Annotated in this window: 52 protein-coding genes, 1 tRNA gene and 1 other RNA gene (2 of these 54 only partly in view); 39 read left to right on the top strand and 15 right to left on the bottom strand. The window is 66.3% G+C overall.

The genetic code is table 11. From position 1 onward, the window contains the following. The 4 genes from QRN26_RS05935 to QRN26_RS05950 form a co-directional block, all read right to left on the bottom strand. Nucleotides 1–1,076: the 5' portion of a HesA/MoeB/ThiF family protein gene (locus QRN26_RS05935; protein ID WP_285035862.1), read on the bottom strand. Its footprint begins 220 nt before the window's first position; only the first 1,076 of its 1,296 coding nucleotides appear in the window; it begins with the start codon at nt 1,074–1,076; its stop codon lies off the left edge, out of view. 1 nt (nt 1,077) lies between these two features. Beyond that, a complete protein-coding gene (locus QRN26_RS05940) occupies nt 1,078–1,638 on the bottom strand; it encodes a hypothetical protein (protein WP_285035863.1) in 561 nt (186 codons plus the stop codon). Continuing rightward, nucleotides 1,635–2,591, bottom strand: coding sequence for an SMODS domain-containing nucleotidyltransferase (locus tag QRN26_RS05945; protein WP_285035865.1), 957 nt, complete (start codon nt 2,589–2,591; stop codon nt 1,635–1,637). The genes QRN26_RS05940 and QRN26_RS05945 overlap by 4 nt, the downstream gene beginning before the upstream one ends. A gap of 510 nt (nt 2,592–3,101) precedes the next feature. Continuing rightward, the gene (locus QRN26_RS05950) at nt 3,102–3,587 is read right to left on the bottom strand and encodes a hypothetical protein (protein ID WP_285035866.1); all 486 of its coding nucleotides are present in this window, start codon (nt 3,585–3,587) and stop codon (nt 3,102–3,104) included. Nucleotides 3,588–3,952: 365 nt separating this feature from the next. On the opposite strand from QRN26_RS05950, the gene QRN26_RS18910 reads away from it, so the two are divergent. The 3 genes from QRN26_RS18910 (at nt 3,953) to QRN26_RS05960 (ending at nt 7,076) form a co-directional block, all read left to right on the top strand. Beyond that, nucleotides 3,953–4,075 carry an Lsr2 dimerization domain-containing protein gene (locus QRN26_RS18910; protein WP_350223915.1) on the top strand — a complete coding sequence of 41 codons (123 nt, stop codon included), beginning with the start codon at nt 3,953–3,955 and terminating at the stop codon, nt 4,073–4,075. A 557-nt stretch (nt 4,076–4,632) separates the two neighbouring features. Then, nucleotides 4,633–5,601, top strand: coding sequence for a DUF4238 domain-containing protein (locus tag QRN26_RS05955; protein ID WP_285035867.1), 969 nt, complete (start codon nt 4,633–4,635; stop codon nt 5,599–5,601). A gap of 263 nt (nt 5,602–5,864) precedes the next feature. Further along, entirely contained in the window at nt 5,865–7,076 is a 1,212-nt protein-coding gene (locus tag QRN26_RS05960) for a hypothetical protein (RefSeq protein WP_285035868.1), read from the top strand. Between the two features lie 635 nt (nt 7,077–7,711). Here the strand turns inward: QRN26_RS05960 and QRN26_RS05970 are convergent. Further along, nucleotides 7,712–11,767: a helix-turn-helix domain-containing protein gene (locus tag QRN26_RS05970; protein WP_285035869.1), complete on the bottom strand. Its 4,056-nt coding sequence runs from the start codon at nt 11,765–11,767 to the stop codon at nt 7,712–7,714. Between the two features lie 507 nt (nt 11,768–12,274). Continuing rightward, on the bottom strand, nt 12,275–12,913 hold the full coding sequence (locus QRN26_RS05975; RefSeq protein WP_285035871.1) for a helix-turn-helix domain-containing protein: 639 nt from the start codon (nt 12,911–12,913) through the stop codon (nt 12,275–12,277). A gap of 970 nt (nt 12,914–13,883) precedes the next feature. On the opposite strand from QRN26_RS05975, the gene QRN26_RS05980 reads away from it, so the two are divergent. The 11 genes from QRN26_RS05980 to QRN26_RS06030 all read left to right on the top strand — a co-directional run bounded on the left by QRN26_RS05980 (nt 13,884) and on the right by QRN26_RS06030 (nt 22,778). Then, the gene (locus QRN26_RS05980; protein WP_285035872.1) at nt 13,884–14,195 is read left to right on the top strand and encodes a helix-turn-helix domain-containing protein; all 312 of its coding nucleotides are present in this window, start codon (nt 13,884–13,886) and stop codon (nt 14,193–14,195) included. A gap of 538 nt (nt 14,196–14,733) precedes the next feature. Then, complete coding sequence (locus tag QRN26_RS05985; protein ID WP_285035873.1) at nt 14,734–17,067, top strand: hypothetical protein; 2,334 nt, start codon at nt 14,734–14,736, stop codon at nt 17,065–17,067. A gap of 591 nt (nt 17,068–17,658) precedes the next feature. After that, nucleotides 17,659–17,793, top strand: coding sequence for a hypothetical protein (locus QRN26_RS05990; RefSeq protein ID WP_285035874.1), 135 nt, complete (start codon nt 17,659–17,661; stop codon nt 17,791–17,793). Between the two features lie 100 nt (nt 17,794–17,893). Next, nucleotides 17,894–18,223 carry a hypothetical protein gene (locus QRN26_RS18915; protein ID WP_350223916.1) on the top strand — a complete coding sequence of 110 codons (330 nt, stop codon included), beginning with the start codon at nt 17,894–17,896 and terminating at the stop codon, nt 18,221–18,223. Continuing rightward, entirely contained in the window at nt 18,207–19,436 is a 1,230-nt protein-coding gene (locus tag QRN26_RS06000) for a TadA family conjugal transfer-associated ATPase (RefSeq protein WP_056778219.1), read from the top strand. The genes QRN26_RS18915 and QRN26_RS06000 overlap by 17 nt, the downstream gene beginning before the upstream one ends. Continuing rightward, entirely contained in the window at nt 19,433–20,302 is an 870-nt protein-coding gene (locus QRN26_RS06005) for a type II secretion system F family protein (RefSeq protein WP_285035876.1), read from the top strand. Before QRN26_RS06000 ends, QRN26_RS06005 begins: the two co-directional genes overlap by 4 nt. Beyond that, the gene (locus QRN26_RS06010; protein ID WP_285035878.1) at nt 20,299–21,237 is read left to right on the top strand and encodes a type II secretion system F family protein; all 939 of its coding nucleotides are present in this window, start codon (nt 20,299–20,301) and stop codon (nt 21,235–21,237) included. The genes QRN26_RS06005 and QRN26_RS06010 overlap by 4 nt, the downstream gene beginning before the upstream one ends. A gap of 13 nt (nt 21,238–21,250) precedes the next feature. Further along, nucleotides 21,251–21,445 carry a hypothetical protein gene (locus QRN26_RS06015; protein WP_056007134.1) on the top strand — a complete coding sequence of 65 codons (195 nt, stop codon included), beginning with the start codon at nt 21,251–21,253 and terminating at the stop codon, nt 21,443–21,445. Further along, nucleotides 21,429–21,854, top strand: coding sequence for a TadE/TadG family type IV pilus assembly protein (locus QRN26_RS06020; protein WP_350223912.1), 426 nt, complete (start codon nt 21,429–21,431; stop codon nt 21,852–21,854). Before QRN26_RS06015 ends, QRN26_RS06020 begins: the two co-directional genes overlap by 17 nt. A gap of 49 nt (nt 21,855–21,903) precedes the next feature. Continuing rightward, nucleotides 21,904–22,317, top strand: a complete 414-nt coding sequence (locus QRN26_RS06025) for a TadE family protein (RefSeq protein ID WP_285035879.1) — start codon at nt 21,904–21,906, stop codon at nt 22,315–22,317. Continuing rightward, complete coding sequence (locus QRN26_RS06030; protein WP_285035880.1) at nt 22,314–22,778, top strand: hypothetical protein; 465 nt, start codon at nt 22,314–22,316, stop codon at nt 22,776–22,778. Before QRN26_RS06025 ends, QRN26_RS06030 begins: the two co-directional genes overlap by 4 nt. A 24-nt stretch (nt 22,779–22,802) precedes the next feature. Here the strand turns inward: QRN26_RS06030 and QRN26_RS06035 are convergent, their stop codons facing one another. After that, a complete protein-coding gene (locus tag QRN26_RS06035; RefSeq protein WP_056778205.1) occupies nt 22,803–24,071 on the bottom strand; it encodes an MFS transporter in 1,269 nt (422 codons plus the stop codon). 46 nt (nt 24,072–24,117) lie between these two features. Here QRN26_RS06035 and prfB point away from each other — a divergent pair, with 46 nt between their 5' ends. The 12 genes from prfB (at nt 24,118) to QRN26_RS06095 (ending at nt 35,340) form a co-directional block, all read left to right on the top strand. Next, nucleotides 24,118–25,227, top strand: a complete 1,110-nt coding sequence (prfB, locus tag QRN26_RS06040; protein WP_056007124.1) for a peptide chain release factor 2 — start codon at nt 24,118–24,120, stop codon at nt 25,225–25,227. 100 nt (nt 25,228–25,327) lie between these two features. Further along, nucleotides 25,328–26,638: a cell division ATP-binding protein FtsE gene (gene ftsE, locus QRN26_RS06045; RefSeq protein ID WP_285035881.1), complete on the top strand. Its 1,311-nt coding sequence runs from the start codon at nt 25,328–25,330 to the stop codon at nt 26,636–26,638. Then, nucleotides 26,635–27,549 (top strand): permease-like cell division protein FtsX, encoded by a 915-nt coding sequence (gene ftsX / locus QRN26_RS06050; protein WP_056007118.1) that lies wholly within the window; start codon nt 26,635–26,637, stop codon nt 27,547–27,549. Before ftsE ends, ftsX begins: the two co-directional genes overlap by 4 nt. Before the next feature lie 111 nt (nt 27,550–27,660). Further along, nucleotides 27,661–28,137 (top strand): SsrA-binding protein SmpB, encoded by a 477-nt coding sequence (gene smpB / locus QRN26_RS06055; RefSeq protein WP_056007115.1) that lies wholly within the window; start codon nt 27,661–27,663, stop codon nt 28,135–28,137. 136 nt (nt 28,138–28,273) lie between these two features. Continuing rightward, nucleotides 28,274–28,642, top strand: a transfer-messenger RNA (tmRNA) gene (gene ssrA, locus QRN26_RS06060). Nucleotides 28,643–28,781: 139 nt separating this feature from the next. Beyond that, nucleotides 28,782–31,712 carry a Na+/H+ antiporter subunit A gene (locus tag QRN26_RS06065; protein WP_285035882.1) on the top strand — a complete coding sequence of 977 codons (2,931 nt, stop codon included), beginning with the start codon at nt 28,782–28,784 and terminating at the stop codon, nt 31,710–31,712. Continuing rightward, nucleotides 31,709–32,188 (top strand): NADH-quinone oxidoreductase subunit K, encoded by a 480-nt coding sequence (locus QRN26_RS06070; protein ID WP_056007110.1) that lies wholly within the window; start codon nt 31,709–31,711, stop codon nt 32,186–32,188. Before QRN26_RS06065 ends, QRN26_RS06070 begins: the two co-directional genes overlap by 4 nt. Next, the gene (locus QRN26_RS06075) at nt 32,185–33,753 is read left to right on the top strand and encodes a Na+/H+ antiporter subunit D (RefSeq protein ID WP_056007107.1); all 1,569 of its coding nucleotides are present in this window, start codon (nt 32,185–32,187) and stop codon (nt 33,751–33,753) included. Before QRN26_RS06070 ends, QRN26_RS06075 begins: the two co-directional genes overlap by 4 nt. Continuing rightward, nucleotides 33,753–34,322, top strand: a complete 570-nt coding sequence (locus QRN26_RS06080) for a Na+/H+ antiporter subunit E (protein WP_285035883.1) — start codon at nt 33,753–33,755, stop codon at nt 34,320–34,322. Before QRN26_RS06075 ends, QRN26_RS06080 begins: the two co-directional genes overlap by 1 nt. After that, the gene (locus QRN26_RS06085) at nt 34,322–34,585 is read left to right on the top strand and encodes an MrpF/PhaF family protein (protein WP_285035884.1); all 264 of its coding nucleotides are present in this window, start codon (nt 34,322–34,324) and stop codon (nt 34,583–34,585) included. Before QRN26_RS06080 ends, QRN26_RS06085 begins: the two co-directional genes overlap by 1 nt. Next, nucleotides 34,582–34,959, top strand: coding sequence for a monovalent cation/H(+) antiporter subunit G (gene mnhG, locus QRN26_RS06090; RefSeq protein WP_056778195.1), 378 nt, complete (start codon nt 34,582–34,584; stop codon nt 34,957–34,959). The genes QRN26_RS06085 and mnhG overlap by 4 nt, the downstream gene beginning before the upstream one ends. Before the next feature lie 15 nt (nt 34,960–34,974). Next, a complete protein-coding gene (locus tag QRN26_RS06095; protein WP_056007095.1) occupies nt 34,975–35,340 on the top strand; it encodes a DUF7882 family protein in 366 nt (121 codons plus the stop codon). On the opposite strand, the gene QRN26_RS06100 is transcribed toward QRN26_RS06095, so the two are convergent. Together QRN26_RS06100 and QRN26_RS06105 are read right to left on the bottom strand one after the other, a co-directional pair. Further along, nucleotides 35,337–36,320 (bottom strand): DNA topoisomerase IB, encoded by a 984-nt coding sequence (locus QRN26_RS06100; protein ID WP_056007092.1) that lies wholly within the window; start codon nt 36,318–36,320, stop codon nt 35,337–35,339. The two genes, QRN26_RS06095 and QRN26_RS06100, sit on opposite strands and share 4 nt — an antisense overlap. 63 nt (nt 36,321–36,383) lie before the next feature. Further along, on the bottom strand, nt 36,384–37,187 hold the full coding sequence (locus QRN26_RS06105; RefSeq protein WP_235522555.1) for an inositol monophosphatase family protein: 804 nt from the start codon (nt 37,185–37,187) through the stop codon (nt 36,384–36,386). A gap of 145 nt (nt 37,188–37,332) precedes the next feature. Here QRN26_RS06105 and QRN26_RS06110 point away from each other — a divergent pair. Continuing rightward, a tRNA-Lys gene (locus tag QRN26_RS06110) sits at nt 37,333–37,405 on the top strand. A 369-nt stretch (nt 37,406–37,774) separates the two neighbouring features. On the opposite strand, the gene QRN26_RS06115 is transcribed toward QRN26_RS06110, so the two are convergent. The 3 genes from QRN26_RS06115 to QRN26_RS06125 all read right to left on the bottom strand — a co-directional run bounded on the left by QRN26_RS06115 (nt 37,775) and on the right by QRN26_RS06125 (nt 39,508). Next, a complete protein-coding gene (locus tag QRN26_RS06115; protein WP_157580193.1) occupies nt 37,775–38,299 on the bottom strand; it encodes a hypothetical protein in 525 nt (174 codons plus the stop codon). Between the two features lie 182 nt (nt 38,300–38,481). Then, complete coding sequence (locus tag QRN26_RS06120; RefSeq protein WP_056007086.1) at nt 38,482–38,670, bottom strand: hypothetical protein; 189 nt, start codon at nt 38,668–38,670, stop codon at nt 38,482–38,484. Between the two features lie 4 nt (nt 38,671–38,674). After that, complete coding sequence (locus QRN26_RS06125; protein ID WP_285035886.1) at nt 38,675–39,508, bottom strand: sugar phosphate isomerase/epimerase family protein; 834 nt, start codon at nt 39,506–39,508, stop codon at nt 38,675–38,677. Between the two features lie 111 nt (nt 39,509–39,619). Between QRN26_RS06125 and otsA the strand changes: the two genes are divergently transcribed. Genes otsA through ilvC form a run of 6 tightly spaced genes read left to right on the top strand, consistent with a single transcriptional unit; the run spans nt 39,620 to nt 47,100 of the window. Further along, on the top strand, nt 39,620–41,149 hold the full coding sequence (otsA, locus tag QRN26_RS06130; protein WP_056780904.1) for an alpha,alpha-trehalose-phosphate synthase (UDP-forming): 1,530 nt from the start codon (nt 39,620–39,622) through the stop codon (nt 41,147–41,149). Then, nucleotides 41,146–41,967 carry a trehalose-phosphatase gene (gene otsB, locus QRN26_RS06135; RefSeq protein ID WP_056007081.1) on the top strand — a complete coding sequence of 274 codons (822 nt, stop codon included), beginning with the start codon at nt 41,146–41,148 and terminating at the stop codon, nt 41,965–41,967. Before otsA ends, otsB begins: the two co-directional genes overlap by 4 nt. A gap of 1 nt (nt 41,968) precedes the next feature. Beyond that, complete coding sequence (ilvD, locus tag QRN26_RS06140; RefSeq protein ID WP_285035887.1) at nt 41,969–43,663, top strand: dihydroxy-acid dehydratase; 1,695 nt, start codon at nt 41,969–41,971, stop codon at nt 43,661–43,663. A gap of 42 nt (nt 43,664–43,705) precedes the next feature. Further along, nucleotides 43,706–45,511 (top strand): acetolactate synthase large subunit, encoded by a 1,806-nt coding sequence (locus QRN26_RS06145; protein ID WP_056007077.1) that lies wholly within the window; start codon nt 43,706–43,708, stop codon nt 45,509–45,511. 2 nt (nt 45,512–45,513) lie between these two features. Next, nucleotides 45,514–46,023: an acetolactate synthase small subunit gene (gene ilvN, locus QRN26_RS06150; protein ID WP_056007074.1), complete on the top strand. Its 510-nt coding sequence runs from the start codon at nt 45,514–45,516 to the stop codon at nt 46,021–46,023. 48 nt (nt 46,024–46,071) lie between these two features. Further along, a complete protein-coding gene (ilvC, locus tag QRN26_RS06155) occupies nt 46,072–47,100 on the top strand; it encodes a ketol-acid reductoisomerase (RefSeq protein ID WP_056007071.1) in 1,029 nt (342 codons plus the stop codon). Between the two features lie 88 nt (nt 47,101–47,188). Here ilvC and QRN26_RS06160 read toward each other — a convergent pair whose 3' ends face one another. From QRN26_RS06160 to QRN26_RS06170, 3 genes are all read right to left on the bottom strand, one after another. Further along, the gene (locus QRN26_RS06160; protein ID WP_056780902.1) at nt 47,189–48,511 is read right to left on the bottom strand and encodes an alpha-L-fucosidase; all 1,323 of its coding nucleotides are present in this window, start codon (nt 48,509–48,511) and stop codon (nt 47,189–47,191) included. Between the two features lie 121 nt (nt 48,512–48,632). Beyond that, nucleotides 48,633–49,634 carry a Gfo/Idh/MocA family protein gene (locus tag QRN26_RS06165; RefSeq protein WP_285035889.1) on the bottom strand — a complete coding sequence of 334 codons (1,002 nt, stop codon included), beginning with the start codon at nt 49,632–49,634 and terminating at the stop codon, nt 48,633–48,635. Then, a complete protein-coding gene (locus QRN26_RS06170) occupies nt 49,631–50,659 on the bottom strand; it encodes an N-acetylglucosamine kinase (protein ID WP_285035890.1) in 1,029 nt (342 codons plus the stop codon). Before QRN26_RS06170 ends, QRN26_RS06165 begins: the two co-directional genes overlap by 4 nt. A gap of 90 nt (nt 50,660–50,749) precedes the next feature. Between QRN26_RS06170 and QRN26_RS06175 the strand changes: the two genes are divergently transcribed. The 6 genes from QRN26_RS06175 to QRN26_RS06200 form a co-directional block, all read left to right on the top strand. Continuing rightward, complete coding sequence (locus tag QRN26_RS06175; RefSeq protein WP_056007063.1) at nt 50,750–51,697, top strand: MurR/RpiR family transcriptional regulator; 948 nt, start codon at nt 50,750–50,752, stop codon at nt 51,695–51,697. Nucleotides 51,698–51,707: 10 nt separating this feature from the next. After that, nucleotides 51,708–52,487, top strand: coding sequence for a sugar isomerase domain-containing protein (locus QRN26_RS06180; RefSeq protein ID WP_056778177.1), 780 nt, complete (start codon nt 51,708–51,710; stop codon nt 52,485–52,487). A gap of 95 nt (nt 52,488–52,582) precedes the next feature. After that, the gene (gene ngcE / locus QRN26_RS06185) at nt 52,583–53,989 is read left to right on the top strand and encodes an N-acetylglucosamine/diacetylchitobiose ABC transporter substrate-binding protein (protein WP_056007057.1); all 1,407 of its coding nucleotides are present in this window, start codon (nt 52,583–52,585) and stop codon (nt 53,987–53,989) included. Then, complete coding sequence (locus QRN26_RS06190) at nt 53,986–54,990, top strand: carbohydrate ABC transporter permease (RefSeq protein WP_056007053.1); 1,005 nt, start codon at nt 53,986–53,988, stop codon at nt 54,988–54,990. Before ngcE ends, QRN26_RS06190 begins: the two co-directional genes overlap by 4 nt. Then, complete coding sequence (locus QRN26_RS06195; protein ID WP_056007049.1) at nt 54,987–55,901, top strand: carbohydrate ABC transporter permease; 915 nt, start codon at nt 54,987–54,989, stop codon at nt 55,899–55,901. Before QRN26_RS06190 ends, QRN26_RS06195 begins: the two co-directional genes overlap by 4 nt. 53 nt (nt 55,902–55,954) lie before the next feature. Further along, on the top strand, nt 55,955–56,592 hold the 5' portion of the coding sequence (locus tag QRN26_RS06200) for a copper homeostasis protein CutC (RefSeq protein ID WP_285035891.1). It continues 118 nt past the right edge of the window; 638 of the gene's 756 nt are visible here — the first part of the coding sequence; its start codon is at nt 55,955–55,957; its stop codon lies beyond the right edge, outside the window.

Genomic DNA, 56,592 nt, shown 5'->3' on the forward strand with positions numbered 1-56,592 from the left:
AGGTCGTGGGGTGTTGCGGTCATTGGTTTGTGAGGATCCCCGGTGCCGTAGGCACGTTCTTGGTTCGCCTCCGGGTCAAGGGAGCCAGCCTCTCGCAGCGCTGCGCGATGGCACAGCAGACAACCGAATTTCGTCCCTGGTCTGGAGCGCAGGATTTCGCCAATCGCGCCGTCTTCGAGTACACAGGCGAACACGGCAGGGATGCTGGTCAGCCGTGCAATGTGATTCACCGTGCGGCGTGGCGCGATGCCGTCTGCAGCGCACAGGACCGCATCGCTCTCCATGAGTAAAGCGTGCAGTTTTTCCGCGTGTTCGACGACGTCAAGACGGTGCGCGGTGATCTGGGTGACTATCGAATCGTCAAACACCCGAGAAGTGTCATCGAGGGAGGCCTTGAGCGCATCGACTTTGAATCGGCCGACGCTTTCCGGTCCCAGCTGATGCCGAACGAGATTGTGCCAAAGCAGTCGATCGGGATCAATGAGCTGGATGCGTCCGTAGCCGAGGTGCGCTAGCGCGGTGGCAGCGGTGCTACCAATGCTGCCGACGCCCACCACGGTGACGGTGTTCTGCTGCAGAGCCTGCGAGTTTGGCAGTTGACTCAGGCCGAATGTGTCCGGTTCTACCTGTACCTCGAATGGAGTGACGCCGTCGCGGGCCACGACCCAGCCGGTGAATTCAGGGGCGCCCAATGCTCGAACGGTATCCGGGAGCTGAGTGTGCTGTGCGATGACCAGGCCGAGAAGCTCACCGGGATCCCGGACACCGGGGATGAGATCGTGGAACGTGTTGAACGGGATCACTGCCCCGGGCCGCCGGCCGAGGTAGAGGAACGTCAATGCAAGACGGTCATCGACTGTCCGGGCCCATTGCCCGACGATCGACGTGTCGCCCCAGTTCAAGGCAGTGTATTCACTCGGCACGCGCACCGCGATCCGTGTGCCGTCGCGGACGTCGACTCGATCAGCGACGAACCGTTCGTCGGCGTCCGCACGTCGCAACCTGACGCCGCCGCCGCGCGCGTCTGATTCGCGGATGAGTCGTGCGGCGTCGGCTGTCAAGACAACGAAGGGCACGCTACACCCTCTTGGATGTGAGCGCTCCGCTGACGGTCTGCGCGGCGGCGGTGATCACGGCGTCGAAACTGGGGTCCGAGACGATGCCGCGTTCAGTCATCCGCTCGATGGCGTTCGCGTGCATCAGCGCGTATTCGATACGCCACCCGGCGGCTTTGGTCAAGAGCTCCGTGATGCTCGCTGCCGGGTCCCAGAAGCCGTCCGATTGGAACAGGCACAATGACTGTCCCGGAGCGACGTGCCACACGGTGTCGGAGACCTCCTGCAACTGCGGTTCCGGATCGATTGGGTAGAGCGTGGGCGCGACAACCGGGTGCGCGGACGAACACACAACAAGCACGGACAGGGGGGAATCCACCAACGTGTCGAGACCTTCGGGGCGAGTCCGGTCGAAGGGCCAGAGCGGGATCGGGCCGAACCAACCACAATTCGGTGCGTGGGTGCTTCCCACTGGCAGGAACTCGAGCTCGGGTGCGAACGCCGACACCTCGCGCAGGTCGCGTTCCAGCCTGCGAGGGTCCCAGTCTGGCCAGCGGGCGCTCGTGCTGCCGCAGTTGCTCATCCTTGCGGACTGTCACGAACCGGTCGCGGCCGGTCCGACGTCATTGCGCCACTTGAGGCTGCGATCGTCGGGAAGTCGCTGCCGAATATACCCGCCCACTTGAGCGACGCGAGAGCATCATTGTTCTCCGCCTGCGCGGCGAGTGCGGCCTGCGCCGCCAATGCGGCGTCGCGCAGGGCATCGCCAAATGCCACCGTCTCGAGTTCGGGTTGAATCGGTCCGCACAGCCCTGCCGGGTCATCGATGCTCTCCCCGCTCTCAACCGCATACGCGGCGGCGGCAAAGAAGGCGGCGAGGGCCCCTGGCTGGCTGTTTCGATTCGTGGGCAGGTGATCAAGCGCGAGTACTTCTATGGTCAACGACTTCACCTTGAACGGCCGGTCAGCTCCCCACCGTTTCAGCATGCGCACGGATCCTGCCCATTTGTTCCACGCCGCGTGCCGTTCGCGGCTGGCCTCGATGAGCAACTCCGGGTCGGAATCCACCCACGCCTCGGCCAGAGCTTCGGGGATGCGGATGCCACCGTCTTGCCTGAATGCTGGCATGACGTCCACGGTGAAGCCGTTGTCATCCTCGGGATCATCGAGGAAGCACTTCACTGCATGGTTCCTCGGTGATGCTCGCCGCACCAGTTGCGCGTGTGTACCGTCGGTTGCTCCCAGCAAACGGTGCACTACCTGGCCTGTGTAGGTTAAGGCGTCCGATGCGGAGGATCCGGGCTGATCCCAATCTGGGTGTACATCGCGGTCGAAGACGACGACGAGGTCGACGTCGTGTATCGGCGCCTTGTGTGTGCCCCGCGCGAGAGAGCCGGAAGCGATGACCTCCGTCACATCCGTTTCGCCCAGTAGCGCCCGTTCAAACACTCTGCGGCGTTCCCGGGCCTCGGATACTTGTTCCGCGGAGGCATCGACAACCTGTCGGAACGTTGCGAATGAATTTAAGATGGACACGTTGCCTCCGGCGTGATCAGCTGACTATCAGCCTATGGCGAACCTCCGACACCGTCTCAGGCACGCGCAACACTCTGATTGTGATTTCCGCAATGCATGTGTCTCATGTGCAGCGGTCAGAAGCGTTTCAAACGCGTGATGCGCAGGCCACCGTCCAAGCATCATCACCTTGTTGATGCTGCGCACAGCCCAGGCGTCAGCGACGTATGAAAAGCCGGTTCGCCTGGCTATTCAGTCGCTGTACGGGTTTGGGGTGCGACTGTGAGCGCCGACTCTTCGAGTGTACGGATGTCCTCGGGGGCGTAGCTCGTAGTGACAGCGCCGTCCGCACCGTCGACCTCGACCCTCACGGTGTACCGACCGGTCACGGTCTCTCCGACGATGGTGCCGAGCGACTCGTGACGGCCGAATAGGACTCTGACGCGTCCACCCGCCTTCGGCTCGATGGGACTGGAGCGCCGTACGCGGCGACTCGTGGCTGTGCGGTGTTGAGCCATGATGAATTCCTCCTCACCATGGGGCGATGCCCGTGGCACGACTTAAGTATGCGCTTGTCGTGCGCTCGAGCGCTACCGCAAACTTCGAGAATCGACCACGCATCACTTTGAACGTGTTCAACGTGAGCGGATGGATGGCATGGGCTGCGGCGATCTTGACCGGGTCATTATGCGCGATGCCGTTCCGTGCATCGTTGAGCCAGGTTAGTCGAGCGTTCCAGTCGGCCTTCCCCTTCGTGCCTGGATAGGCGAGTTCGAGGTCGGGCCAGATGGGCTGTCCGAACTTTGCCCAATCTGCTCCTATGTTTCCGGGTCCGGCGTTGCCGGCGTCCAATTTTCGATTAGAAAGAAGCTCGGACCGGAAAGCTTCGCGAAGATCTGCGCTCGGCACCTGGGCCGGGATGCAAACGGCCTCGACTGCCTCGTCGTGAAGATCGCGACAGAACCCCTGCACTTCGGCTGCAAGGCGAAGGAACAACGCATGGTTGAGCTCGGTCACGTCTCGCGGCCGGCCCGCTAGTCCTCCTGTGACGGCGAGATGGACCCGTGACATTCGGTCCAGAGCGGCCGCTCGGTCCGCGCTCCACTTCTGGAGTGATTTTGAGCTCATGAGGAGGAACCTAGCATCAGTCGGATCTATGGCGCCGATTTGGATAGCGATGACTTCGCGGAAGCGAGGCCAACTGTGTGAATTGTGTCGCGGCCTATTCGGTGGATCCGGAAGTGACTAGTCGGTCGTCGAATCGACGACGAAGGGCTGGCCTGCCAAGATGTGACTATGGTTCAGCGCATTGTCACAACGCTTGTCGACGACATCGATGGAACGGAACTCCCTGTGGGTGAGGGGGGGCGATCCAGTTCGGCATAGATGGGCGAAGTTATGAGATCGACTTGTCCGATGAGAATGTGACTGAACTGCGTCGGTCGTTGCAGCCTTTCGTTTCGGTGGCCCGGAAGATCACGCCGGCGCGTCGGCGTCGCCGATGACCTGTGCGAGGGCCGACGCAGCCTGAGTTGGCCGCTGCTCCGGGTAGCCGACGATGTCGTCTCGGTGCCACCAGTCGGCCTTCCGCGCATAGAACCGCGCGGAAAACTCTGGATCGTTGTGGCGGCGCTTCGGTCTCTGTCGGCACCAGTACGGTCTTCGGAGCCGACCAGGAGCGGGCTCGCTTCGCTGCCGCGGGCATCACGGAATCGACGCTCGCGCTTCGCTGCGGTATCGCGGGGGATGAGTTTGATCATTCGACGCTCCTCGTCCGCGACGACGTCCGATCGCAGCCACACGGGTGACCGGAAATCCGTGATCGGATCAGGGAACTCTGGATCCTTGATCTTGTATATCCGCACCGTCGGTATTGAGATCCCGGGCATCTCGGGTGCTTCTTCGTAGTTCGCGAGGTCGCGCGCTCTGATCCTGCGGGTCAAACCCGAGGCGTGTCACCTTAAACAGATCCGCGAGCTCTATACGAGACCATGGAGCCATAGACTTTTGCTGCAAGCGACTTGTTCGACGGGTGGCGCTGGCAGTGAAGGCTGAGTGAGGCATGGACCACAAGCATCATTATGTTCCGCAGTTCTACCTCCGGTCGTGGGCACAGAGTAGCCAGCTATCTGTCGCGAATCTGGAGACCGGTGCGCGATTCAAGCGGGCAGTACTCAGGACTGCGATGGAGTTCGGTTTCTACGCTGTTCCCCGGAATCCTGACGATCCTGAAGTCCTTGAGAAGCTCTTCAGGGATCTGGAAGCACGGGCCGCCGCGGTGTTCGCGTTGGTCGAGGCCGGTGTCTGGCCGCTGGACGACGACAGCCGCGAGACCCTCGCCCTATTCGTCATCGTCCAGGCCCTTCGCGGGCCGGATCAGCGGCAGCTCATGAAGGACTTGCAGAAGGCAATCACCGCCCGCGAGACCGCGCATGTCGCGCAGATCGGGGCCGGCGCATGGATCGAGAAACGACTCGGGTTGAGGCTCCCTCCAGACCAAGCTGAACGTGTTTGGGCGGAGGTGGCGCGAGAGAAGGAGCCCTACGTCGTCATCGACGCAGAGTTTCACTTCGAGCAGGTTGCTCGACTCGCTGAGATGGCGCTCCCGCACGTACTCTCACGTAGGTGGACCCTTGTGCGCTTCGACGGGCCAGCGCTCTTCACGTCTGACCTGCCGGTCAGTGTCGATGATCCTGATCGCCCGAACGCATCGTCCGGGCTTATAACCGCGAGAGCGATCACGTACCCGATGAGTCGGCAAAGTGCTCTCATACTCGAGCACCGCATGCCTGCGAGGTCGGACGGAGGAGTCGGCGATGCGCACGCAGATCAACTCGACCGGCGGGTTATAGGTGGGCGCGATGAACAGCGGTACCTCAACGACCGGACGTCTTGCAGCGCACACGCGGAGCTCCTTTCCCACCCCAACGATGCAGATCTAATTCCCGCGCGGTTCATACGAGCTCGGGCGTCCACGAAAACTTCGACCCTGCATACAGAGCGAGTCGACTACGAGAATGATCGGGCTTAGGCATGCGTGTGGCAGCACAGTCCTTCGAAGGGGCAGTTCGCTACCAGGACCTGCGCGCATATTGTCGGCGATTCGACAGGGACGCGTCGCTGCGAATGCTGAGCGTACTGTCACGGGCGTGGGATGGTCAGACTGCAGACGAGCACGGTCGCGTCAAGCCTTTCCTGCCGTGGGACATCGCTGGGATAGCAGCGACTTTCTTGCAATGGGGGAGCTCCGGGGGTGGCACTCCCAGCGCTCATGAGGTTCAACGGATGTGCGGGATGTTCCTCAATGTAGAACATCCCGACCTCGGCGCGCCTGCGCCAGCCTTTCCGATCGTCCTGAGGCTGCTCTACTCACAATTTTCGTTCCAGGCGCCCGACGCCAAAATGCACTGGGCGCGGGCAGTGGGCCTATTTCGGGACACCAAGTTTCGGGATGGATACGAGCCCGAGGTCATGACACCCGGTTGGCAGGAAGAGCTACTGGGCTGTTCTGTCGAGCAATGGGTTTCTGTTGGCTTCGCCCTCCACGCCGCTCTGCTAAACGGCAGCGTGTTCCCGTTTGATTGGACTCCGGACCTCCAGGCGCCACTAAGTGCGCTTGGAGGGGCCGAAGGTTTCGATCGCGTCGTGCGTCAAGGGTTCACAACGACGCTGCCCGCGTATCGGGAGGCTCGACGGAGTCACGTAGAACGGTTCGGCGGAACCCCCGGTCAACAGTTTGTTCGCGAACCATTCGCATACAATCCGCTGTTCACGACTCCTCTTATCGAGGGCATCGCAGAGAACTTCGTCGCGCCCTGCTTTCCCGCCATTGAAATGAGGGCATCTGCTCTCGGCATCGTTCACGAGGGCACAAGAAAGTGGGGAGAGGCCTTTCGGCGCGATGCGGGCCAGCTCTTCGAGCAGTACGTCGGCAGACAGCTGCGCCAGGTTGTCGCGGCGCTAGTCTTGCCCGAACGGGAGTTCGGCCCCAAGAAGCAACGCGGGAAGAGCATCGACTGGTTTGTGGTGTTGCCCGACGTGGTGCTGCTCATAGAGTGCAAAGGTATGGTTCCGACCCGCTCTCTCCAAGAGGGTTTTGGCGCGGTCGAGCAGGCCCATGCACGCCTCGCGAAACCTATCGATCAGATAAACACTGTGCGCGCACTGGAGCGCGGCCACGAGGAACTGGCCGATATCCCGAGGGATCGGCCATTTGTGGCGCTGATTGTCACGTTCGGGAACTTCATGCTCGCGAACGGCCCGGATGTGCGCGAGATCCTCCCAACGGCGGAGATACCAACCGCGTTCGTGGGCGTAGATTATCTGGAGGCGCTGGTCACGACGGACACGGCGGAGATGAGCCGGTACTTCGCTGAAGCGAAGATCGATAGCAAGCAACCGGGCGTTCTGCAGGTGGAAGACACAGAGCTCGTCGGCGGGACGAACAGCTTGCTCAAGGGTGCCTTTATGTCCTTGCCCATCATCTCGCTTGCTCCACGCCGGTAATCGAGACGCAGCACTTTCTTCAGCGCCGCTAGGCCCAACGCATGCAGGTTCTCTCACTCGTCGTTGGTCTCCTCGTCAACGCCTATCCTTGAAGCCCGACCATGAGCCACCCCTACGCCGAACTTTCGCCAAGTTACCGCCCCGAACCGTTCAGCTGGCCCGGGCCACGTCGATTCTCGTGATTAGGTCAGCAGGGAGAATGGCTTGCTAGCGGAGAGTCATCGCCTGGCTAGTCCATTCCAGGGATGCGCTCAACTTCGCAATACGCGCCGGGCTCGCCGCGCAGGATCCCATCATCAGCGAGCGCGTCACCGCCCAACGCGAGAGTGATCGTGAGGTCCGCGATGACATTGACCGGATCACGGATCGCGAACGGTTTGTACCACGGCGGCAAGGCCTCCGACAGGGCAGGATCCAGGTCGTCGCGCGCACTGTTTCCGTCAGCAGTACACAGCCCGCCTGGCCGGCTGCGGCAACGGGCGCAGAGTCGAGGTGAAAACGTGGATACGCTCCGGTGCTCCTGCACCTTGCAAGTGCTCCCCAATGTCGAGGCATTGAGTTCTAGACGATCCGGTTATCCCAGGTCAGGGGCACTTTAATCATTCACCGCGATACCGAATTGGGTAAGTTACCTGTCACCATCTACGGCGTTCGTCAAGCTGTTTATCGTTTTCGCGATCTGAGGTCATCCGGGCCTTTGCCCAGGTAGCGACCGTCGAGTAGAAATCGTGTGCTGGAGTGCCTTCCGGGTACCCGGCCGCAAGAGCTCGTGCACCCTCTGCGAGAGCGACCTCGTCGGGGTTGTCCTTGCCGACCGTGCGGCTTTTCCAACCATAGGCAGCCGCGCTGTGCAGTGCGCGCGTAGCGCGTTCGCCGAGTTCTTGAGGCAGGGTCTGAACAATCGTGATCACTTGCTCAACGAATTGAGGTTGCTCGAGGACAAGGGATTGCTCGGCGTGATCAAGAAGACTCGCGGCGAGCCGAACCTCGGGTTCAGTTCCCGCGCGCAAGAGACTCAAGATCAAGGTGAGTACCTCCTGATCGAAACTGCCGACGATCTGCTTGAACAGTTTCGTCCCGTGCATCTCTCGCTGCCAGCTGTCGGCGCTTGAGAGCCACACCGCGAGCTCGCTCAGGAGAGCACCGAAGTCCGGACTCTGTCGGAATTCGAGATGGGAGTCCCAACGGAACGGGATCGCCTCGTACTCTCGACCTTCCTTCTCCGAGTGATCGATGCGAGCCTGTAGGAAACGCAGTACGGACATCGCATCCAGTGGAATCTGAGCATTGAGGAGCTGGCCGAAGGCATACGAGGCGAGCTCTGGAGTGGCGACGAAGCGATCTAGGAGACGTTGCCTGACCTCGGACGGCAGGGTATTCCACGCAACGACTCGTCCGTCGGCGAGCAACGCTGCGATGTCTTCCGCGACGTGTCGATCCGACTCGGCCGGCGCTCTGGTCATGATTTCGAGTACGAGTTCACTCTCGCTTGGATCCCACCAACGCGCAGCTGTCAGTAGCCGCGAGCTGACCTTCGGGTCGCTAAGCTGCGCGAGCTCGCGAACGACATTTCGGGCGACAGTGCTGAGGGACCCGCTGATCTCGAGCGTCGCCGACGCGGCGATCCAGGCGCCATCTGGTCCGAGTCCGATGAATGCACGTGCAGCGTCGACAGCGGTGCTCTCTTGCTGAGCGATGAGGGTCGCCAAGGCCACCCGTTGAAGCGAGTTCTCCGCTTGGTCGCCGAGCCGGATCGACGCTAAAACGACCTGCACGAGCGTGAGGCGTGCGGCGAAGAGCCGGGCGAGGAAGTGGTCCGAGGACTGGAACCGTCCGGTCGCGGCTTCTTCTCCGCGGAGAAGTTTAAGCAGATGCTCGACAACCTCAGCGTCCTCGCCGGCGGCTGTCCATTCCCTGATCACGCCCTGAATCGTCGATTCAACGATCTCTTGAGAGTGCTCGTATCGACCGTGAGCAGCGCCCTCGGCATCTTCGATCGTGTCGTCGTCTTCGTCGTCATCAAGTCCCCAGCCTCCGCCACGGATCAGGCGCGTGACGAGGTAATCGTTGTCGACAGCCAGGTCGCGCCGGAGTTCGCGAACCAACGCACGCCGTTCGCCATGCCCGTAACCCGCGTACCAATTCATCGCTCGGAACGCAGAGAGTCGCACGTTTGGCGAGACCTCAGGGTCGGAGAAGGCGGCGTGAAGCGCGCGGGACACCTTGTCGAATTCTTCGTCCACCGGTTCGTCGCGGTTCTGTGCGTTGAGGGCGTCCCCGAGCACTTCGATAGCGTTCAGCCCGACTCGAGGGTCGGCATCCTTGATGTGTGCTCCCGCGATGGCGATGGCATGCCCGCGGATCACCGCCGTGTTCTCGAGGCTCACTTGGAGGCGTGAGAATTCAAGCGTCATCCGTCGTGATCGAGTGACCGTGACTTCGAAGGCCAGGAGGGGTCGCAGCAACGTCATGATCTGTGCACGAGCTTGCGCGAGCGAATCGTAGTCGAGCCAGCTTTCGACGACGTCCACGAAGTCACCGTTATAAGCGACCGGCTTTTCTGGCCTATACTCGGCCATCTCGCGCAGCAGGCGCATGGCGTGGGACGGGTTCTGGTTTTCGGCGCGAGCATCCTGAAGGCCAATATCCAAAAGCAGCCGCATCCCTCGAGGCAAGTACTCACGGGAGTAGCAGGCATTGCGGATCAGCTGAGCAAGCTCGAGCTCGGTGTTTCGCGCGGTCTTGTATCGCTCACCACCCCAAATGCCGCTGAGCGGGTCCAGCTCATCAGGCGCCGGGTCAGCAATGATCTGCTCGGCGAGCGCGAGAGCGAAATGGGGGTGCACTGGCGCGACTGCCTGCACTCCGTGAGACAGCGCGATCCGCTCTGTATTCGAGAGCATCTTCACGGAGGTAATCAGAGCATCCCACAGGATCTCTGCAAGATTCGAGTCCGAAGTCAGCCGCCGGTGGAAGTCCACGATGCTCACGTTATTGATGGCGTTCGCAAGGGCGCTGCCGTGGACAACTTGCGCGACGTGAGCCGCGAACAGGTTGTCCGTGCCCGAACGACTGACAAGCGCGCGTTCGAGGAGCGCCTCACCAAGTACATCTGGAACGACCCTGACCGACTGTCCGCGCCGGAGTACGACCCCCAGATCCTCGAGCGCGTTCACTGTTTGCATAACTTCGTGTGCAGAAACTCCGCCAAGTCCTGTGAGCGCTTCGAGGAACTCTGGCTCATCGAGTCGGGCAGGCTGAATCGTTGCGATCGCCGCGAGCACCTTGTTGCGAGCGGTGTCACCGTGCCCGCCCACGACGACGTCCGCGAAGTGCGTCAGGATGTGGCTCTTCAGCTCGGCGTTCGAGGTGAGTTCGTGGGGCGAGAGGTTGCCCGCTCGGACTAGGTGAGCGCCGAGGACGATAAGCAGCGGGCAGTCGTAGCCAATCGCCGCAAGTGCTTCTACTACAGAACGCTCTGCGCTATCGCCGAGCGCGGTCTCAGCAAGCTTTTCGGATGCCTCCAGGCTGAGATCACCAACGGCGACGGTGATCGACACCGTCTCGGCGTCACTCAGCCCGAGAGCCGGACCAAGATCGTCGAGCGCATTCGGGCGCACCGCGAGCACCACCGTGGCGTTGGGGCGCGCATTTCGAATGCCGGCAAGCACCGCGTTGAAGTGCGCGTCCGGATCCAACGCATCGTCGATAACAATGACCGGCGCTCCTTCGGGTAGAACGTCGTAGGCCTCTGGTGCAATCGCGCCCTTCGCAGCGAAGCGCACCTCACGAGCCGTCTCGGTCCGCGCGAGCTCGATCAGCAACCTACTCTTGCCGATCCCCCCGCGCCCTGCGACCAAGACGAGGGGATGATGATCATCGATCAGATGCGACAGCTGGGTGAACTCGGCCTCGCGTCCGGTGAGCTCGAAGTCCTTGTCATACGCGAGGCGCCCGGCGAGCGCGATGTCGAACTCGTTGACGTCATACCACGGCGATCGGTCGCGCACTCCAAGGAAGTCCTCACGGATCCGAGGGAAGTAGGCATCAATGAGGCGCAGCTGACGATCGAGGGGGAGTTGGCGTACTCGCGAGGCCAAGTCCTCACCGTCCCAGAGCTCCCAGCCCGAGTGCTTGATCATTTCTAGTCGAGCCTTCGGTGTGGCGGTGGGGCGACTCAACGCGAGAATCCCGGATGACACGTTCGCTTCCGGTAGGACCGCGTTCACTGCTGCTTCGACATCGCCCGGACCAAAGGACCGTTCGTGCTTGCATTGCACGCCGACTCGCTTGTCCCCAACGATGGCGAATACATCGACGCCGTACTGCTTGAAGCCGGTCGAGCCATTTCGTGTCACCTCCCACGTCGGGTGAAGTTCACGAAGAAGATCTCGAACGAAACCTTCAAACGCTTCGTCGCTGAGGTGCTCAAACGGAAGCAGTCGCAGGCGAGGCTGGCCCGCAGGGGCGACTGGCTCGTTGTAATCGCCAGCGGCGCGAAGCGCGTCGACATCAAGCCCGAGAAGTTCCGCGAGCGGAGCGAGCTGGGCCGCCCGCGGCCGGGACATGCCACGCTCCCATGTGCTCACCGCCTGTTGCCCAAGGTCAAGGTGAAGCGCGACCGCCTGCTGGTCGAGGTTCTTGGCCTGGCGTGCTGTCTTGAGCAGGGCGGCGAGCGCGGGGAACTTCATACCGTGCATCCTACACGCATTAGATGCGTGCACGTATTGAATCCGTTCGAATGCTAATTTTGAGTGATCGGTTGGCAGGCTGGCGACCGGGTTTCCCCGATTCGGAGTTTCGCTGCCGCTTGGTGCCCCGGGCGTGCTCGCCGCGCAGGACCCCGGCACCAGCGAGTGCGTCACCGCCCAACGCGAGAGGGATCGCGAGGTCCGCGAGAACCTTGCCCGGATCGTGGATCGTGAACGGTCTGTGCCACGGCGTCAAGGCCTGCGGCAGGGCTCGACCCAGGCCCGTCGCGCACTGTTTCCGTCAGCAGCGCACCGCCCGCCTGGTCGACCGTCGCAACGGGCGCAGAGTCGAGGTGAACACGTGGATACCCTCCGGTATTCATCACCGTGAAAGCGCTCCCCAATTCAGAGGCATTGGGTTCCAGACAACCCCGATCATCCCAGGTGAGGAGGACTTTCATCATTGACCGCGGCGCCGAACCGACTGATAGGCGCGAAAGCCCGCAGCTAACGCGCATTGATCCCTGACTGTTTCTGCATCTGCACGACCACCATCGACGGATCGCCGACGGCACGAAGCCACTCGATGGGTGACAGCTGCTCGACGCCGCGTACCAGTCCGAGGGCTGGTGTAGTCATAAATGCGTGGGTTGTCTCGGGGCTCCAGTTCTTGGGAATCGCAGCTACCACGACAGGAACGCCAGGGAGAAGGCCTGTTCGGTCCGCGAATTGCCACATCGGGTAGCGCCTTCTCTTGCCGACTTTGAAGGAGCAGATCCGTCCGTACTGAGCGAGACGACGTAGGTGGCGTAGTCCCACGTCGAGGCAGCGTGACGCTTCATCATCACTGAATGAGTCGACCACGGCCTCGAGTCGAGGCTTCCAGGCAGGTGTCACAGAATTGGTCGAGCAGACGTCTCCTCCGACAAGCTGCTGTTCCGGCACGGGCCCGTTTCCCAGTGGCTCGCGTATGAAATCGGTGATCGTTTGCAAGACAGCATCAACGAGTTTCCAGTCGCGACCGGTGCGGGCTGCAGCCTCGATCAAGCGGTTCAACGACGACCACGTGCTGGTGATGTCCCCAAGGTCTTTCTTCGCCGACTCGAGCTCGGTCTCATCTGCGTGCGCAGAGGGCTGGGGCTCCATCGTTGCTATCCGAACGCCCCGAGTACGGCGGCAATAGGCTGCGGGTGTTTCCCGCCCATCAACCACTGGACGGGCGTCAGTGGGATGCCATCGGCCGTTAGATCATGTCGGGGAGTCGACATGAATTCGTGGATGCGGGACAAGCTCCATCCCTCGGGCATCGCCGAAGCAACCACGTTAGTGCCAGGGACGACGGGCCGGTTCGGGCCGCTGGCGAACTGCCAGACAGGATACAACCAGCCTCCGTTGCTGCGAACCGAGTGGAGGAATCCGCCGTCAGTGAGGCGCCTCAAGGACCTGGGAGCAATACGAAGTAGTGAAATTACCGCGTCCGAGCTGAGAGACAGGTCAGTTGCGAGATGGTCCGAAATACCGCAGTCCTCCGGCGCAGGGTGGGGGCCGGTTGCTCGCAGGCGCTGGAGTTCGCGGGAACGCTCGCGGAATCGATGTCCCACTCGAAGACTTCTGGTGACCTGCTTCTCGAATCCGATGTATCCACGTCGACGCCACTCGATCGCGACGTGACCGCGAAAGCTGCCGTTGCCTGCCCGCCGTTCCACGACGTCCCACTCCACAGGTAGACCGGCGGGCACCCCACACGAGTCGGGGAGGAGATGCTCGAAGAGCTCCCGGAATGTGGGCCCTTGTTGATGGCGACGGCGATACTGCGCGATGAAAATGGCCGCGGCCAAAGCCCACTCGTCCGCGCTGTCCTCCGCCGTGAAGTCTTCGAAGGTGTAGCTCCACGTGGCAGGCGGCGGGTGAGAAACGCCACGCCACCAGCTTGCCCATGCTTTACTATCCGCCACTTTCGCCGTCACAATCGCGGTCGCTGCGCGAGCCCTGCCCTTCGGTGCGACCGCGGTGTCCGTAGGGCGGGCAGCACACGTGCAGAGTGGAGAAGATTCCGGCAGAAGTCGATTGTTTCGTATGGCCACCGAAATTATGCCACACGGACTAGGCCACATCGATGCGGCGCCCGAACGACCCTGGACAGGTGGTAGCAAGAGATGAGCAAGTCGACGCCGAATGGGCAGATTTCGCGCATCGACTCGCGGTTCGACTTCGCCAGTTGCGCAGCAATGCCGGCCTCAGTCAAGAGGACGTTGCCTACCGAGCTGGGCTGGCCCGCTACACGTATCAGCGATACGAAAAGGGTGAGTCCCGGGCCGGTGTCCCGTCGAATCCGCCGCTTCGATCGCTACTTGCGCTTGCTAGGGTCCTCGGCGTGGAACTCGCTGAGATGGTGCCAGAACCTGCCCCAGACCTTCGAGTTCGCTGAACGCAATCACTTGAGGCACGGTTGCCTAGGATGGGTGGGTTGCTCGTGTAGTGAGAGCAGCGGCGTGTCCTGCCGACAGGGCACCGCGGAGCCAGCGTGGCCTTTCGTGGCGCGCGTCGAGCGGGGCATGAGCGGAGGCTGTTCGAAAGCTGTGCGCCGACCAGCTGATGGATTGGCCTCTCGACGGCGACCTCGCCGGATGCCTTGCTGTTCCTCCATGCTGAGGCGACGCTGCGCGTGCTGCCCCTGGTCAGAGGCCAGCACTTTAGCTGTGGCCGTCGTCCTGCTTCGCGATGTGCCCTCTGGGACACCGTGCTTGGGGCAGTTCGCAGGAAGCCGCCGGTCCATTCGTTGGGCGATCCATCGCGTGCTCAGTCTGGGCCGTATCCGTGTTGATCGGCGCAACTTGAGTACTTCGTGGTTCATTGGTGTGATGGGTGGGAATCGAAGGTCGCGGTCAAGAAAGTCTCGGACGGCACGCGGTGTTGCGAGCGGAGACCCTCACACTCAATCGATTGCCGAAACAGTCCATCGGCAGATGGGCCTCATCGGAGAGCTTGCTGTGACCGAATCGCCTATCGAAGAGGCCGATCGGCGAATTGCTGAGCAGGTCACTGACCTCGTGGCGAGAATCGGTGCTCACCGCGCAGAACGAGTGGTTGAACTCGCGAGGTTGGCTTGCCTTCCCTGGGGAATCGGCGGTCAGATCAAGCCCGATACCCAGGCGGGGCCAGCGACAGCCGAGCTGATAGCTCTGATCGCGCTGACAGTAGACGAAGCAGAGGTCGACGGATCTGCCACTGACGAGACTCCGAACTCCCTTTATAACGAGGCACACCAATGGGCCGACGCCGCCAGAAGCCTCGTCGAGCTTTGCCAAGCGAGAGAGCTCATCGTTTTGAGCGGTCGGCCTCGAGGTGATCTTGATTCGATCGCGTTCTCGGCGCGTTCTGCAAACGTATGGATGCGCAACAGCTCTTACTCGGACATGGTCAAGGTGACGCAGGACGCTCTTTTTGGGCACGGCGGGACCACCACGGCGCTCATCAAGCGATTGGGCTTCGATGCTTCCGACGCGTACGTCGTGTTGACAGGACTACATGATTTGCAGATCGAGCGCATGAATGACCGCTTAGGTGAGTGCTTTCGCGCACTGGACTACGCCCACGCGGCCGACGTCACCCGGGATGACCTTGAAGAGGCGCAGCGTGTTCGATCAGCTGTCAATATCGGATGGCAACCGACCGCCAATCTGGTTGCAGTTTCACCAGCAGAATTGGCGGTATACACAGGTCTCGCATCCGATGTAGTCGACAGCGTGCTCGAAGTGTTTTCAGTCGATGTGGGCCAAGCCGGTGCTCGGGACATCCTCGTCGGGTTTGTTGCGGGAGACAACCCGCTCCGCACAAATCCCGTGATCCGCACGCGACGCAACGAGTACATGCTTGTGCATGATGCGCTCACGCTTCCTGCAATTAGAGAAAACCTGGAGCAGCGACTCAAGGGACTCCCCGAATGGGAGCCTTACCAGCACTGGCGTGGTGAACTACTCGAAAGCCTAGGCCGCGCCGCGCTGGAGCCGATGCTCCCCGGTGCCACAACCTACGCCGGGTTTCACTACTTCGTGCCGTCCGACGAGGCCGAAGCTCAGGGGGCCGCGGCCGGCTACACGAAAAAGGTCGAAGGGGATCTCCTGCTAATCCTCGATGATGTGGCGATCATTGTTGAGGCGAAAGCGGTGGCTGTCACGCCGGCCACTCGGTCGGGAGAGACGCGCAAACTTCGACAAAACCTGACTGGCATTATCAGCGTGGCAGCAGAACAGGCAGCTCGCTTGCAGGTTCGTATCGAAGACGATGGCGGCGTGCGATTTCACGACGGCGGTTGGCTCGACCTCAGCCAGATTCGGGAAATCCATACGGTCGCGCTCACTCTAGATGATCTTTCAGGTGTTGCGACGGCCACAAGCGATCTCGTCGCTGCCGGCTTGCTTGATGACAGGCATATCCCATGGGTTGTGTCTATTCATGATCTTCAGGTGATAGCGACCCTAGTAGCGAGACCAGCGGAGTTCCTCTTGTACCTGCGCCGCCGGCGCGATCCGGAGGTCTCGCTTGCGTTCGCGGCGGCTGACGAACTCGATCTGTTCCTCTACTTCTTCGAAGCCGGCTTGTTCGTCGAACCTGACCCGCAGAAGGTTGCGGCGGAGTTGCCCTACGTCAAGGCGCCTTCTCCGGGCGAGCTCCGTCGCCGAGCGAGTCAGGCGCGTGTCTACATCAGCAGCAGAACGGATCCCCTTGATGCTTGGCACTACGCACAAATTGACGATTCGTTGCCGCGAGTACCGAGGCCGACGCGCTCGGAGAGCCCAATGAATCAGCTGGTCGACGAAATCCAAGTTCGCCGCTTCCATGCCTGGCTCAGCATTGGCGCAACGCTCTTGTCCGGCTCGACAAAGGCACAGAGGAGCTGGCAGCAGATGCCACGTGATCTCTTCGCCCGTACATCCGGTGACGGAAGACAGCGCACCCAAGCGGTCCCCGTTGGCTCTACGCTGAGCGAGTCATGGCTCCTCGTCTGGACGACTCGACCGATTCAGCGTGACGTCGATGAGATCGCCCGAACAACCCGCGCATATCTGCGCGCCAAGAAGTACCAGATGAGTCTCACGCGGGGCGTCGCGTTCGTCTTCGATGAGGTGAGCCGCGCACTCGCCGACGTCATCTACGACGGTGCGCCTCCGACTCCAAACGCAGAGCTTGATCGCATGGTTGAGACGCTCTTCCCGATACAAAAGATGGCGGCGCCGCTTCCGCCGAAGGCGAAGGGAATCACCTCCACCCAGGCGAAGAAGAAGCGTCGGCGCCGGTGAGCAGGATGTCGGGCGTGCTCACCGTTCCGAGTAGGTAACTCTCTCGGAACGAAGTACCTCGTGGGGAGACCCATGACGGGTCCACCCCACGTTGTCCCAGAATCCTCTTGAAACGGGGCCGTCGTTCGGTGCGGTCAACTTGGGTAGCGGGTACATTTCGCGAAGTTCGAGAAGTACGGCACGTCCTACGCCGCGACGTTGACTCAACGCTGCGACCTCGAGAGCTACGAGGTCCAGCTGCCCGCTTGCCATCGATCCGAGCACCGGGTTGGACAACGCATGCTCGTGAAGGTTGAATTTGCAGCGGGCCACTTCTGCGCCAGTTCGCTCAATCAAAAGCCAGTGTTCAGAGCTGTGCACCGATGACTGCCGCCCCCACCAAGGCTTGACGAACTGATTCGACGCTGCGAACGGGTGCCAGTACGCGCCCCTGCGTGCGGGACTGATCTCAATCAGCGAAAGGTCCGTCAAGTACATCCTTGGACGACAGCGCCATCAATACGGCTCGCCCGGATGGGAGCGCTGTGACACCCAGCAGCCACGAGCGGAAAATGTGCGTATCCACGAGTCGTCGTCCGCCGTGCAACACGCATGAACACTCCAAAGAACGGCTGGGTCCTCATCACCCTCATGAGGGCCGGACTCGTCCTCCTCATCTGGGGTGTCGCCGGCCCGGCGCTCACGCAGGTGTTCGAACAAGCCACCGACCGTGTCTCCGGCATCTGAGCCCGAGGTCGGCGGATGGCGGACGAGGCTCGTGCGCGGCGAGGACGGATCAGCCGTCGCCGAGTTCGTGTTCGTCGGAGCGATTCTCACCATCCTGATGATGTCCGTGGTCCAGCTCGCGCTGGCCCTGTACGTCCGGAACACGCTCATCGACGCGGCGGCCGAGTGTGCCCGGTTTTGCGCACGAGGCGATCGTGTAGTGCTCCGCGGTGACCGGATCGCATCGGTCCTCCTTCCCGTGCAAATCCGCTGTATTGATCTCGAGGTCGAGTGCCACGTGATTTTCGGCGTGCTCCGTCCAGACGAGGTGCGCTGTCGTGATCGTGGCGCGAAGTGCGTTGTCGAGCCAGTCGAGCGGGCGGTGCTGTGGATAACTTCTGCGGGGAGTGGCGCGTCTTCGTCAGGATGGCGGCATGGGGACAGCGGCTGAGATCATCACGGCGCGCGTGCGCGACCGGGTGCGCGAGGAGTTCGGTGAACCGAGCCGGCGCGGTGGAGCAGGGCGGATCGCCCGTGAAGAGGTGCGTCGGTACAACGAGCACGCGTTGAACGACGCCACACCGCTCATCGACGACGAGCACGGCATGACGAGTGAGGTGCTCGCCGCGGTGACCGGCTTCGGGGCGATCCAGCCCCTGCTGGACGACCCGAGCGTCGAGGAGATCTGGATCAACGAGCCGACCAAGGTGTTCGTGGCACGTTCCGGGGTGTCGGAGCTCACCGACGTCATGCTCGGCGAGGGCGACGTCCGCGACCTCGTGGAACGGATGCTCCGAGCGACCGGACGTCGGGTCGATCTGGCCAACCCGTTCGTCGACGCGTCGCTGCCGGACGGGTCCCGGTTGCACGTCGTCATCCCGGACGTCACCCGGCGCCACATGTCGATCAACATCCGCAAGTTCTCCGCGCGGATCCGCGACCTCGGTCAGCTCGTCGCCGCCGGATCGATCAGTTATCAGGCCGCGGAGTTCCTGCGGGCCAGCATGATCGCCGGTGCCAACCTGCTGGTGTCCGGGGCGACGCAGGCGGGGAAGACCACCATGCTCGGCGCGCTCATCGCGGCACTCGATCCCGCCCTCCGGATCGTCACCGTGGAGGAGACCTTCGAGCTCGCGCCGGGCAATCGGGACGTCGTCGCGATGCAGTGCCGACAAGCCAGTCTCGAAGGGACGGGGGAGATCACCCTCCGGCGCCTCATCAAAGAGGCCCTGCGAATGCGGCCCGATCGCATCGTCGTCGGGGAGGTCCGCGAGGCGGAGAGCCTCGACCTCCTGATCGCCCTCAACAGCGGGCTGCCCGGACTCTGCAGCATCCACGCGAACTCCGCTCGCGACGCGATCGGCAAGCTCTGCACCCTGCCGCTGCTCGCCGGGCGCAACATCGACTCCGGGTTCGTCCGACCAGCCGTGGCGTCCTGCGTCGACCTGGTCGTGCACTGCGAGCTCGACCGCACCGGTCGTCGGAGGGTGGCCGAGATCATCGCGGTGGGCGGGAGCGGGGAATCCCACACGATCGAAGCCTCCACGCTGTTCGAACACCGCGACGGCGAGTTGCGCGCGACCGGGCGGTTCCCGCTCCGCGACGACAAGTACCGGTCGGCAGGCATCTCGCTCGCCTCGATCCTCACTGCCGGCGAGCGATGAGTCTCGTCGTCGGCGCGCTGCTCGCGGCCGGGCTGCTCCTCACCCTGGCGCCCTGGTGGTGGCCTGAACCCGAGCCGCTGCGGGCGAGGCTCGAGCGGTGGCGTCCCGTCGCTGCCCTTCGGGAGCTCCTCATCCTGGCCGGGCTCCCCGGCCGGTATTGGGCCGCCACCCTCGTGGTCGCCGTGCTCGCCGGTCTGGTGTCGGGTGCCGTCGTGCAGGGTCTCTGTCGGGTCATGCCGCTCAGCGCGGTCGTCGCCGTCGCGGGACTCGTCGCACCGGTGATCGTGCTGCGCGCCCGCGCCGCCGCCCGTCGACGCCTGCAACGCGGGCTCTGGCCCGACGTCGTCGACCACCTGCTGTCCGCCATCCGGTCGGGACTCTCGCTCCCGGACGCCGTCGCCGCGCTCGACACCGTCGGACCAGCGCCGCTCCGCCCAGCCTTCGCGGCGTTCAGCGCCGACTACCGGGCCGCAGGGCGATTCGCGGACGGCCTCGACGACCTCAAGACCGCACTCGCGGACCCCGTCGCCGACCGCATCCTCGAGACGGTCAGGATGGCGCGCGACGTCGGCGGCACGGAGCTCCCAGCGGTGCTGCGAGCGCTGTCCGCCGGTCTGCGCGAGGAGTCGGCGATCCGTACCGAGGCCGAGGCGCGCCAATCCTGGGTCGTCAACGCGGCCCGGCTCGGTGTCGCCGCGCCGTGGGCGATCCTCCTGCTGCTCTCCTCCCGGCCGGAGACCTCGGCGGCCTACAACTCGCGCGAGGGCGCGGTCCTGATCATCGCGGGCGTCGTCGTCTCGGCGCTCGCCTACCAGGCCATGCTCCGCGTGGGTCGCCTGCAACCCGAACGACGGTGGTTCCGATGAGCGCCGACGGCGCCTGGGCGCTCTGTCTCGGCGCGACGCTGGGCATCGGCCTGTGGGCACTCGCGATGCTGCTCCCCGCGCTCGGCAGGCCTCGGCTGGCGGACCGCATCGCGCCCTATCTGGTCGACCTCTCCAGCGATGCCCGGCAGCGGGCGGCACGACGTTCGACGGACCCGTTGCCGGTGATCGGAACGCTGCTGGTCCCGGTCCTCCGCGCTCTGCGCTGGCTGCTCGGCCTTGTCGGAGCGGACCAGGAACTCGTCGTCCGCAGACTCGGGCAGGCCGGAGGTCCCACGCTGGAGCGCTACCGACTGATGCAACTGCTGTGGGGGCTCGGGGGCTTCGCCATCGGAGCGGCGCTTGCCGTGCTCGCGTTCAGCGGCGGTCGACTCCCGCTCCCGTTCGCTGCGGCGCTGCCCGCGCTGGGCGCGGTCGCGGGCATCGTCCTGCGCGACCAACTGCTCAACCTCACCGCCCGCCGCCGGCTGGCGCGCATCGAGGAGGAACTCCCGACGGTCCTCGAGTTCCTCAGCCTGAGCCTCGCCGCCGGCGAGGCGATCACCGACGCGATGGACCGCGTCGCACGGATCGGTTCCAGCGGTGAACTGGGGAACGAGTTCCGGCAGGTCATGGCAGAGGTCTCGACGGGGATCCCGTTCGCGCAGTCGTTCCGTCAGTTCGAGGCCAGACTCGCGATGCCGACGCTCTCCCGGTGCGTGGACCAGATCCTCGGGGCGCTCGAACGCGGCACCCCCGTCGCCGCGGTGCTCCTCGACCACGCGCACGACGGACGCGACACCGCCAAACGCCGCCTGCTGGAGTCCGCCGGGAAGAAGGAGGTCGCGATGCTCGTGCCCCTCGTCTTCCTGATCCTTCCCTTGTCCATCATCATCGCCGTCTTCCCCGGAGTCTTCGTGCTCCGCACCGGCTTCTAACGAAAGGTCCCACATGTCCTCCCCCCTCCTCCCGCAACGCCTCCGCGACCGAGGCCGGGCCCTCCTCGACGAGGACCGCGGCGATGTGCCCGGTTGGGTGCTCATCACCCTCATGACGGCGGGGCTCGTCCTCTTGATCTGGGGTGTCGCCGGCCCGGCGCTCACGCAGGTGTTCGAGCAGGCCATCGAGCGTGTCTCCGGTATCTAAGTCCGGCGGAGGACGCCTGCGTCGTCGGTGCGCTCGGGAGGAGGACGGTTCAGCCGTCGCCGAGTTCGTGTTCGTCGGTGCGATGCTGACTATCCTGATGATGTCCGTGGTGCAGCTCGCCCTCGCGTTGCACGTGCGGAACACCCTGATCGACGCTGCCGCCGAGGGAGCCCGTCTCGGAGCCCTCGCCGACACCGAACTGCTCGACGGTGCCGACCGGACACGGCATCTCGTCGCCGTGGCGGTGGGGGAGGCCTACACGGGCGACATCCGTGCGTCGCTTGCCGATCGTGGTGGTGTCGGCGTCGTCACCGTGACCGTCCGTGCTCCGCTGCCCGTCATCGGACTGCTCGGTCTCCCGGGCGCGTTGGAGGTGGAGGGCCGTGCGGTGCTGGAGACGCTCGAGTGACCGGACCGGCGGATCGGCGGGCGCGCGGGACGACGATGGTTCGGCTTCGTTGGAGTTCATCACCGTCGGCCTGGTCCTGCTCGTCCCGTTGGTCTACCTCATCGTGGCGCTCTCGGAGATCCAGGCGGCGGTGCTGGCGGCAGACGGTGCCGCCGTGCAGGCGGCGAAAGCGTACGCACGGGCACCGGACGACGCCACGGGTCGGACTCGTGTGGACGATGCACTCGCACTCGCGCTGGCCGACTTCGGGCTCGACCGATCGGCGGCTTCGGCGCAGCTCGGCTGCCTGCCAGCCGGCCTGCCGTGCGGCCAACGGGCTGGATCCGTCAGCGTGAGGATCGACATCCTGGTGGCCCTGCCGCTCATGCCCGACACCGTCGGGTCGTGGGCGGCGGTGCCGGTGTCCGGATCCGCGACGGCGCCGATCTCACGATTCGACGACCGCGACGGTGAGGCAGGATGACGGGCCCGCGATCGGGCCCGGCCGGCCGCGACCTCCGCACCGACGACGGATCCACCATCCTCCTGACGATCGGCTTCGCCGCGGTGACGCTCGCGGTCGTGCTCGTCGGGATCGCCGCGACCTCCCTGTACGTCGAGCACAAGCGCCTCCTCGGGCTCGCCGATCGACTGGCCGCCACGGCTGCCGAGTCGTTCTCGATCGACGACGTCGTCATGCTGCCCGACGGCTCGTTCCGGCCGGTCCTCGACGACGCCGCCGTGGCGTCGAGCGCCCGCGCGACACTGGCCGCCGAGGGCCCAGGTGCGCTCACCGGCGTCGAGATCCTCGAGGCCGTCACCCCGGACGGGCGGGGCGCTGAGGTCTCCCTGGCATCCGAGTGGCGTCCACCGATGCTGACGCTGTTCGTGCCGACGGGTGTGCGGATCGAGGCGACGGCGAGCGCCCGCAGCGTGTTCTGGTGACCACGCCGAACGGCTCGCTACCGATCAGGGGAAGGGCCGAGAGCCGCGGTCGATGAAGCGGGGGATGAACCGGAACAGGAGGAACGCGCCGATCAGCCCGACACCGCCGATGGTGCCCGCGGCGAGGGAGATCGATGCGGCCGCGGTGATCCCGGACATCGCCAGCGGAGCGGCGGCGGTGCCGGCGTCTCCGAGGAAGCGGTAGGCACCGAGGAACGGCGCCGGGCGGTCCGGCGGCGCGAGGTCCGATCCGAGGGTCATGAGGATTCCGCTGCCGAGACCGTTCGAGAGTGCGAGCACCAGAGCGACGGCGATGAACCAGACTGCGGCGCTGTCGAGGTCGTGCGTGAACGCCAGGATGATGAACCCCGAGCCCAGACCGATCATCGAGGGGACGGCCGTCCAGATCCGGCCCCAACGGTCCATGATCTGCCCGCTGGCGTAGAACAACGCGAACTCGACCGCTCCGACGACGCCGATGATGAGTGCCGTCTCGGTCTCGGACAGGCCGATGCTCACCGACCACAGGGGGAGGAGCACGGCACGGCACGACCGCATGGCCCCGACGAGAGCGGCGGTGGTCCCCATCCGCGTGAGGACGACGCCGTGGGCGCGGATCGCCGCGAGCAGCCCGCTCGACTCCGCTGCCGCGAGCTCCTCACCCTCGGTCCGGGCTTCGCCCTCCGGGCCTCGGGTAGGGCTCGGCCGACCGAACATCTCGGCCGGGTCGGGGAGCACCAGCAGCGTCACCGCGGACCCGACGCAGCACACGACCATGACCCAGAACGCCGCCTGCGAGGTGCCGGTCAGGTGGATGACGCCTGCGGCCAGGAACGGGCCGATGAAGGTGCCGGCGCGGAAGACCCCGCCCAGCGAGGAGAGGGCCCTCGCGCGGTAGCGGATCGGCACGTACGTCGTCATGAAGGCATGCCGCGCGAGGCCGAACACCGCCGTCGCGAGGCCGATGCAGAAGATCCCGAGCGCGAGGACGAACGGGTTCGGTGAGATCGCCGCGGTCGCGACACCGACGACGGCGAGCAGGGCGGCCCACATCATCGCGAAGCGTTCGCCGATCCGGCTGACGATCCACCCCGACGGCACGTCGCCGACGAGCTCCCCGAGCATGATGAGCGACGAGATGACACCGGCGACGGCCAGCGTCGCGCCGAGGTTCCCCGCCACAGCGGGGATGATCGGGATGATCGCACCCTCGCCGATCGAGAACAGGAGGGTGGGGAGGAAGACCGCGACTGCGACGGAGCGCAGGTTGAACGGGCGTTCTTCGGAAGTCATCTGCTCGATCGTACGCCCGCGGCACTGCGCGGTAGGCTGATCCCAAATGTTTGACTTGGACCTCTCCACACAGATCAGTACCCTCCGCTCGACCTTCGACGACATCCGCAGCGTCGTCGGCGTCGACCGTCTCGAAGCCGAGATCGCGACGCTGAGCGAGCAGGCGGGTGCCCAGGATCTCTGGGACGACACCACCAACGCGCAGAAGGTGACGAGTGCGCTCAGCCACCGTCAGTCCGAGCTCGCCCGGATCACGAGCATCGCGAACCGTCTCGACGACCTCGAGGTGCTCATCGAGCTCGCCACGGACGCCGAGGACGAGGAGTCGGCCGAGGAAGCCCGCCAGGAGCTCATCAGCCTCCAGAAGGTGCTCGGCGATCTCGAGGTCCAGACCCTGTTGAGCGGCGAGTACGACCCGCGTCCGGCCGTCGTCACCATCCGTGCGGGCGCCGGCGGTGTCGACGCGGCCGACTTCGCCGACATGCTCTTCCGCATGTACCTGCGATGGGCTGAGCAGCACAAGTACCCGGTCACCGTCATGGACACGAGCTACGCGGAAGAGGCCGGGATCAAGTCGGCCACCTTCGAGGTCGACGCACCGTACGCCTTCGGCACCCTCAGCGTCGAGGCCGGGACGCACCGGCTCGTCCGCATGAGCCCGTTCGGAGCTGCGGGAAAGCGACAGACCAGCTTCGCCGCCGTCGAGGTCATCCCGCTCATGGAGGAGACGGAGATCGTCGAGATCCCCGAGTCGGACATCCGGGTCGACGTCTTCCGGTCGAGTGGCCCCGGCGGTCAGTCGGTCAACACGACCGACTCCGCGGTGCGGATCACCCACCTGCCGACGGGCACGGTCGTGTCCATGCAGAACGAGAAGAGCCAGATCCAGAACCGTGCCGCGGCCATGCGCGTGCTCCAGTCACGACTCCTCCTCATCCAGAAGGAGCAGGAGGCGGCCACCAAGAAGGAGCTCGCCGGCACCATCACCGCGAGCTGGGGCGACCAGATGCGCTCGTACGTGCTCGCGCCGTACCAGATGGTCAAGGACCTGCGGACGGAGCACGAGCAGGGGAACCCGGCAGCCGTGTTCGACGGCGATCTCGACGGGTTCATCGCCGCCGGGATCCGGTGGCGTTCGATGTCGAAAGCCGAGTAGCCGGACCCGGACATAGTGTTCGCCCAGCCCTCGTACAGGGTGCGGATCGCGGGCGTGTCCTGCCCGTAATCGGCACGCCGCTCCTTAAGCTCAAGGAGCCATGATTCGGTTTGATCACATCTCCAAGAAGTATGCGGGAACCTCGCGTCCCGCCCTCAACGACGTCGATTTCGAGATCCTTCGCGGAGAGTTCATCTTCCTCGTCGGTGCTTCGGGATCCGGGAAGTCGAGTTGCCTCCGCCTGATGCTGAAGGAGGACAAGCCGAGCAAGGGCAAGATCCATGTGCTCGGCCACGACCTGGGTTCGATCTCGAACCGCAAGGTCCCGTACTTCCGTCGCAGCCTGGGTGTCGTCTTCCAGGACTTCCGGCTGCTCCCGAGCAAGACGGTCTACCAGAACGTCGCCTTCACCCTGCAGGTGATCGGCAAGTCACGCGGATTCGTCCAGGAGGCCGTTCCCGACGTCCTCAAGATGGTCGGTCTCGACGGCAAGGCACAGCGACTCCCGCACGAGCTCTCCGGTGGTGAGCAGCAGCGTGTCGCCATCGCCCGAGCGATCGTGAACAAGCCACAGATCCTCCTCGCCGACGAACCGACGGGAAACCTCGACCCGGCGACCAGCGCGGGGATCATGCAGCTGCTCGAACGCATCAACGCCGGTGGCACGACCGTCGTCATGGCCACCCACGAGGCCGGCTTCGTCGACCAGATGCAGCGTCGGGTGATCGAATTGCAGGACGGCCAGATCGTCCGCGACGAACGACACGGTGGGTACGGCACGACCGCCGCCATCCCCGGGCTCGTCCGAGGGTCGTCGAAGGCCGCCGCCCCGTCCGCCCAGCAGGCGCCGATCACTGCATCGACGCCCGCGGTGGCTGTCGCAGAGACCCCGTCGGTCCCGGTGACGACCACGACGTCCTCCGTTGCAGCGAGCGCCGAGCCCACGACGAGTGCCGTGGCAGCCGCCGCGGTCGCCGCCACCGCCGCCACGCCGACGGCTCCCGCCGCAACGGCCGCGTCCAACGCGGTCTCGCGCGACTCCTCGCCCCAGAACGACACCGAGGAGTCGACGACCCGCGTTTCCGTCGCGACCCCGATCGAGGAACCGGCCGTCACGCCGGCCGCCGAGCCGGAATCGCCGGTCGTGCGAGCCGAGGAACCGGTGACGGATGTGACCGAGGTCGACGCGGCGACGCCGGAAGCGGAGTCGGCCCTGCCGCCGGCGGCCACGGTCCCGGAGGTCGCCCCACCACAACGCCTGAGCAATGCCACCGGACCCATCGGGCTCCCGGCGCGCAACGAGATCGACCCGATCGAGGTCGAACACCTGTCGCTCGCCGAGCGGCTCGGCCTGCGCGCCGCCGCGCGCGGCTCTGAAGACGGAGAGCAGAACGTGGGGCCGACCAAGTGAGACTCGCACTGATCTGGTCCGAGGTCTGGAACGGCCTGCGCCGCAACGTCTCGATGGTGGTCTCCGTCGTGCTCGTGACCTTCATCTCCCTGACCTTCGTCGGAACGGCCGTGCTGCTGCAGATGCAGATCGGCCAGATGAAGAACTACTGGTACGACCGCGCTCAGGTCGCCATCTACCTGTGCACCGCCGACAGTGCCGGCGACACCTGCGCCGCCGGTGCGGCCACGGAGGAACAGCGCGCCGCCGTGCAGAGCGCGTTGGAGTCGTCGACCCTCGCCCCCTTCGTCGACAAGTTCTACTTCGAGGACCAGGCGCAGGCGTTCACCAACTTCCAGGAGCAGTTCAAGGGCAACGACATCGCGCAGTTCGTCACCGCCGATCAGCTCCCCGAGACGTTCTGGGTGAACATGAAGGACGCGTCGCAGTCCGACGTGCTCGTCGAGGCGTTCTCCGGCGTCGCGGGCGTGGAGCAGGTGACGGATCAGCGCCAGTATCTCGACCAGATCTTCTCGGTCCTGAACATCGCCAGTTACACCGCGATCGGGATCGCCGCGCTCATGCTCGTCGCGGCAGCCCTCCTGATCGCGACCACGATCCGGCTGTCGGCCTACTCCAGACGCCGGGAACTCGGGATCATGCGGCTCGTCGGTGCGTCGAACCGGTTCATCCAGACACCGTTCATCCTCGAGGGCGTGTTCGCGGCACTCATCGGCTCCGTCCTCGCGGCCGGGGCGGTGATCACCATCGTCCAGGTGTTCGTCCAGGGATACCTGGCGGACCGCATGCGGTACGTCAACTTCGTCGATCTCGGAGACGCCTTCGTGGTGTTGCCGATCCTGCTGCTCGTCGGCGTGCTGTTGGCCGCGATCTCGGCCAACTTCGCGATCTCGCGGTACCTCAAGGTCTAGTGGGGGAGCGGTGCGGACACCGCGCCGCTCGCTCTGCGTTAGACTGACAGGCTGCCGCGATCGCGGCCGGTCCGTTCCGATGGATCCGAACCAGAACGTCAGGAGTACACCGTGCCGAGGGAACGGGGCGAGAACGTCGTGGCCACGAACCGCAAGGCCCGCCACGACTACACGATCGAGGACACCTACGAGGCCGGCATGGTCTTGACGGGTACCGAGGTGAAGTCGCTGCGAGCCGGTCGCGCGTCGCTCGTGGACGGATACGCCTTCATCGACCGCCGTGAGGCGTGGCTCGACGCGGTGCACATCCCCGAGTACGGCCAGGGGACGTGGACGAACCACCCGCCGCGGCGCAAGCGCAAGCTGCTGCTGCACCGCGAGCAGATCGACAAGATCGCGCACAAGATCGCACCGGGTGGGTTCACGCTGGTGCCACTGAAGATCTACTTCAAGGACGGCAAGGCCAAGGTCGAGATCGCCGTGGCGAAGGGCAAGAAGGAGTACGACAAGCGGCATGCCCTGCGCGAGAAGCAGGACACCCGCGAGGCGGCTCGCGCGATGGCCACCAGGAACCGACTCGGCGAATAGGGTGACACGACCGCCGGCGCGCGGTACACTTGAAAGCTGCACCGGAAGGTGCTCGTTCACCGCTCGCGGTGGATTGACAACTCGACAGCGTGTGACAACGACCCTCTTCACCTCGGCGACGGGGTGCTGAGCGCATGGGGATGATCGGTTTCGACATTGCCTGCGAAACTGCGAGAAGCGGGTCGAGGATGCAGGGTTATCTCGTTAACGATCTCTGCAAAACAACAAGTGCCAACTCTAAGCGCACTGACTTCGCCCTCGCTGCTTAAGCGAGCCCGATAGTCCGTCAGACCGAGCGTGTCCCCGTCTCGGATCCTGGCGTCATCTAGGGGACTTGCTGGATGACGGAGCCGCGACGTCATCCGGGACTTTTCCTCGGCTGGGCCCGTCGACCAAGATGCCCTTGTCAATGGTCGGGGCCGAGTAGAACGCATTAAGGGATACGCCCGTAGAAGGCGCAGAATCACAGCAGTGGACGGGGGTTCAATTCCCCCCATCTCCACACCTGGTCGTTGTCACACGCCGTCGGTTCGACGTCGGGCCTTCGCTTTCGGCGGGGGCCTTTCGTCGTGCTTGAGGTCAGGCGGCCCCCGACGGGCTGCTAGCCTGGGAGTCCAGAGGCCGCCACCACCCGGGAGACCTGCATGGCGACAATCCTGCTTGTTTTTGCTGCGATCGCCGTCGCCACGCCCACACTCACGAGAGTGCTGTCGACGAAGGTCTTCTACGTCATCGCGTGTATTCCCGCGGCGGCATTCATCTGGACGCTCTTCCAGACCTCCACGGTGTCGTCCGGCGGCACCGTCGTCGAGACAATCGAGTGGATCCCGCAGCTGAGCATCGCGCTGTCGTTCCGGATGGACACGCTCGCCTGGTTGCTCGCCCTCGTCGTGACCGGGGTGGGCGCCCTCGTCCTCGTGTACTGCGCGCGGTACTTCTCAGCGGACGAGCCCGGACTCGGGCGGTTCGCCGCGTTCCTCTTCGCGTTCGCAGGAACGATGTTCGGGCTGGTCACGGCCGACGACATCATCGTGATGTTCATGTTCTGGGAGATCACGAGTGTGCTCTCCTACCTGCTGATCGGGCACTACACCGATCGCAAGGAGAGCCGTGGAGCGGCGCTGCAGGCGCTGCTGGTGACCACCTTCGGCGGGCTCGTGATGCTGGTCGGCGTCATCATGATCTCGGTGCAGGCGCAGAGCACCTCCCTCGCCTCGATCGTGGAGCAGGGCCTCACCGGTCCGGCGACCACCGTCGCGATCCTCCTGATCCTCGTGGGTGCGATCTCGAAGTCCGCCCTCGTCCCCTTCCACTTCTGGTTGCCAGCCGCGATGGCCGCCCCGACGCCGGTGAGCGCCTATCTCCACGCGGCGGCGATGGTGAAGGCCGGCATCTACCTGGTCGCGCGGTTCGCGCCGGGGTACGCCGACACCCCGGGCTGGGATGCGATGCTCGTCGGTCTCGGCGTCCTGACGATGGTGGCCGGAGCCTGGCGTTCGCTCCGTCAGTACGATCTCAAACTCGTCCTGGCGTACGGCACCGTCAGCCAGCTCGGGTTCCTCATGGTGGTCTCCGGCTACGGCACGCGCGACTCGGCGTTGGCAGCGGTGGCGCTGCTGCTCGCTCACGCGATCTACAAGGCCGCCCTGTTCCTCGTGGTCGGGATCATCGACCATCGGGCCGGGACCCGCGACTGGCGGCATCTCTCCGGTGTCGGGCGCCAGACGCCGGTCCTCGCCGTGATCGCCGCGATCGCCGTCGCATCGATGGCTGGCATTCCTCCACTCTTCGGCTTCGTCGCCAAGGAGGCCGTGTTCACCTCGTTGCTCGAGGGCGCACTCGAGGGCGACGCCTGGGGGTGGGTCGCGATCATCGGGACCGCCGTCGGTTCCGTCCTGACGGTCGCCTACAGTGCTCGGTTCCTCTGGGGCGCGTTCGGTGACCGCCGTGGCGCGGCACCGACCGAGCTGCACGCGGAGTCCGGCAGCATCCTGATCGCTCCCGGTGTCCTCGCGGTCGCCACCATCGTGCTCGGCTTCGCGACGACCCCGATCGACACCGTTCTCGCGCCCTACGCGGACTCGGTGGGGGAGGGCGGATACCACCTCGCGCTCTGGCACGGCTTCGAGCCCGCCCTCGGGATCTCGGCGGTCGTCGTGCTCCTCGGTCTGCTGCTCTTCCGCTGGCGTCTCCCGGTCGCGCGACTGCAGGACCGCCTCCCGTCGGTCATCGACTCGTCGAAGGGCTACTGGGCCGCGACACAGGGGATCGATCGGCTCTCGGCGAAGGTCACCCTCTTCGCGCAGCGCGGCGGGCTCGTCCAGTATCTGTCCACGATCCTCGTGGTCTTCGTCCTGACGCTCGGCACGATCGCACTCGTCGGCCGGGCCTGGCCGGACGAGGTCCGCCTGTGGGACTACCCGGCACAGGTGGCGATCGCCATCATCATGGCGACCGCGGCGATCGCGGCGGCCAGGGCGAAGCAGCGCATGGCGGCGGTCCTCCTCGTGGGCGTCACGGGCTTCGGCCTCGTGGCCTTGTTCGCCCTGCACGGCGCCCCCGACCTCGCCCTCACGCAGGCACTGGTGGAGACCATCACCATCGTCGTCTTCGTCCTCGTCCTCCGACGGCTCCCCGCCAAGATCGCCCAGCGGAACGCTCCGGTCCACCGGACCCGCCGCGTCGTGATCGGGACCCTGACGGGTGCCGTCATGGGCCTCATCGGGGTGATCGCCCTCGGCGCACGCCAGGCGGAGAGCATCGCGACCGAACTGCCCCGGCTCGCGGTCGAAGAGGGACACGGCAAGAACATCGTCAACGTCATGCTGGTCGACATCCGCGCCTGGGACACGATGGGTGAGATCTCCGTCCTCGTCGTCGTCGCCACCGGCATCGCCAGCCTGTTGTTCGTCTCCCAGCGCGGCGCAGAGGTGCCGCGCTTGAGCGGCGCCCGTCGCCGGCGGACGCCCAGCCTGCGCTCGCAGGTCGTGTCGGACCCGCATCTGGCGGACAGCGAGATGGAGGCTCCCCGCGACGCCGTCGGACGCCACTCGTGGCTCATCGGCGGCCGTGCCATCGCCGAAGCGAACCGCTCGATCCTGCTCGAGGTGCTCGTCCGACTCCTGTTCCACCCGGCGATCGTCGTCTCGATCTTCCTCCTCTTCGTCGGACACAACGAGCCGGGTGGCGGGTTCGCTGGTGGCCTGCTCGCCGGACTGGCGCTCGTGATGCGGTACCTGGCCGGTGGCCGGTACGAGTTGGGGGAGGCGGTTCCCATCGACGCCGGCAAGGTGCTCGGCGTCGGCCTGCTCCTCGCGGTCGGCACCGCCGTCGGGTCGCTGTTCTTCGGCGGGGAAGCCCTGCAATCCGCGTACTTCTCGGCCGACGTCCCGATCCTCGGCCACCTCTCCTTCGGCACGTCGAGCATCTTCGACATCGGTGTCTATCTCGTGGTCGTCGGGCTCGCGCTCGACATCCTGCGCAGTCTCGGAGCCGAGGTCGACCGTCAACAGGAGGAAGCCGACATCGACGAGCAGAGTACGGACGAGTTCTCGGCGAGTGAGGTCGAACGATGAGCGCCTCCCTCACCCTCGTCGTCCTGATGGCCGTCATGTACGGCACGGGCGTCTACGTCATGCTCGAACGCAGCCTGACGCGGTTCCTCATCGGGTTCGTCCTCGTCGGCAACGCGACGAACCTCCTGATCCTGATCATGAGCGGACCGAGCGGTACCGCGCCACTCGTCACCGGGACGGCTTCGGACGACCGCATGGTCGACCCGGTGCCGCAGGTGCTCATGCTGACGGCCATCGTCATCAACTTCGGCGTGACGGCGTTCATCCTCGCCCTGATCTACCGGACCTGGTGGCTGGCGCAGCTCGGCGACGAGGGTGACACCCTCAGCGACGAGCACGCGGACGACACGGAGGCGGCGACGGACGCGGTCTTCAACCAGGTCGACCTGGACGACGAGGCCATCCAACGGGTCCTCGACGAGAGCAACGAGCACGGCGACGATCGGAACACGGCCAGGAAGGGAGCGGGCGAATGAACGCACTCGTGCCCCTGGTGGTCATGATCCCGCTGATCGGCTCCGCCGTCGCGCTCATGTTCCGCAACCGCCGGAAGACCCAGGTCCTCATCAGCGTCGTCGCGCTCACCGCGGTGACCGTGATCAGCGCCGTGCTCCTGGCGGCGGTCGACCAGAGCGGCACCATCGTGGTCGAACTGGGCGGCTGGTCCCCGCCGTGGGGCATCGTCCTCGTCGTCGACCGCCTGTCGGCGATCATGCTGCTCATCGCGGCGCTCATGCTGCTCGGCGTCCTCGTCTTCGCCATCGGTCAGGGCATCGTCGACGGCGACCGCGAGACCCCGGTGTCGATCTTCCACCCCACCTACCTGGTGTTGGCGGCCGGTCTGTTCGACGCCTTCGTCGCCGGCGACCTCTTCAACATGTACGTCGGGTTCGAGATGCTGCTCGCATCCAGCTACGTGCTGCTCACCTTGGGCGGGACCGGCGCGCGGATCCGTGCGGGCGTGACGTACATCGTCATCAGCCTCATGTCGTCCCTCCTCTTCGTCGCAGCGATCGCACTCATCTACGGCGCGACGGGCACGGTCACGATCGCCCTGGTCGCCGACCGCGTCCGCGATCTACCCATGGAGGTCCAGGCGATCCTCTGCGCGGCCCTCCTGCTCGGCTTCGCGGTGAAGGCGGCGGTGTTCCCGCTCTCGTTCTGGCTCCCGGACTCGTACCCGACCGCACCGGCGCCGGTCACCGCGGTCTTCGCCGGCCTGCTGACGAAGGTCGGTGTGTACGCGATCATCCGCACCGACACGCTCATCTTCAAGGAGGTCCCGCTCGCGACGCCCTTGATGGTGATCGCCTTCCTGACGCTGCTCATCGGGATCTTCGGCGCGGTCGCACAGGCGGACATCAAACGGCTGCTGTCGTTCACGCTCGTCAGCCACATCGGGTACATGATCTTCGGCATCGCGGTGGGTGGGGTCGCCGGCACCGCTGCGACGATCTACTACATCGTCCATCACATCGTCGTCCAGACCACCCTGTTCCTCACGACCGGGCTCGTCGAGCGGATCGGCGGGACGACCTCCATCTCCCGGCTCGGCGGGATCCTGAAGGCCTCGCCGATCGTCGGGGTGCTGTTCTTCATCGGGGCGATGAACCTCGGCGGCATCCCGCCGTTCTCCGGGTTCCTCGGCAAGATCGGCCTCTTCCAGGCCGGTGTCGCCCTGGGGGACCCGCTCTCCTACATCCTCATCGCGGCCGGTGCTGCGACCTCGCTCCTGACCCTCTACGCGCTGGCGCGGGTCTGGAACATGGGGTTCTGGCGCGGCAAGGACGAGGTCGCCGGATACTCGTCGCCGCTCCTCGACCAGCTCGCCGAGAGCCCGGAGGACTCGGGGTCGGTCGACACCAAGACCATCTCCCGCCCGATGATCGGCGCGACGACCGGCATGGTCGCCCTGACCCTCGCCCTCACCGTGTTCGCCGGACCGTTGTTCGGCCTCGCGACGCGGGCCGCCGAGAACATCGAAGACCCGGACAACTACATCACCGCGGTCTTCCCCGACGGAACGGAGCACCTGAGGTAATGCAACCGTCACGTCGTCGCGCGTTCGTCAGCCAGGCCCTCCTGACGGCGGGACTGGTGCTGCTCTGGTGCCTCCTCTGGGGCATGTTCGACCTCCTCACGCTCGTGACCGGGCTCGGGGTCGCTCTCCTGGTCTCGTTCCTGTTCTACCTCCCTGCCGTCGAGCTGAGCGGTCGTATCAACATCTGGCGGACCGCGGTGTTCCTCGGCCGCCTGCTCGTCGACATCGTCCGAGCGAGCGCCGAGATCACCTGGCTCGTCCTCCGTCCGTCATTCCGGTCGAGCAACGCCCTCATCGCGGTGCGTCTCCGGACCTCGTCCGACCTCATCATGAGTTGGACGGCCGAAGCGGTGTCGATCGTGCCCGGATCGATCGTGGTCGACCTCGACCGCACCGCGTCGACGCTCTACCTGCACGCCCTGAACGTGCACGACGACTCCGACATCGAGCAGGTCGTCGCCGAGGTCCTCGGAACGGAGCGGCGTCTCATCCTCGCCATCGGATCCCGCACCGAGGCGGACGCGCTTCGCCATGACCACGACCACGTCTCGACCGGAAGGGGTGCGTGATGCTCGTCGTCATCATCGTCGTGTCCGTGCTGTTCGCCGCCGCTGCCCTCGCCGCGGTCTACCGCATCATCCGCGGGCCGAGCCTCCTCGACCGCGTGATCGCGTCCGACGTGTTGGTCGCCACCGTGATGTGCGCGATCGGAGCGGAGATGGCCGTCAACCGGCACACCGATGGTCTCCCGGTCCTCCTGGCGCTCGCGATGTTCGCGATCGTCGGTTCGGTGAGCGTCGCGCGGTTCATGTCGAAGCAGGACGACGCATGACCGTCGATCTCATCCGCGACATCGTCACCGGCGCGCTCGTCATCGTCGGGGCGATCATGTGCTTCGCCGCCGGGGTCGGTCTCCTGCGCTTCCCCGACGTCCTCTCGCGACTGCACGCGGCGACGAAACCGCAGATCCTCGGGCTCATCGCCATCATGGCCGATGTCGCCGTGTCGAGTCCCACGGTCGGGACGATCACGATCGCCATCGCCATCATCGTCTTCCAGAGTCTGACGGCGCCCATCTCCGCGCACATGGTCGCGCGCGCGGCGTACCGCAGTGGGAACTTCGACGAGACGTTGCTCGTCCGGGACGAGCTCGCCGGACGCGAAGAGCTCGGCGAGGAACGACATCCGGGACATACGCCCGAGTAGCGGCACAATGTCCTCATGGGAATGCTCATCTACGGATCCGGCGACGAGTACGAGATCGACGACCGCGCGCTCGCACACCTCAAGGCCGTGATCGGGGCGAAGCTCCGTCGGCAGGAGGGCTTCTTCCTCAGCTGGGCGAACGACGCTGAACACGGTTCCGGGCGGCGCTCGCTGTGGTTGTCTCCGAGCATCCCGCTGCAGTTCCGCTTCTTCGGCAGCCGGCCTCCGGAACTCAATCGGGCCTGGCTCGAGGTGCTCTCGGAGACATCCCATTCGCCGCGCGGGCTGCAGCTCATCCCGGAATCGGAGGTCGAGAGGCACCTCGCTGGCGGTCGACTGTCGCATGACAGCGACGGCAGCCACGAACACGGTGAGGACTAGGACCCGTCGTCCGTTCCGACGAGCAGGACGCGCAGGGCGAGCTCAGGGGAGCCCCGGCCGTCCGGCGGGATCGTCTCGCCGTGCGCGTAGCGGTCGACGACGCGTGGGTCGACGTAACTCGATTTGGCGATCGCCGGGGTGTTGCCGAGGACAGCTGCGGCATCCCGCATGGCCTGGGCGACGACCTTCGATCGCGCGGTCTTGCTCCGGACCGGTCCGGCCTTCGCGAGGCTCTCGGCCGCTGCGACGGTGCCGTGGAGGGTGCGGAAGTCCTTCGCCGTGAACGCACCGTTGGTCTGCGCCCGGACGTAGTCGTTGATCTGGCTCGCCTGGAGGTGCCTCCACCGGTTGCCGTCCTTCCAAGCGAGGAGCCGGGCATGCGGGCCTCGCCGTTTCAAGGAACGGATGAGTGAGGCGAGGTCGGCGTCCACGATGTCCGACTCCCAGGGCTGTCCGCTCTTGGCCGGGAACTTCAGGGCGACGGTGTCGCCGCTGACCCGGGCGTGTGCGCCGTCGAGCGTCGACAGGCCGTGGCTCCCGTTCGCCTCCGCGTACTGTTCGCCGCCGACGCGCAGTGACCCCGTGTCGAGCATGCGGAACGCCCCGGCCGACACCCGGGCCAGCGGGTAGCCCTCGAGTCTGAGGTCGCGCGTGACCCGTCCTCGTGCCGCCGGAAGGGCCTCGGCGAGGGCCAGCGCCCGGTCGAACTTGTTGCGGTCCTGGCGTTCGCGCCACGAGGGGTGGTAGAGGTACTGGCGTCGGCCGGCCGTGTCGATGCCGGTCGCCTGGATGTGCCCGTTCGCGTAGGGGGTGATCCACACCTCGTTCCAGGCGGGCGGGATCACGAGCCCGTCGATACGGGCACGGATCTCCTGGTCCTCGAGGAGGGAACCGTCGGGCAGGCGATAGCTGAAGCCGCGTCCGGAGCGAACCCGTCGGATGCCCTGCCCGCTGACGTCACTGCGCCTCAGTCGTACCATCCGCTCAGCGTACGACGCGCCATCGGACCGCTCGCCGGGCTTGCGCGGTGCCCGCTGATCGTGTCAGTCGACCGGGGGCAGCTCGGCGAGGAAGGCGTCGTGCAGGCGCCCGTTCGTCGCGAGGGAGCTCCGTGTCGAGATGGACCGGTTGCCGTCGATGTCCGTGAAGCGTCCGCCTGCCTCCAGCACGATGGGCACGTGAGCGCCGAGGTCGTACTCCTGGACCCCGAACTCCGCCACGGCGTCGATCGAGCCCTCGGCGAGCAGCATGTAGGGCCACATGTCGCCGATGGCGCGATCACGCCAGAGCGAGCCGCACAGGGCCAGGAGCTGGGGGATACGCCCCACGGAGGCCCACTGCGCGATGCTCTGGAAGCTGAACGACGCATCGGCGAGGTCTGCGACCGCGGAGACGGCGAGCCGGCGCGGTTCGACCTCGCCGAACCGGAGCCCCCATGCCCCGTGCCCGATGGCGCCCCACCAGCGGGCGTGCATGGCCGGTGCGCTGACGACACCGACGACCGGTACCCCGTCGACGGCGAGGGAGATGAGCGTCGCCCAGTTGGGGACGCCGCGGAGGAAGTTCGCCGTGCCGTCGATCGGGTCGATGATCCACTGGCGGTCCGTCGGCCCTTGCGCACCGTACTCCTCGCCGAACACCCCGTCATCGGGCCGTTCGGTCTCGAGGATGCCGCGGATGGCCCGTTCGACGGCGAGGTCGGCGTCCGTGACGTGCGAGCGGTCCGGCTTGGTCGAGATCTCGAGGTCGCGTGCCTCGAATCGGTCCATGGCGATGCGGTCCGCCGCGTCGGCCAGCCGGAGGGCGAGTTCGAGGTCTGCAGAGGAAGCTGGGGAGTGGTCGGTCACCAGTCCAGGATAGGGTCGCGCGGATCGGATCCTCGGACCTGCGGACGCGTGGGGCCGTCCGCGCGACACGCCGACGGGCTCGATTTCGCACCGGAGCAGGTTCGGTGATAGTGTCATATCTCGGTTCGGAACACTCCGAAACCACGCACCTCTAGCTCAATTGGCAGAGCAACTGACTCTTAATCAGTGGGTTCCCGGTTCAAGTCCGGGGGGGTGCACAACACAGAGACGGCCTCATCTTCGGATGGGGCCGTCGTCGTTTCGGGCCCACCCTGCGGGAGCTGAACCGATTTTGCAACGTTTCGCGCCAGCCCGCGTCGGATTCGCGTCATCGGCGTCCCGAGGCGTCATGGCATGAGACCCTGAAAGGGTCGGCGAGCTGGCGGGATCGGGTCCTGCCGTTGCCGACGACGGCCTCCGTGTGGTCACCCCACCGCTCGGGGCGTAGCGACAGCGCGCATCAGTGCCCGCCGTCGCCGTGGCGTCTCATCGATTCGGGTTCGATGAGGCGTCATGCCCGCTCAGGTCCTGCGACGACGAAACGGCCGCCCACCGAGGTGGACGGCCGTGCGTGTCGATGCGTCGGTTCAGGCGACGGAACTCCGCCGCGCGGGAACCGGGTTGACGAGGCTGGCGTCGATGAACTCGGGTTCCGCCCACACGGTGATCGGGTAGTGCTGAGGCTCCAGCAGCGTCCGCTCCACGAGGGTCGGTTCGGCGACCGGCTCCTCCTCGGCTTCGGGGGAGTGCTCGGGCTCGGCCTGCTCGGTGCCAGCTGCCGGCACGAGCGTCTCCACGGGCTCCGCCTGCTCGACCGGCGACGTGGTGCCCGCGGCGACCTCGAGCTCCACCTCGACGGCGTCGAGCTGCTCCTGCGGACGTGACCAGAGGCGCCATCCGCGGGCCGGTGCGGCTTCGGCCCGGACCGTGACCGCGGCCTGTTCGAGGTCGATGTCGGTGGCGATCTCGTGCGCGAGCTGCTGCGCGTAGACCTCGTGGAAGATCTCATCGCCGGAGCTCGGCGTGCGCCGAGACAGCACCCAGGCGCCGTTCGCGCCGAGCTCGCCGGCCAGTCGCGCGTGCACCAGGTCGAACAGCTGCTTCTCGGTCAACTTCGATGCGGAGACAGGTGCAGCGTGGCGTCGGCGACCGAACATGGCGGGCCCTTCATCGAAAGCGGATCGTCCCTGGAAAGGACTGCCTTCATTGTCGGCCACCGAGTACGGAACGCCGCGGAGACACGCGGACGACGCCGGGGTTCACGGCATTCCGGGTACTCCGTGGTAGCGCCGGATCAGCGTCCGATCTCGGCCTGCTTGCTCTCTTCGAGGACCGTGCTGATCGCGAGGGCGAGCGAGATGCCCCAGCTCAGCCACAGCAGGATGAGCTTCCAGTCGCGGGGGCCCTGGCGCGTGGCCTGGAGAGCCGAGATGCCGCCGAAGACCGCGGAGATCATGCTGCCGTTGAAAAGGTATTTGCGCATGCCTTCACGCTAGCCGGTAGGGGAGGCCCCCCGCATCCGGGCTTTCGTCCGGCAGCCGGCCTGTGCTAGCGAAGGCTCGCTTGGCGAAGGCGAGCGACGATCGGAGCTGCGCCACGCGGCTGGCGTCGTCGCCACCGCTCGGAAGGTGCACCTCGGCGACGATGCTGCCCGACCACTCCGCCGCGCGGAGCCGCTCGAGCACCGCGGCGACCGGCTGGTCGCCGTCGCCAGGCAGGAGGTGTTCGTCGAGGAAGGCGGCGCGGGGTGACGGGGACGTGCCGTCGCAGAGGTGGATGTGTCGGAGCCGGTCGCCGTAGCGGGTGGCGATCTCCAACGAGTCCTCGCCGGCGAGGGCCGCGTGCGAGAAGTCGAGCGTGAGCGCCGCACACGCGAGCGGGCCGGGGTCGTATCCGAATGCGAACGGCTGCACGCGGAGCCCCCGGCTCCGGAAGCACGCCATGTTCTCGACCGCGATCTCCAGGCCGTACTGCTCGCTGAGCTCCGCCACGAGGTCGACGAACGCCACCGCATACCGTCGCTGCCAGCGGAACGGCGGGTGGACGACGACCGTCGAGGCGCCCACGGCGTCGGCGAGTTCGGCGGAGCGACGGAGCTTCACGCGGTGGTCCCGCCCCCACACGAACGCCGTCCTCGTGAGCACCGGGGCATGGATCGAGAGGATGTCCAGCCCGGTCTCGTCGGCCAGCGACCGGAGCGCGACCGCGTCCTGCGTCACCCGGTCCTCGGTCACCATGACCTCGACGCCGTCATAGCCGGCTTCCGCGGCGAGTTCGAAGGCGCGCCTGGTGCCGGAGGGGTAGACGCAGGAGGTGCTCATGCCGTGGCGGATCATCAGCGCAAGCATATGCTCGCCGTCTGAACACGCGGTTTCGCCGTGCGGAACGCTGCTAGCCTGAAGGGCGAACCCGAGCAACCCGGGAGGGTCATCATCACCAGATATTCCGCGCCTGACGGCGGATCAGCGTCGACCTTCGACTTCATCGTGGTCTCCAACCGACTGCCGGTCGACCGTGTCGTCGATGCAGACGGTGCCGAGAGCTGGCGGACCTCTCCCGGCGGACTCGTCACCGCCCTCGAACCCGTCATGCGCGGCGCGGACGGTGCCTGGATCGGGTGGGCCGGGTCGGCCGACCTCGAGATCGAGCCGTTCGACAACGACGACATGTGGATCATCCCGGTGCCGCTGTCGGAGGAGGAGATCGCCCGCTACTACGAGGGCTTCTCGAACGACACGATCTGGCCGCTCTACCACGACGTCATCGCGCCGCCGAGCTACCACCGCGAGTGGTGGGACTCCTACGTGGCCGTCAATCGTCGCTTCGCCCAGGCCGCTGCGGCCGCCGCCTCCGACGGCGCGACCGTGTGGGTGCAGGACTACCAGCTGCAGCTCGTACCGAAGATCCTCCGCGAGCTCCGTCCCGACCTCACGATCGGGTTCTTCAACCACATCCCGTTCCCGGCCTACGGGATCTACTCCCAGCTGCCGTGGCGCCGCCAGATCATCGAGGGTCTGCTCGGCGCGGACGTCATCGGGTTCCAGCGCGTGGCGGACGCCGGGAACTTCTCCCGGGCGGTCCGTCGTCTGTTCGGCTACGAGACCAAGGGTGCCGCGATCCAGGTCCCGCTCGACGCCGCGCTCGTGTCCGTCACGACGGACGCCGCGCCCGCCGCGTCGAAGCGAGGCGCTCCCTACCGCACGGTCATCGCGAGGCACTTCCCGATCTCGATCGACAGCCAGGGCTACCAGGCGCTCGCCCAGCGCCCGGAGATCATCGCGAGGGCCAAGCAGATCCGTGAGGAGCTGGGCAACCCGGAGACGATCATGCTCGGCGTCGACCGGCTCGACTACACGAAGGGCATCGGCCACCGCCTGAAGGCCTTCGGTGAGCTCCTCGAGCAGGGCAAGCTCGCGGTCGAGGACGTCACGCTGGTCCAGGTCGCGAGCCCCAGCCGTGAGCGGGTCGAGACCTACCGCCAGCTGCGTGACGACATCGAGCAGACGGTGGGCCGGATCAACGGCGACTTCGGCACGATCGGCCACACCGCGATCCAGTACCTCCACCACGGGTACCCGCGCGAGGAGATGGCCGCCCTCTACCTCGCCGCCGACGTCATGCTGGTGACGGCCCTGCGCGACGGGATGAACCTCGTCGCGAAGGAGTACGTCGCGGCCCGCTACGACAACGACGGCGTCCTGGTGCTGAGCGAGTTCGCCGGAGCCTCCGACGAGCTGAAGCAGGCGTTGAAGATCAACCCGCACGACATCGAGGGGCTCAAGTCCGCGATCCTGCAGGCGGTCCACATGACGAAGGCCGAACGCGGCCGGAGGATGCGTGCGTTGCGTAAGCGCGTGATGGAGTACGACGTCGCCCGCTGGTCCGCATCCTTCCTCGACGAGCTGCACCGCGTCCGCGACACGGCATCGACCACCGAGCAGGGGAGCACCACCCAGTCATGAGCACCACCGACGAGCCCACCGACACCCTCGGGGGGCTTCCCCTCGGGTTGCGCGCGGAGTTGCGCCGCCTGGCCGACGTCCCGAGCCTCCTGGTCGCCCTCGATTTCGACGGCACCCTGGCGCCCGAGGTCGACGACCCAGACCAGGCACGTGCCCTGCCTGCCGCACGCAAAGCCGTCCTCGCGCTCATGGACCTGCCGGGCACCCGGGTCGCGCTCGTGTCCGGACGCGCGATCGACAGCCTCGTGGCGGTGGCGGAACTGCCCGACCACGCGCTGTTCGCCGGCTCGCACGGTGTCGAGATCCGCCTCGACAACCCCGACGACGCGCTCGCCCTCGACGACGAGGAACGCGAACAGCGGGAGACGCTGCAGCGGATCCTCCAGGACGTCGCCGGGGGTTACGATAATGTCTGGATCGAGCGGAAGCCGGCAGGGTTCGCCCTGCACACCAGGCTCGCCAGTGAAGAAGACTCCAGGATCGCCCACCTCGAAGCACTCGCCCACACCAAGGACGAGTTCGGCGCCCTGACGGTTCGCGAGGGCAAGAACGTCCTCGAGTTCTCGCTCAGGAGCGCGACCAAGGGCGAAGCCGTCGAACACCTCCGGCGGTACACGAAAGCAGACGCCGTGTTCTATGCGGGCGACGACGTCACGGATGAGGACGCGTTCGGAGCGCTCGGCCCGGGAGACCTCGGGGTGAAGAGCGGCACCGGCGTGACCGCCGCGGATTTCCGGGTCGAAGGACCCTCGGAGATCGCGCGAGTCCTCGGCATGCTCGCGGAATATCGAAGCAACAAGGAAGCCGTAGACTCTTAAAATGCCAGAGATCGACATCAAACCACGCAGTCGTGCCGTCACCGACGGGATCGAGGCGACCACCTCGCGCGGCATGCTCCGCGCCGTCGGCATGGGCGACGAGGACTGGGACAAGCCGCAGATCGGCATCGCGAGCTCGTGGAACGAGATCACGCCCTGCAACCTCTCGCTCGACCGCCTGGCCCAGGGCGCCAAGGAAGGCGTCCACTCCGGTGGCGGGTACCCGCTCCAGTTCGGCACGATCTCCGTCTCCGACGGCATCTCGATGGGGCACGAGGGCATGCACTTCTCGCTCGTGTCGCGTGAGGTCATCGCCGACAGCGTCGAGACCGTCGTCATGGCCGAGCGCCTCGACGGCACCGTGCTGCTCGCCGGCTGCGACAAGTCGCTGCCCGGCATGCTCATGGCGGCCGCGCGTCTCGACCTCTCCTCGGTGTTCCTGTACGCCGGCTCGATCGCTCCAGGGTGGGTCAAGCTGAGCGACGGTACGGAGAAGGAGGTCACGATCATCGACTCCTTCGAGGCGGTCGGGGCCTGCAAGGCCGGGAACATGAGCGAAGAGGACCTCAAGCGCATCGAGTGCGCCATCGCCCCGGGCGAGGGCGCCTGCGGTGGCATGTACACGGCCAACACCATGGCCTCGGTCGCCGAAGCACTCGGGATGAGCCTCCCCGGCTCGGCCTCGCCGCCCTCGGCCGACCGCCGCCGCGACTACTTCGCGCACCGCTCGGGTGAGGCTGTCGTCAACATGCTCCGCCTCGGCATCACCGCTCGCGACATCCTCACCAAGGAGGCGTTCGAGAACGCGATCGCCGTCGCGATGGCGTTCGGTGGTTCCACGAACGTCGTCCTGCACCTGTTGGCGATCGCCCGAGAGGCCGAGGTCGACCTCACGCTCGACGACTTCAACCGCATCGGCGACAAGGTCCCGCACATCGGCGACCTCAAGCCGTTCGGCCAGTACGTCATGAACGACGTCGACCGCCACGGCGGCGTCCCCGTCGTCATGAAGGCCCTGCTCGACGCCGGACTCCTGCACGGCGACTGCCTCACGGTCACCGGCAAGACGGTCGCCGAGAACCTCGCCGACATCAACCCTGACCCGATCGACGGCACGGTCATCCGGACGCTCGACAACCCGATCCACGCGACCGGCGGCATCACCATCCTCAAGGGCTCGTTCGCCCCCGAGGGAGCCGTCGTGAAGACCGCCGGCTTCGACGCCGAGGTCTTCGAAGGGCCCGCGCGGGTCTTCGAACGTGAACGCGGTGCCATGGACGCGCTCACCGAGGGCAAGATCAACAAGGGTGACGTCGTCATCATCCGCTACGAGGGCCCGAAGGGCGGGCCGGGGATGCGCGAGATGCTCGCGATCACGGCCGCCATCAAGGGCGCCGGGCTCGGCAAAGATGTACTACTCTTGACGGACGGTCGATTCTCAGGCGGCACAACCGGACTGTGCATCGGCCACATAGCACCCGAAGCGGTGGACGCAGGTCCAATCGCCTTCGTGCGCGATGGTGATCTGATACGGGTCGATATCGCTGGCCGCTCGCTCGACCTACTCGTCGACGTCGCAGAGCTGGAAGCCCGCCGCGAAGGCTGGGCGCCTCTTCCCCCGCGCTATACCCGTGGCGTTCTCGCAAAGTACTCTCGTCTCGTGCACTCCGCAGCGGAGGGCGCGATCACGGGGTAACCGAGCATCTCGTTCGTGCATCTCATCGCTGAAGGAATCATCATGCCCACGGAGTCCCAACCCGTGCCTCACCCCAGAACACCGGCGGCCGCGGCTGCCCCGGAGATCCTGACCGGAGCGCAGGCGATCGTCCGATCGCTCGAGCTGCTCGGGGTCACCGACATCTTCGGACTGCCCGGCGGAGCGATCCTGCCGACGTACGACCCGCTGATGGACTCGACGAAACTCCGTCACATCCTCGTCCGGCACGAGCAGGGTGCCGGCCACGCGGCCGAAGGCTACGCCGCGGCAGGTGGCGGGATCGGCGTCTGCATCGCGACGTCCGGTCCTGGCGCGACGAACCTCGTCACCGCCATCGCCGACGCCTACATGGACTCGGTGCCCATGGTCGCGATCACCGGTCAGGTGTTCTCGACGCTCATGGGCACGGACGCGTTCCAGGAGGCGGACATCGTCGGCATCACCATGCCGATCACGAAGCACTCCTTCCTCGTGAAGACGCCGGAGGACGTTCCTGCCGCCATCGCGGCGGCGTACGAGATCGCCGGGACGGGCCGTCCCGGTCCGGTGCTCGTCGACATCACCAAGGACGCCCAGCAGGCCGAGGCGCCGTTCATCTGGCCGCCCAAGGTCGACCTTCCGGGCTACCGTCCGGTGACGAAGGCGCACGGCAAGCAGATCCAGGCGGCTGCACAGCTCTTGGTGAACGCGAAGAAGCCGGTCCTCTACGTCGGTGGCGGCGTCATCCGGTCGAAGGCCTCGGAGGAACTGCTCGCCCTGGCCGAAGCCGTGGGCGCGCCGGTCGTCACGACCCTCATGGCCCGCGGAGCGTTCCCGGACTCCCACCACCAGCACCTCGGCATGCCCGGCATGCACGGCACCGTCCCCGCCGTGCTCGCCCTGCAGGAGTCCGACCTGCTCGTGTCCCTCGGCGCCCGCTTCGACGACCGCGTGACCGGGAAGGCGTCGCTGTTCGCACCGAACGCGAAGGTCGTCCACGTCGACGTCGACCCTGCAGAGATCTCGAAGATCCGTATCGCCGACGTCCCGATCGTCGGCGACGCGAAGGACGTCATCGTCGACCTGCAGTCGGCCTTCGAGGCGGCATCCCGCGAGGTCACGCCCGACATCACCGAGTGGTGGGCGTACCTCGACGGTCTCCGCGAGGAGTTCCCGCTCGGCTACGCCGCACCCACCGACGGCCTGCTGGCCCCGCAGCACGTGATCTCCCGCATCGGTGAGCTCACCGGACCGGAGGGTGTGTTCGCCTCGGGTGTGGGGCAGCACCAGATGTGGGCCGCCCAGTTCATCAAGTACGAGCGCCCGAACTCCTGGCTCAACTCCGGCGGCGCCGGAACCATGGGGTACTCGGTCCCGGCCGCCATGGGCGCCAAGGTGGCCCAGCCCGACCGCCACGTGTGGGCGATCGACGGCGACGGTTGCTTCCAGATGACCAACCAGGAGCTCGCGACCTGCACGATCAACAACATCCCGATCAAGGTCGCGATCATCAACAACTCCTCGCTCGGCATGGTCCGTCAGTGGCAGACGCTCTTCTACGACGGCCGGTACTCCAACACCGACCTCAACACCGGACACGACACCATCCGCATCCCCGACTTCGTCAAGCTGGCGGAGGCCTACGGCTGCCTCGCGATCCGTGTGACGAAGGAGGAGGAGGTCGATGCGGCCATCAAGCTCGCGCTCGAGACCAACGACCGCCCGGTCGTCATCGACTTCGTCGTGAGTGCCGACGCGATGGTGTGGCCGATGGTGCCGCAGGGCGTCAGCAACAGCTACGTCCAGTACGCCAAGGACCACAGTCCGTCGTTCGATGAGGAGGCCTGAGCATGAGCAGCCACGTCCTGAGCCTCCTCGTCGAGGACAAGCCCGGTCTGCTGACCCGCGTCGCCGGGCTGTTCGCCCGCCGGGGCTTCAACATCGAGAGCCTCGCCGTCGGTCACAGCGAGATCGAGGGTCTGTCCAGGATCACGGTCGTCGTCGACGTCGAGGAGCTCCCGCTCGAACAGGTGACGAAGCAGCTCAACAAGCTCATCAACGTCATCAAGATCGTGGAACTCGATCCAGCGCAGTCCGTCCAGCGCGAGCACCTGCTGATCAAGGTCCGCGTCGACAACTCCACCCGTTCCCAGGTGCTCGAGGCCGTCAACCTGTTCCGCGCCCGCGTCGTCGACGTTGCCACGGATGCGCTCGTCATCGAGGTCACGGGTGACTCGGGGAAGACGACGGCCTTCCTCAAGGTGCTCGAGCCCTACGGCATCAAGGAGATCGCCCAGTCGGGCCTCCTCGCCATCGGGCGCGGGTCCAAGTCCATCACCGAACGCGTCTTCAAGAACTAGTCGCCTCGGCGACATCGTGCGAAACCACAACCAAGGAGAGAACCACCAGTGACTGAGATTTTCTACGACCAGGACGCAGACCTGTCGCTCATCCAGGGCAAGAAGGTTGCCGTGATCGGCTACGGCTCGCAGGGGCACGCACACGCGCTCAACCTCCGCGACTCCGGTGTCGAGGTCGTCGTCGGCCTGAAGGACGGCTCCAAGTCGGCCGCCAAGGCTGAGGAGCAGGGCTTCACCGTCAAGAACGTGGCCGACGCCTCCGCATGGGCCGACGTCATCGTGATCCTCGCACCGGACCAGTTCCAGCGCACGATCTTCGCCGAGTCGATCAAGGACCAGCTCGCACCGGGCAAGGCCCTCGTCTTCGGCCACGGCTTCAACATCCGCTTCGGATACATCGAGGCTCCCGAGGGCGTCGACATCTTCATGGTCGCCCCGAAGGGCCCGGGTCACACCGTGCGTCGCGAGTACGAGGCCGGCCGTGGCGTCCCCGTCATCGTGGCCGTCGAGAAGGACGAGACCGGCAGCGCCTGGGCGCTCGCCTGGTCCTACGCCAAGGCGATCGGCGGCCTGCGTGCCGGCGGCATCAAGACCACCTTCACCGAGGAGACCGAGACCGACCTGTTCGGCGAGCAGGCCGTCCTCTGCGGCGGTGTCTCGCAGCTGATCCAGTACGGCTTCGAGACCCTCACCGAGGCCGGCTACCAGCCGCAGATCGCGTACTTCGAGGTGCTCCACGAGCTGAAGCTCATCGTCGACCTCATCTGGGAGGGCGGCATCGCCAAGCAGCGTTGGAGCGTCTCCGACACGGCCGAGTACGGCGACTACGTCTCCGGCCCGCGGGTCATCGACCCGAGCGTCAAGACCAACATGCAGGCGGTCCTCAAGGACATCCAGGACGGCACCTTCGCGAAGCGCTTCATCGAGGACCAGGACGCCGGCGCGCCCGAGTTCCTGGAGCTCCGCAAGAAGGGTGAGGACCACCCGATCGAGGCCACCGGTCGCGAGCTGCGGAAGCTCTTCGCGTGGAACGCCTCGAACGACGACGACTACGTCGACGGCAGCGTCGCCCGCTAGTCTCCGCTCGTCCTGTCGCTCAGCGGCACCGAGTCAGAACGCCCGCCCCGATCCGTCGGGGCGGGCGTTTCGTCGTCTGCGGGAGGCCTCAGGCCGTTGCCACACCGGTCGTGCCCGGCTCGAGGAAGATCTCGATGACGGGGATCGGGGTGGCGGGTTCGCCGATCGGGAGATGCAGCGTCACCGTGTCCGGACCGAGCCCCTTCGGCTGGGTGTGCTGGTTCGGCAGGTCGTGCTCCGGTCGATGCACCTGGAAGGGGACCTCGGAGCCGTCCGACAGGAGTTGCGCGTAGCGCACCCTGCCGCCGAGTCCCGGGAGGTGCAGATGCACGAACGGCCAGGCGAAGACGTGCACATAGAGGCGGTCACCGCGCTGGGTGTACCGGACGTCGGACGGGCTCGCGAACTCGGACGGACCGCACCCGCGGATCGCGCGTTCGTGCAGCGCGAACCAGTCGGCCAGCACCTCCAGGCGTTCGACGGCCCGAGGATCGATCGTCCCGCGGGCCGTCGGTCCGATGTTCAGGAGCATGTTGCCGTTCTTCGAGACGGAGTCGACGAGCATCCGCAGGAGGAGTTCCGGTGACTTGTAGTCGAGGTTGTCCCGGTCGTACCCCCAGCTCCCGTTCAACGTCTGGCAGGCCTCCCAGCGGAGCGGTCCACCGTCCGCGTCGACCGGTGTCTCGACGGGTTGGTACTGCTCCGGAGTGGTGACATCACCCGGGAGCTCCAGTCGGTCGTTGATGAGGATGTACGGCTGCAGCTCGCGGATCATCGAGACGAGTTCCTCGGATCCCCAGTCCGCCGCACCCTTGCCCGGCAGTCCCTCGATGCCCTGCGAGTAACTGAAGTCGAAGAACAGGTAGTCGACCGTGCCGTACCCGGTGAGGAGTTCGCGCACCTGACCATGGAGGTAGTCGCGGTAGCGGCCCCAGTCGCGGTCGGCGTTGGCGGCGAGCGCTTCGGGGTCGTTGCGAAGCGGGTGGATCCCGTCGACGGTGAAGTCGGGGTGATGCCAGTCGATCAGCGAGTGGTAGAAGCCGATGCGGAGCCCCTCGGCGCGGAAGGCCTCCACAAATTCGGCCACGAGGTCACGGCCGGCGGGCGTGTGCATCGAGGTGAAGTCGGTGAGTGCCGAGTCCCAGAGGCAGAAGCCGTCGTGGTGCTTCGTCGTGAGGACGGCGTATCGGAAGCCGGCCGCCTTCGCCTGCCTGGCCCAGGCGCGCGGGTCGAACCGGTCGGGGTCGAAGTGCTCGCGGTAGCGCTCGTAGTGCGCGGCGGACAGGTGTTCCCGCGTCTGCACCCATTCGTGCCGGGCGGGGAGCGCGTAGAGGCCCCAGTGCAGGAAGAGTCCGAATCTCGCCTCGTCGAACCAGGCGGTGTCGGGTCTGGTGGTGTTGGTCTCGGTCACGGCGGCCTTTCGATCGTCGAGCGGGTTCACGGCGATGCGGGCAGGCTAACACGAAAGGTCGGATGTCTGGCCGCATCGGGCGGCAAACGGCGGCACACACCGTCAGCGTCCTGCCGGCGGTTCAGTCGTCGGTGGGCTCAGCGAGCTGCGCCGGTGTCCCGGTGTGCAATGAGGTTTTCGCCGCGAGAGCGACGGAGAGCGCCGCGATCGCGCTCGGCCCGGTCACCCGCACCGGTTCGACGTCTCGCTCGACGCAGTCGAGGAACGAGGCCATCTGTCGCTGATAGGGGTCGGTCTCGTCGAGCTCGTACGGCCGACTCGGCGTCGCGGACCCGAGCGCTTCGATCGAGAGCGGGGCGCGATGCGTCGGGGACGCGCCGACGAAGCGGTGCGCGAGGAGGCCTGTGCTGCCGAGTACTTCGATGGCCGAGCTGAACCCGAAGGCGGGCGGGAGGTCCATCGACGTCAGGACGCGCCCGATGCCGCCGTCGGCGTACTCGACGGTCGTCTCGATCGGTCGGCCTGAGCCGGTCCGGCGGCTCGAGACGGCACGCGGCGTGCCGAGGAGCCGGTTCAGCTGGTCGAAGTCGTGGATCGCGAAGTCCACCAACGGGCCGCCGGAGCGTCGCTCGTCCTGCCACCACGGGGACGGGGGAGCGGGGGCGCTCAATCGTTCGGCCGTGACCGCGAGGGGCGTGCCGACGGCGCCGGCGCGCACGGCGTCGTCGATCGCCTCGTACCCGCCGAAGAACCTGACGACGTGCGCGACCATGAGGATGCGTCCAGCCTCCTCGGCGGCACGGAGGATCGCGTGGGCGTCGGCGAGTTCGAGGGCGATGGGTTTCTCCAGCAGCACGTGCTTGCCGGCTCGGAGCGCGCGGACCGCGAGGTCCCGGTGGGTGTCGGTCGGCGTGCAGACGACGACGATGTCGACCGAGGCGTCGTGGAGCACCTCGTCGACGGAGGTCGTCAGCCGCGCGCCCGGTGCTTCGGGCATGGGCCTCGGAGAGCGCGCCGAGCATAGGTAGGCGATCCGGTCGGCTGCGCCGAGTCCGGCGAGGGCGCGGACGTGCGCCTGCCCCATGGCGCCGGTGCCGATGACGGCGATGTGCCCCGGCGTCATCGGGTCGCCCCCGCCGCCAGGTCGTCGCGCAGCCGACCGAGCGTCGCGTCGTCGACGTCCTCGCCCAGCATTCTGAGGCCGAGGGCCGCGGCGCCGACGAGGCCGTCGGCGACCGGGACGAGTCGGGCTCCCGCGGCCGCGGCCGACAGGCGGTCCCTCGCAGAACCGACGGCCGGGAGGAGGCCGTCCACGAGGACGCTCCCACCGACGACGAGCGCGGCGTCGTGGTCGTCCGAGCCCGGATCCGCGACGCGCTCCACGAGCAGCGTCAACCGGTCCACGGCGGCGTCGAGGATCGCCACCGCGACCTCGTCGTCAGTGGCCAGGAAGGCGAGCGGCGCGAGGCGTGCGATGGCGATGGGCGGACCGTCGTTCACGGACCGGATGAGCGCGTCGAGCGCCGACGATCGGCGACGGTGCCCGTGGTCGGAGGTCGTCGTCTCCGGTGTGATGCCGATCATCCGGCAGAGCAACGGGGTGAGCGCGGTCCTCGGTCCGATGTCGTCCAGGTCGGCGGCGACCGCGCGGATCACCCGACGGGCGATCCAGAACCCGGAGCCGCCGTCGCCGAGGAGCCACCCGGCGCCACCGACCTCGCGGACGACCCGGCGGTCCCTGATCCGTCCGGCGACGCTCCCGGTGCCCGCGACGAGGACGATGCCGTCGGGAGACGCCGAGCCGGATCCGTACATGCCCAGGAGATCCGGTTCGATCACGACCGGTCCGAGTCCGAGCGGGCCGAGGTGCGCGTCGAGGGCCCGCCGGTAGGCGTCGGACACCAGTCCCGCCTGCGTGATCACCACGGGCGACCCGGTCTCGACGGCCGGGCCGGACAGCGTGCTCCCGGCCTGGTCGAGCGCGGCACGGACCGCGAGGGCGATCTGCGCGGCAGCGGCGTCGACGCCCGACGAGGTCGGATTCCCGCCGCCCGCCCGCCCGGAGCCGAGGCGCCGGGCCGAGGCGTCGACGAGCGCCGCGCGGGACGAGGTGCCGCCGGCATCGACCGCCAGTGTTGTTTTCATCATCGTCATCATCTCGAAACATGTTGCCGTGGGCCACAACGTACTGTAAGAATCAGTTTCGCGTCCCTCCAACGAAGGAGAAAAGGAATTTCCATGACTGTTTCCGTCCGCACCGACCCACCGGTCGAGCACGCCACCGGCGTGACCAACCGGATTCGGTCGCGGATGCCGGAGATGTCCGGGGTCATGCTGCGGATCGCGGACTATCTCCTGGAGAACCCCGACGCCCCCCTCACCCTCACGATCGGTGAACTCGCCGCCGAAACCGGCGTCTCCGCGGCGACCATCACCCGCTTCTGCCGCATCATCGGGTACACGGGATACGCGCCGTTCCGGGTCGACCTCGCGAAGGACTTCGGTCGCAGCACGGCCCGCGACTCCTGGCGCACCGACATCGGTCGGGCGTTCGGTCCCGACGACTCGGCGCCCGACGTCCTGAGCACCCTGCTCAACGCCCACACGCGGACGCTGCGCGAGACCGCCGAGGTGATCGACCTCGACGTCATGCTCGAGATCGCCGGTGCGATCGCGAGGAGCCGGAACGTCGACATCTACGGTGTCGGCGGAAGTGCGATGCTCGCCGACGAGATGCAGGCGAGGCTCTACCGGATCGGCATCAGCACGCACGCCTGGTCGGAGGTGCACGCGGGCCTCACGAGCGCGGCGATCCAGGGACCCGACACGGTCGCCCTCGGTATCAGCAACACCGGACGCACCGAGGAGACCATCCAGATGCTCCGCCAGGCCGGCCGCGCCGGCGCGCTCACCGTGGCGATCAGCAACAACCCGGATTCCCCGCTCGTGGCCGAGTCGGCCCTGGCCATCATCACCTCGGCCCACGAACGGTTCCTCCAGCCGGACGACCTCTCCGCCAAGCACGGCCAGCTGTTCGTCCTCGACCTGCTCTACCTGTTCGTCGCCCAGCAGAACTTCGAACGCACGACCAAGCGCCTCGCGGCCTCCGCGCTCGCGGTCGCCCCCCACCGCCGACCGACGAGGGCCGGAGCCCTCTCCGAGACCCCGTCGCCCGTTGGCGTCTGAGAGGAACCGCATGAGCACCGCATCCACCACGAGCTGGACGGATCACCTCGACCAGTACACCGAGGAGGTCACCTCCCGTATCGCCGACATCACCCGGGCGGCGCGGTCCGGCGAGCTCGACCCCGCGATCGACCTCCTGATCACGGCGCTCGACCAGGGCGCGGTCATCCAGGCGTTCGGTACCGGCCACTCCGAGGCCTTCGCGATGGAGATCGCCGGCCGTGCGGGCGGGCTGATCCCGACGAACAAGATCGCCCTGCGCGACGTCGTCCTGCGCGGCGACCGGTCCGTCGACGACCTTGGTGGTGCCGCACTGGAACGCAGCGGCGACGTCGCGGCGGAACTGTTCGCGATCTCCCCCGTGGGGCCGGGCGACGTGTTCATCATCGCCTCGAACTCCGGCGTCAACGGGTCGATCGTGGGGCTCGCCCTGCTCGCGAAGGAGCACGGCCACCCCGTCATCGCGGTCACCTCGCTCGAGCACACCTCGCGCGTCGAGCCCAAGCACCCGAGCGGACTGCGGCTCTCCGAGGTCGCCGACGTCGTCCTCGACAACCGCGCCCCCTTCGGGGACGCGACCATCGAGGTCCAGGACGGCGTCCCGGTCGGCGCCGTCTCCTCGATCACGGCCGCGTACCTCGCGCAACTCCTCACCATCGGCGTCGCGGCCAGGATCGCGGCGACCGGCGAGACCCCACCGCTCTACATCTCGGCCAACATCCCGGGCGGCGACGAGCACAACGGTGTGCTCGAGGACCGTTACCGAGGCCGGATCCGACGTGACGCCTGAGCCTGAGGCGCCCCGACACCCGCTCCACACACCCGACCGCACCACCCCGACAGCACCACACCCGGGCACGACACGAATCACTGGAAGGTAGACCGATGGACAAGCAGCCAGCAACGCTCCAACGCCGCGATTTCCTCCGAGGGGCACTCGCGACCGCGATCCTCCTCCCGCTCGGCGGGACGCTCGCGTCCTGTGTCGGCGGTGGAGGCGGGGCGACCACCACCGGCGGACCGGTCACGGCCGACAACCCGTTCGGCATGGCAGCCAACTCGACGGTCGACGCCGTCATCTTCAAGGGCGGGTACGGCATCGAGTACACCGAGTTCGCCGGCAAGCTCGTCGAGAAGCAGCAGAAGGGCTCGACCGTCAAGGTCACCGCGGCGACGAACATCGCCCAGACCCTCCAGCCGCGGTTCGTCGCAGGCAACCCGCCGGACGTCATCGACAACAGCGGTGCCGGCCTCATCGGCATCAACACCATCCGCGAGCAGCTCGCCGACCTAACGGACGTCATCGAGGCGAAGAACTACGAGGGCAAGGTCATCAAGGACACCCTCTACCCGGGTGTCGTCGAGCCGGGCACCTTCGACGGCAAGTTCGTGCAGTTGAACTACGTGTTGACGGTGTACGCGGTCTGGTACTCGGCGGCGCTCTTCGAGGCGAACGGCTGGACGCCCCCGAAGACGTGGGCGGAGGCGCTCGACCTCGGCGCGAAGGCCAAGGAGCAGGGCAAGTACCTGTTCGGCTGGGGCACCGAGGCGGCCACCTACTACCTGACGATGGCGATCGCCTCGGCGATCAAGGAGGGCGGCGACGAGGTCCGTCTGGCGCTCGAGAACCTCGAGGCGGACTGCTGGTCGAAGCCGGCCGTCCAGGACGTGCTCAAGGGCCTGAAGGCGATCATCGACGCCGGGTACGTCAAGCCCGGTGGCGCCGGAACGCAGTTCACCGCGGCGCAGGCGCAGTGGAGCAACTCGGAGGACTTCATCCTCTACCCCTCGGGCGGTTGGATCGAGAACGAGATGAAGACCCAGACGAAGGACGGCTTCAAGATGACCGGCGCGCCCGAGCCGACGGTCTCCGCCGACTCCGCTCTGCCGTACTCGGCGCTGCACAGCACGGCCGGTGAAGGGTTCATCGTCCCGTCGCAGGGCAAGAACGTCGGCGGTGGCAAGGAGTTCCTGCGGTCCATGCTCTCCAACGACGCTGCGGTCAACTTCGCGAAGACGACCTTCTCGTCGACCATCGTGAAGGACACGATCCCCGAGGACGGCTTCGGTTCGACGGCGCTCGTGTCCCAGGTGAAGATGCTGAACGACGCCGGCACCGATGTGTTCTCCTGGAGCTTCATCGACCTCTACGGGCTCAACACGGACCTCCTCGTCCTCTGGAACACGTTCCTCCAGGGTGGTTCCGACGTCGCCACGCTCACCAAGGGCATGCAGGACATCTCCGACAAGGTCCGCAACGACGACTCCGTGGACAAGGTCACCGTCAAATGACGGCCGTCGGCACGCCGATCGGGAAGGTGGGAGGGGCCACCCCTCCCGCCGCCCGGCGGCTGCGCCGCCGGGACTTCACGTTCGACCGGGTCTCGTTCTTCCTGGTCTTCCTGATCGTGCCGGTGGTGGGGTACGTCGTCTTCGTGGTCTCACCGTTCGCGCAAGCGGCGTACTACTCGTTGACGAACTGGTCCGGGTTCTCCCCGGGCATGGACTTCGTCGGGTTCTCGAACTACACGAAGCTCTTCCAGGACCAGACCTTCCTCCAGTCCATGGGCAACAGCGTCGCGCTCGCGATCGTCCTGCCGCTCGTGACCCTCGGGATCGCGTTCCTCTTCGCCTCCCTCATCACGATCGGCGGACCGAGCAACGGACCGATCCGCGGCCTCCGCAACTCCAGCGTGTACCGCGTGATCACGTTCTTCCCGTACGTCGTGCCGGCGATCGTCATCGGCCTCATCTGGAAGCAGATCTACGACCCGTCGTCCGGGCTGTTGAACGGCTTCCTGACCGGCATCGGTCTCGACCAGTTCGCCTCGTTCGCCTGGCTCGGTTCGCCGGACACGGCGATGATCGCCACCATGTTCGTCATCGTCTGGGGACTCATCGGGTTCTACACGGTGCTCTTCATCGCGGCGATCAAGGGTGTGCCGGCCGAGGTGTACGAGGCGGCACGGATCGACGGCGCGGGTCGCCTGCGGACCGCGCTCACGATCACCATCCCGTTGATCCGGGACAACATCCAGACGGCGTACATCTACATGGGCATCCTCGCCCTCGACGCGTTCGTGTACATGGCCGCGTTGAACCCGGGCGGCGGCCCGTCGAACACCACGCTCGTGATGTCGCAGCAGCTGTTCACGACGGCGTTCACCAAAGGCCAGTTCGGCTACGCCTGCGCCATGGGGGTCGTGCTCGCGCTCGTCACCCTGATGTTCGCCGGCGTCGTCTTCCTGGTCAGCCGGCTCACCGGCGGCAACGATGAAGGGGTGGCGGAATGACCGTCCAGACCACGGCGACGACCGCGAACCCGGCGGTCGTCGGGAAACCCGGTACGCGCACACCGGCCAGCCGCAAACCGACCACGGGCGACCGCGTCGTCGGGACGGCGTCCCACACGGTGCTGATCATCTGGTCCATCGTGGTCGTCGTCCCGCTGCTCTGGACGGTCATGTCGTCGTTCAAGACCAGCTCGGAGATCTTCGCCTCGCCGTTCTCCCTGCCGTCGAACTGGAACTTCGACAACTACGTGAACGCGTGGACGACGGCCGGCATCGGGAGCTTCTTCCTGAACTCGATCGTGGTGGTCTTCGGCGCCCTCATCGTGACCATGCTGTTCGGTTCGATGTGCGCGTACGTGCTGGCGCGGTTCCGTTTCTTCGGGAGCCGAGCGATCTACTATCTGATGCTCGCCGGTCTCACCTTCCCGGTGTTCCTCGCGATCGTGCCGTTGTTCTTCGTGCTGCAGAGCCTCGGGTTGCTCAACTCGCTCCCGGGACTCATCCTCACGTACGCGGCGTTCGCCTTCCCGTTCACCGTGTTCTTCCTCTTCTCCTTCTTCAAGTCACTGCCGGTCTCCATCGCCGAGGCGGCCGCGATCGACGGAGCAGGGGAGTGGCGGACGTTCTTCCAGGTGATGCTCCCGATGGCGCGGCCAGGGCTCGCGACCGTCGCGATCCTCAACTTCGTGGGCCTGTGGAACCAGTTCCTCCTGCCGGTGGCGCTCAACTCGAACCCGCAGAACTACGTCCTCACGCAGGGCATGGCGTCGTTCGCGGCTCAGGCCGGGTATTCGGTTGACTTCGGTGCGCTCTTCGCGGCGTCCGTCATCACCGTCGTCCCCGTGCTCATCGTGTATCTGATCTTCCAGCGTCAGCTGCAGGGTTCGGTTTCGCAGGGCACGGACAAGTAGCGCATCGGCGTGCGCGTCATGCCACCGAGGGGATCCCTGGAACAATGGTCCGAATGAGCTCCCAGTCGCCAATCGCCGTCGAGATCGCTGTCCAGGACCTCGAGGGGGTCCGCATCGCCATCCGCGAGGGTGCACAGCGGGTCGAGCTCTGCCAGGCCCTCGGGTCCGGCGGGCTCACCCCCTCCATCGGCCTCGTCATGGCCGCGGTCCGGGCGGCGGACGAGGCCGGGCTCGGTGACTTCGTCCACGTCCTGGTCCGGCCTCGTGAAGGCGGGTTCGTCTACACGCCGGCCGAGATCGAGGTCATGTCGGGCGACATCCTCGCCCTGGAGGCGGCGGGTGCTGCAGGGATCGTCGTCGGCGCCCTCCGGGCCGATCGCACGATCGACACGGAGGCGCTGGCGCAACTGCGGCAGGCCGCCGGTTCGCTGGCCGTGACCTTCCACCGTGCCGTCGACGCGACGCTCGACCCGGTCCGCGCCGCGGACGAGCTCCGCGACGCCGGGGTCGACCGCCTGTTGACGTCGGGTGGCGCGCGAGCGAGCATCGACGGCGCGGAGAAGCTCGCGGCTATGGCGTCGAACGGTGACGGCTCGATGGAGATCATGGCCGGCGGGGGAGTGACGATCGACGCGATCCCGACGCTCGCCAGAGCCGGGGTCGACGCGGTGCACCTCTCCGCCCGACGCCG

The organism is Plantibacter sp. ME-Dv--P-095, assembly GCF_030209365.1.
In the GTDB taxonomy this organism is placed as follows: Bacteria; Actinomycetota; Actinomycetes; order Actinomycetales; family Microbacteriaceae; genus Plantibacter.

What these genes read in the sequence shown, in the direction of transcription:
- QRN26_RS05990 (WP_285035874.1), top strand. Translation starts at nt 17,659, where the DNA reads ATGAACACTCCAAAGAACGGCTGGGTCCTCATCACCCTCATGAGGGCC.
- QRN26_RS18915 (WP_350223916.1), top strand. Translation starts at nt 17,894, where the DNA reads ATGTCCGTGGTCCAGCTCGCGCTGGCCCTGTACGTCCGGAACACGCTC.
- QRN26_RS06010 (WP_285035878.1), top strand. Translation starts at nt 20,299, where the DNA reads ATGAGCGCCGACGGCGCCTGGGCGCTCTGTCTCGGCGCGACGCTGGGC.
- otsB (WP_056007081.1), top strand. Translation starts at nt 41,146, where the DNA reads ATGAGCACCACCGACGAGCCCACCGACACCCTCGGGGGGCTTCCCCTC.
- QRN26_RS06015 (WP_056007134.1), top strand. Translation starts at nt 21,251, where the DNA reads ATGTCCTCCCCCCTCCTCCCGCAACGCCTCCGCGACCGAGGCCGGGCC.
- QRN26_RS05975 (WP_285035871.1), bottom strand. Translation starts at nt 12,913, where the DNA reads ATGGAGCCCCAGCCCTCTGCGCACGCAGATGAGACCGAGCTCGAGTCG.
- QRN26_RS06165 (WP_285035889.1), bottom strand. Translation starts at nt 49,634, where the DNA reads ATGACGCCGGGGCACATCGCCGTCATCGGCACCGGCGCCATGGGGCAG.
- QRN26_RS06000 (WP_056778219.1), top strand. Translation starts at nt 18,207, where the DNA reads ATGGGGACAGCGGCTGAGATCATCACGGCGCGCGTGCGCGACCGGGTG.
- QRN26_RS05985 (WP_285035873.1), top strand. Translation starts at nt 14,734, where the DNA reads ATGGGCCTCATCGGAGAGCTTGCTGTGACCGAATCGCCTATCGAAGAG.
- ilvN (WP_056007074.1), top strand. Translation starts at nt 45,514, where the DNA reads ATGAGCAGCCACGTCCTGAGCCTCCTCGTCGAGGACAAGCCCGGTCTG.
- QRN26_RS06065 (WP_285035882.1), top strand. Translation starts at nt 28,782, where the DNA reads ATGGCGACAATCCTGCTTGTTTTTGCTGCGATCGCCGTCGCCACGCCC.
- QRN26_RS06125 (WP_285035886.1), bottom strand. Translation starts at nt 39,508, where the DNA reads ATGAGCACCTCCTGCGTCTACCCCTCCGGCACCAGGCGCGCCTTCGAA.
- QRN26_RS06085 (WP_285035884.1), top strand. Translation starts at nt 34,322, where the DNA reads ATGCTCGTCGTCATCATCGTCGTGTCCGTGCTGTTCGCCGCCGCTGCC.
- QRN26_RS06145 (WP_056007077.1), top strand. Translation starts at nt 43,706, where the DNA reads ATGCCCACGGAGTCCCAACCCGTGCCTCACCCCAGAACACCGGCGGCC.
- ftsE (WP_285035881.1), top strand. Translation starts at nt 25,328, where the DNA reads ATGATTCGGTTTGATCACATCTCCAAGAAGTATGCGGGAACCTCGCGT.
- QRN26_RS05955 (WP_285035867.1), top strand. Translation starts at nt 4,633, where the DNA reads ATGGACCACAAGCATCATTATGTTCCGCAGTTCTACCTCCGGTCGTGG.
- QRN26_RS05940 (WP_285035863.1), bottom strand. Translation starts at nt 1,638, where the DNA reads ATGAGCAACTGCGGCAGCACGAGCGCCCGCTGGCCAGACTGGGACCCT.
- QRN26_RS06070 (WP_056007110.1), top strand. Translation starts at nt 31,709, where the DNA reads ATGAGCGCCTCCCTCACCCTCGTCGTCCTGATGGCCGTCATGTACGGC.
- QRN26_RS06005 (WP_285035876.1), top strand. Translation starts at nt 19,433, where the DNA reads ATGAGTCTCGTCGTCGGCGCGCTGCTCGCGGCCGGGCTGCTCCTCACC.
- ngcE (WP_056007057.1), top strand. Translation starts at nt 52,583, where the DNA reads ATGGACAAGCAGCCAGCAACGCTCCAACGCCGCGATTTCCTCCGAGGG.
- QRN26_RS06190 (WP_056007053.1), top strand. Translation starts at nt 53,986, where the DNA reads ATGACGGCCGTCGGCACGCCGATCGGGAAGGTGGGAGGGGCCACCCCT.
- QRN26_RS06100 (WP_056007092.1), bottom strand. Translation starts at nt 36,320, where the DNA reads ATGGTACGACTGAGGCGCAGTGACGTCAGCGGGCAGGGCATCCGACGG.
- QRN26_RS05980 (WP_285035872.1), top strand. Translation starts at nt 13,884, where the DNA reads ATGCGGCGCCCGAACGACCCTGGACAGGTGGTAGCAAGAGATGAGCAA.
- ilvD (WP_285035887.1), top strand. Translation starts at nt 41,969, where the DNA reads ATGCCAGAGATCGACATCAAACCACGCAGTCGTGCCGTCACCGACGGG.
- QRN26_RS06195 (WP_056007049.1), top strand. Translation starts at nt 54,987, where the DNA reads ATGACCGTCCAGACCACGGCGACGACCGCGAACCCGGCGGTCGTCGGG.
- QRN26_RS06170 (WP_285035890.1), bottom strand. Translation starts at nt 50,659, where the DNA reads ATGATGAAAACAACACTGGCGGTCGATGCCGGCGGCACCTCGTCCCGC.
- QRN26_RS06075 (WP_056007107.1), top strand. Translation starts at nt 32,185, where the DNA reads ATGAACGCACTCGTGCCCCTGGTGGTCATGATCCCGCTGATCGGCTCC.
- QRN26_RS06180 (WP_056778177.1), top strand. Translation starts at nt 51,708, where the DNA reads ATGAGCACCGCATCCACCACGAGCTGGACGGATCACCTCGACCAGTAC.
- QRN26_RS05970 (WP_285035869.1), bottom strand. Translation starts at nt 11,767, where the DNA reads ATGAAGTTCCCCGCGCTCGCCGCCCTGCTCAAGACAGCACGCCAGGCC.
- mnhG (WP_056778195.1), top strand. Translation starts at nt 34,582, where the DNA reads ATGACCGTCGATCTCATCCGCGACATCGTCACCGGCGCGCTCGTCATC.
- QRN26_RS05960 (WP_285035868.1), top strand. Translation starts at nt 5,865, where the DNA reads ATGTTCCTCAATGTAGAACATCCCGACCTCGGCGCGCCTGCGCCAGCC.
- prfB (WP_056007124.1), top strand. Translation starts at nt 24,118, where the DNA reads ATGTTTGACTTGGACCTCTCCACACAGATCAGTACCCTCCGCTCGACC.
- QRN26_RS06095 (WP_056007095.1), top strand. Translation starts at nt 34,975, where the DNA reads ATGGGAATGCTCATCTACGGATCCGGCGACGAGTACGAGATCGACGAC.
- QRN26_RS06175 (WP_056007063.1), top strand. Translation starts at nt 50,750, where the DNA reads ATGACTGTTTCCGTCCGCACCGACCCACCGGTCGAGCACGCCACCGGC.
- QRN26_RS06080 (WP_285035883.1), top strand. Translation starts at nt 33,753, where the DNA reads ATGCAACCGTCACGTCGTCGCGCGTTCGTCAGCCAGGCCCTCCTGACG.
- QRN26_RS06035 (WP_056778205.1), bottom strand. Translation starts at nt 24,071, where the DNA reads ATGACTTCCGAAGAACGCCCGTTCAACCTGCGCTCCGTCGCAGTCGCG.
- QRN26_RS06030 (WP_285035880.1), top strand. Translation starts at nt 22,314, where the DNA reads ATGACGGGCCCGCGATCGGGCCCGGCCGGCCGCGACCTCCGCACCGAC.
- QRN26_RS06120 (WP_056007086.1), bottom strand. Translation starts at nt 38,670, where the DNA reads ATGCGCAAATACCTTTTCAACGGCAGCATGATCTCCGCGGTCTTCGGC.